We start from the raw sequence: 56,279 nt of genomic DNA on the forward strand, positions 1-56,279 counted from the left end.
CCCGGGGACGGATTCCCCGGGCGCCCTCCGCGCTTTCCCGGCCGTTGTCGGGAGATCGCACCGACACCGCCGCGCCGCATGCCGATGGTGACCTGTTCGAATACCTGCCCTCGAGAGCCGTTCTCCACAGAACGGGGAAGAATCTTCCTTCCACAGCCTGGGGATCGGCGAGTTGTCCAGATTGGGTCCACAGGAGTCCGAAGCGGGAGATGATCTCCCCAGGTCAACAGGTTGTGGAATTGTGGCCAATTACTTTCCACAGGCTGTGGACAAACCATGTACCCACAGGCCGCGATCAAGGTTGTCCCCATGCGACCCACAGGCAGAGGCCAGTTGCCCACAGCTTCTCCACAGCCCTGTCCACTGTTCGGCAACGAAACGCCCGACCTCACTGGACCGAGTGAAAGCCGTCACACCTGAGTCCACGGTTGGGCTGTGGGGAACGTGGGTAAAACTGGGGACAGCGCTGGGGAGAAGTCCCCGTTGCCTGTGTATCGGGTGTGCAGAACTTTCCGGTGTCCACAGGAGGCCCGGGTTTTCCACGACCGGCGCCCACAGGGCCGGTGGACAAAATATGGTGCCTGACCTGCATGGACGACGTTATCCACGGTTTCCACAGGCCCTACTACTACTCCCACCTAGAGTTACCGGGGAATGCGCTTCGAAGAGGGGCCTGTGCACAACTCGGCGCCGGAGCTTCGACCGCCCGCCGCCCCGACTTGACCCCGAGCCGCACCGAGTGTCGGTGCCGTGCGTCAGACTGGTCTCCGGCATCAGCCCTGCCGTCGGCGGGGAGACCGTGCCGACGAAGGCCAGCAGGGCGAGCGAGCAACAGCAGGAGGCGGTTCCGGTGAAGATCCGGGTGGAGCGCGATGTACTCGCGGAGGCGGTGGCGTGGGTGGCCCGGAGCCTCCCGGCACGTCCGCCGGCGCCCGTTCTCGCGGGCCTTCTTCTGAAGGCGGAGGACGGCGCGCTCAGCTTCTCCAGCTTCGACTACGAGGTCTCGGCGCGGGTCTCCGTCGAGGCCGAGGTCGAGGAGGACGGGACGGTCCTCGTCTCCGGCCGCCTCCTCGCCGACATCTGCCGCGCCCTGCCCAACCGCCCGGTGGAGATTTCCACAGACGGTGTGCGGGCGACCGTGGTCTGCGGCTCCTCCCGGTTCACCCTCCACACCCTGCCGGTGGAGGAGTACCCGGCGCTGCCGCAGATGCCGACCGCCACCGGCACGGTCCCGGGCGAGGTCTTCGCCTCCGCCGCCGCCCAGGTCGCCATCGCGGCGGGCCGCGACGACACGCTGCCCGTCCTCACCGGCGTCCGCATCGAGATCGAGGGCGACACGGTCACGCTGGCCTCCACCGACCGCTACCGCTTCGCGGTCCGCGAATTCCTGTGGAAGCCGGAGTCCCCGGACGCCTCCGCAGTCGCCCTGGTGCCCGCCAAGACCCTGCTCGACACCGCCAAGGCGCTGACCAGCGGTGACACGGTCACGCTGGCGCTCTCCGGCTCCGGTGCCGGCGAGGGCCTGATCGGTTTCGAGGGCGCCGGACGTCGCACCACCACCCGGCTGCTCGAGGGCGACCTCCCGAAGTACCGCACGCTGTTCCCCACCGAGTTCAACTCGGTCGCCGTGATCGAGACGGCCCCGTTCGTGGAGGCGGTCAAGCGCGTGGCGCTCGTCGCCGAGCGGAACACCCCAGTGCGGCTCAGCTTCGAGCAGGGCGTGCTGATCCTGGAGGCGGGTTCCAGCGACGACGCACAGGCTGTGGAGCGCGTGGACGCGCAGCTGGAAGGCGACGACATCTCCATCGCGTTCAACCCGACCTTCCTGTTGGACGGTCTGAGCGCGATCGATTCCCCCGTGGCCCAGCTGTCCTTCACCACCTCCACCAAGCCGGCGCTCCTCAGCGGCAAGCCGGCCGTGGACGCGGAGGCCGACGAGGCGTACAAGTACCTGATCATGCCGGTGCGCCTGAGCGGCTGACCTGCGGAAGAGCGGGTTCGGCGCCCCACGTCTGAGCGCCGGACCCCACAGGTGTGTACCCGCGCCCCGGCGTAGGCTCGGACGCGGGTACGAAACACCACACCTTAAGGAATCTGTCTGATGGAGCTCGGTCTCGTCGGCCTCGGCAAGATGGGCGGGAACATGCGCGAGCGCATCCGCCGCGCAGGCCACACCGTCATCGGTTACGACCGCAACCAGGACCTCGCTGACGTCCCCAGCCTCCAGGAGCTTGTGGACAAGCTCAAGGGTCCGCGCGTCGTGTGGGTGATGGTCCCGGCCGGTGCCGCGACGCAGTCCACCATCGACGATCTCGGCGAGCTGCTCTCCCCCGGCGACGTCGTCGTGGACGGCGGCAACTCCCGCTGGACCGATGACGAGAAGCACGCCGAGGAGCTGGCAGCCAAGGGCATCGGCTTCGTCGACTGCGGTGTGTCGGGCGGTGTCTGGGGTTTGGAGAACGGCTACGCCCTGATGTACGGCGGCGATGCCGAGCACGTCGCCAAGGTGCAGCCCGTCTTCGACGCGCTGAAGCCCGAGGGCGAGCACGGCGCGGTGCACGCGGGCAAGGTCGGTGCCGGCCACTTCGCGAAGATGGTCCACAACGGCATCGAGTACGCAATGATGCAGGCCTACGCCGAGGGCTGGGAGTTGCTGGAGAAGGTCGAGTCGGTCACCGATGTCCGCGAGGTCTTCCGTTCCTGGCAGGAGGGCACGGTCATCCGGTCCTGGCTGCTCGACCTGGCGGTCAACGCGCTCGAAGAGGACGAGCACCTCGAGAAACTGCGCGGCTACGCACAGGACTCCGGCGAGGGCCGGTGGACCGTGGAAGCCGCCATCGACCACGCGGTGCCGCTGCCGGCCATCACCGCTTCGCTGTTCGCGCGGTTCGCGTCCCGGCAGGACGATTCCCCGCAGATGAAGATGATCGCCGCCCTGCGCAACCAGTTCGGCGGGCACGCGGTCGAGAGCAAGTAGCCGTCCACAGGCCGTCGGACGCGTCGCGTCGGACGGCCCGCGAGGCAGCAGGAGAGAGCGGTAGGCCGGGGGAGGTCGGCGTCCACCATGCACGTTACGCACCTGTCGCTGGCCGACTTCCGCTCGTACGCCCGGGTCGAGGTTCCGCTCGACCCGGGCGTCACCGCCTTCGTCGGGGCGAACGGGCAGGGCAAGACCAACCTCGTGGAGGCCGTCGGCTATCTCGCCACGCTCTCCAGCCACCGGGTCGCGTCCGACGCCCCGCTGGTCCGCGTGGGAGCGGACCGGGCCGTCATCCGGGCGGCCGTCACCCAGGGCGAACGTTCCCAGCTGGTCGAGCTGGAGTTGAACCCCGGCCGGGCGAACCGCGCCAGGATCAACCGGTCCTCGCAGGTCAGACCGCGGGACGTGCTGGGGATCCTCCGGACGGTGCTCTTCGCCCCGGAAGACCTCGCGCTGGTGAAGGGCGATCCGGGAGAACGCCGCCGTTTCCTGGACGAGCTGATCACCGCACGATCCCCGCGGATGGCGGGGGTGCGCTCCGACTACGACCGCGTACTCAAGCAGCGCAACACCCTGCTGAAGTCGGCGGCGATGGCGCGACGGCACGGCGGGCGTGCCGACGGTCCGTCCGCGCCGCGGCCCGGGGGCGCGGATCTGTCCACGCTCGACGTCTGGGACCAGCACCTGGCCCGGGCAGGGGCGGAGCTGTTGGCCCGGAGGCTGGACCTGGTCGCCACCTTGCAGCCGCTCGCCGACAAGGCGTACGAGCAGCTTGCGCCGGGTGGCGGGCCGGTCGCGCTGGAGTACCGGGCCTCGGCACCAGGCGACGGGCACACCCGTGAGGAGCTGTACGAGCAGCTGCTCGCCGCGCTCGCGGAGGCGCGCAAGCAGGAGATCGAGCGCGGGGTGACGCTCGTCGGCCCGCACCGCGACGAGCTGTTGCTGAAGCTGGGCGAATTGCCGGCGAAGGGGTACGCGAGCCACGGCGAGTCCTGGAGCTATGCCCTGGCGCTGCGGCTCGCCTCGTACGACCTGCTGCGGGCGGAGGGGAACGAGCCGGTGCTGGTGCTCGACGACGTGTTCGCCGAGCTCGACGCCCGGAGGCGCGAGCGGCTCGCGGACCTGGTGGCACCCGGCGAGCAGGTCCTGGTCACGGCGGCGGTGGACGACGACGTCCCTGGGGTGCTCGCCGGGGCGCGTTACACGGTCGCCGACGGAGCGGTGGAGCGCGCATGAGCGACGAGTCCCTCAGGGCGCCCGAGCCGTCGGGCGTGGATCTGGCCCGGGTCGCACTCCGAGCGGCCAAGGAGCAGGCCCGCGCGCGGGGCGCAGCAGCACAGGAGAAACGGCAGGCCAGGAGGGGCGGTGGACTGCGGTCCGGGGCGCGCGCCGACGGACGGGACCCGCTGCCGCTCGGCGCGGCGATCAACCGCCTGATCACCGAACGCGGCTGGGAGACGCCCGCGGCGGTGGGCGGGGTGATGGGCCGCTGGCCACAGATCGTCGGCGAGGACCTGGCCAAGCACTGCGTTCCGCTGCGGTACGACGAGGACCCGGACCAGCGGGTGCTCACGGTGCAGTGCGACTCGACGGCGTGGGCGACGCAGCTGCGGCTGCTGGCGCCGCGGCTGGTGGCCCGCCTCAACGAGGACCTCGGGCAGGGCACGGTCCGTTTGATCAAGGTGCTGGGGCCGGGCGGCCCGCAGCGCCGCTACGGACCCCTTCGGGCCCCGGGCAGCACGGGCCCGGGAGACACCTACGGCTGACGTCCCGGGGCGGTCGTCCCCCGGGGGGTCACGTATGACTCGGGCACGGGGCGCCCGGCGTCGGCGGGTGCGGCGGAGCGGTGCTCGGGATGTCCCCGGCCAACCGCCCTCGAGCGGTAGGACGGCGCGGCAGGGTGCACGGCAGGACGACTCGTCGCTCCCGCGGGGGCGAGTGCCCGGGACGACGCCGGTGACGGGGCGGCCCTCGCCCGGCGGCGGTCGGTCGCCGCAAGCCCCGCGCCGGTCCCGAGTGACCTGCTGCGGAAGGCCGGCACGAGCTTCAGCGGCGGCTGCGCGCCCGCCCGTCACGAGCGCTCCCGCCGTCACCGGAACGCCTTCTGGGCCGTGTGGAACGGGCGGGGTTCGTGGGGTGTCCCTCACCGTAGCCGCGGGTTGACAGGCCGAAGCGCTCAACGCCCGTGTGAGCCTCCTGGAGCCCCTTCCCGGATATGGGGAGTCGATCGGCGCCCGTTCAGGGCGGCACATGCGTACTCAGGTACCGGCAAACCCCCATGAGTGTCGGCGGTACCGGTAGACTGGTGGACAATCCCGCCCTCCGGCGGGACACGTCGATTAGATGCCGAACGACGCAGCCGCTCCCGCTTGCCCGGAGAACGGTGTGTGCTGTGCCAGAAAGGGCGCTTCGTGGCCGATTCCGGCAACCCCAACGAGAACATTCCGTCCACTGCTGCCGACGGAAGCGGCGAGGCCTCCTCGTCGTACGACGCCAGCGCGATCACCGTCCTCGAGGGTTTGGACGCGGTCCGCAAGCGGCCCGGCATGTACATCGGCTCGACCGGTGAGCGTGGACTCCACCACCTTGTCTACGAGGTCGTCGACAACTCGGTCGACGAGGCCCTCGCCGGCCACGCGGACACGATCGACGTCACGATCCTCGCCGACGGCGGCGTACGCGTCGTCGACAACGGTCGGGGCATCCCCGTGGACATCCACCCGGTGGAGAAGAAGCCGGCCGTCGAGGTCGTGCTCACCGTGCTGCACGCGGGTGGCAAGTTCGGCGGTGGCGGCTACGCCGTGTCCGGCGGTCTGCACGGCGTCGGCGTCTCCGTGGTCAACGCCCTGTCGACGAAGGTGTCGGTCGACATCAAGCGCGACGGCTACCGCTGGACGCAGGACTACAAGCAGGGCGTGCCCACCGCGCCGCTCGCGAAGCACGAGGACGTCGAGGACTCCGGAACCACGGTCACGTTCTGGGCCGACCCGGACATCTTCGAGACGACCGAGTACTCCTTCGAGACGCTGTCGCGCCGCTTCCAGGAGATGGCCTTCCTCAACAAGGGCCTCACCCTGACGCTGACGGACGAGCGCGAGTCCGCGAAGGCGACCGTCGGCGCGGACGACCCGGACGCCGAGGCGGCCGCTGAGCCCCAGGCCCGCACGGTCAAGTACCACTACGAGGGCGGCATCGTCGACTTCGTGAAGTACCTGAACTCGCGCAAGGGCGACCTGATCCACCCCACGGTCATCGACATCAACGCCGAGGACAAGGAGAGGATGCTCTCCATCGAGGTCGCGATGCAGTGGAACTCGCAGTACAGCGAGGGCGTGTACTCCTTCGCGAACACGATCCACACCCATGAGGGCGGCACTCACGAGGAGGGCTTCCGCGCAGCGCTGACGGGTCTCGTCAACCGTTACGCGCGCGACAGGAAGCTGCTGCGCGAGAAGGACGACAACCTCACGGGCGAGGACATCCGCGAGGGCCTGACCGCGATCATCTCGGTCAAGCTGGGCGAGCCCCAGTTCGAGGGCCAGACCAAGACCAAGCTGGGCAACACCGAGGCGAAGACCTTCGTCCAGAAGGTCGTCAACGAGCACCTCACCGACTGGTTCGACCGCAACCCCAACGAGGCCGCGGACATCGTCCGCAAGGGCATCCAGGCCGCCACGGCCCGTGTCGCCGCCCGCAAGGCCCGTGACCTCACCCGTCGCAAGGGCCTGCTGGAGAGCGCTTCGCTGCCCGGCAAGTTGTCCGACTGCCAGTCGAACGACCCCACCAAGTGCGAGATCTTCATCGTCGAGGGTGACTCCGCAGGTGGCTCCGCCAAATCCGGCCGCAACCCGATGTACCAGGCGATCCTGCCGATCCGGGGCAAGATCCTGAACGTCGAGAAGGCACGCGTCGACAAGATCCTGCAGAACACCGAGGTCCAGGCGCTCATCTCGGCCTTCGGCACCGGTATCCACGAGGACTTCGACATCGAGAAGCTCCGGTACCACAAGATCATCTTGATGGCGGACGCCGACGTCGACGGCCAGCACATCAACACCCTGCTGCTGACCTTCCTCTTCCGCTTCATGCGGCCGCTGGTCGAGGCCGGGCACGTGTTCCTGTCCCGCCCACCGCTCTACAAGATCAAGTGGGGGCGCGACGACTTCGAGTACGCGTACTCGGACCGCGAGCGCGACGCCCTCGTCGAGCTCGGCAAGCAGCAGGGCAAGCGGATCAGGGAAGACTCGATCCAGCGCTTCAAGGGTCTCGGCGAGATGAACGCCGAGGAACTGCGCGTCACCACGATGGACGTCGAGCACCGCGTCCTCGGCCAGGTCACCCTGGACGACGCCGCGCAGGCGGACGACCTGTTCTCGGTGCTGATGGGCGAGGACGTCGAGGCACGGCGCTCCTTCATCCAGCGCAACGCCAAGGACGTCCGCTTCCTCGACATCTGAGTCGGTCTCAGCTGACCGCTCGAAAGGACTGAAGACCAGCAATGGCCGACGAGAACACTCCTGCCACCACCGACACCGAAGAGGGAGATCCGCAGCTGCGGATCGAGCCCGTCGGGCTCGAGACGGAGATGCAGCGCTCCTACCTCGACTACGCGATGTCCGTCATCGTCTCGCGTGCGCTGCCGGACGTGCGGGACGGACTGAAGCCCGTCCACCGCCGAGTGCTGTACGCGATGTACGACGGCGGCTACCGGCCCGAGAAGGGCTTCTACAAGTGCGCCCGCGTGGTCGGCGACGTGATGGGCACGTACCACCCGCACGGCGACTCGTCGATCTACGACGCGCTCGTGCGTCTCGCCCAGCCGTGGTCGATGCGCATGCCGCTCGTCGACTCCAACGGCAACTTCGGTTCGCCGGGCAATGACCCGGCTGCCGCCATGCGGTACACCGAGTGCAAGATGATGCCGCTGTCCATGGAGATGCTCCGGGACATCGACGAAGAGACCGTCGACTTCCAGGACAACTACGACGGCCGCAACCAGGAGCCGACGGTCCTGCCCGCGCGCTTCCCGAACCTGCTGGTCAACGGCAGCGCCGGTATCGCGGTCGGTATGGCCACCAACATCCCGCCGCACAATCTGCGCGAGGTCGCGGCGGGTGCCCAGTGGGCGCTGGAGCACCCGGACGCCAGCCATGAGGAGCTCCTCGACGCGCTGGTCGAGCGGATCAAGGGCCCGGACTTCCCGACCGGTGCGCTGGTCGTGGGCCGCAAGGGCATCGAAGAGGCGTACCGGACGGGCCGCGGCTCGATCACCATGCGTGCCGTCGTCGAGGTCGAGGAGATCCAGAACCGCCAGTGCCTGGTGGTCACGGAGCTCCCCTACCAGGTCAACCCGGACAACCTCGCGCAGAAGATCGCCGACCTGGTGAAGGACGGCAAGATCGGCGGCATCGCCGACGTCCGCGACGAGACCTCCTCCCGGACCGGTCAGCGCCTGGTGATCGTGTTGAAGCGGGACGCCGTCGCCAAGGTCGTCCTGAACAACCTCTACAAGCACACCGATCTGCAGACGAATTTCGGCGCCAACATGCTGGCGCTCGTCGACGGCGTGCCGCGCACGTTGTCGTTGGACGCCTTCATCCGCCACTGGGTGACGCACCAGATCGAGGTCATCGTCCGCAGGACGAAGTTCCGGCTGCGCAAGGCCGAGGAGCGGGCGCACATCCTGCGCGGCCTGCTCAAGGCGCTCGACGCGATCGACGAGGTCATCGCGCTGATCCGGCGCAGCCAGACCGTCGAGATCGCGCGTGAGGGCCTGATGGGCCTGCTGGAGATCGACGAGATCCAGGCGAACGCGATCCTCGAGATGCAGCTGCGTCGGCTGGCCGCACTGGAACGGCAGAAGATCGTGCAGGAGCACGACGAGCTGCAGGCGAAGATCAACGAGTACAACGCGATCCTCGCCTCTCCCGAGAAGCAGCGCGGAATCGTCAGCGAGGAGCTGGCCGTCATCGTCGAGAAGTTCGGCGACGACCGGCGTTCCAAGCTGGTCCCCTTCGACGGTGACATGTCCATCGAGGACCTGATCGCCGAGGAGGACATCGTCGTCACGATTACGCGCGGCGGCTACGTGAAGCGCACGAAGACGGACGACTACCGCTCGCAGAAGCGCGGCGGGAAGGGCGTACGGGGCACGAAGCTCAAGGAAGACGACATCGTCGACCACTTCTTCGTGTCCACCACGCACCACTGGCTGCTGTTCTTCACCAACAAGGGCCGGGTCTACCGGGCGAAGGCCTACGAGCTGCCCGACGCCGGCCGGGACGCCCGCGGCCAGCACGTCGCCAACCTGCTGGCGTTCCAGCCGGACGAGCAGATCGCCGAGATCCTGGCGATCCGCGACTACGAGGCCGTCCCGTACCTGGTCCTCGCGACCAAGGCCGGTCTGGTGAAGAAGACCCCCCTGAAGGACTACGACTCCCCGCGCTCCGGCGGCGTCATCGCGATCAACCTCCGGGAGACGGAGGACGGCAGGGACGACGAGCTGATCGGTGCCGAGCTGGTCTCGGCCGAGGACGACCTGCTGCTCATCAGCAAGAAGGCGCAGTCGATCCGGTTCACCGCCACGGACGAGGCCCTGCGCCCCATGGGTCGCGCGACCTCCGGGGTCAAGGGAATGAGTTTCCGCGAGGGCGACGAACTGCTCTCGATGAATGTGGTGCGGCCCGGTACTTTCGTGTTCACTGCCACCGACGGCGGGTACGCGAAGCGGACCGCGGTCGACGAGTACCGCGTCCAGGGGCGCGGCGGCCTGGGGATCAAGGCCGCCAAGATCGTGGAGGACCGCGGTTCGCTCGTCGGTGCGCTGGTGGTCGAGGAGACCGACGAGATCCTCGCCATCACGCTGTCTGGCGGTGTGATTCGAACGCGAGTCAACGAAGTCAGGGAGACCGGCCGTGACACCATGGGCGTCCAGCTGATCAACTTGGGCAAGCGTGATGCCGTGGTCGGTATCGCCCGCAACGCCGAGGCTGGTCGCGAGGCCGAGGAGGTCGACGGGACCGAGGGCGCCGGAGACGGTGCCGCGGACGCCGGCGCAGGGGCGACCGAGCCCGCCGGGGCAGCTGAGACCGCCGAGGGCACGGAGTCCTCGGCCGGGGAGCACGAGGAGTAAGTGTGAGTGGAGCCACGGGCGCCGGACCGGCTGCTGGGGCGAACGGCGACCGTGGCTCTGCCGCGGACTCGGGGAGTACGGTGACCGACACCCGGGGGGCCAAGCCCCCGTACGAGACCTACGGCGGGGAGCAGCCGGTGCAGCAGGGAACGCAGCCGTATCACCCGCCCCAGGCGTACTCCTCACCTCCTGAGGGGACGCAGGGCGGCGACCATGCTGCGGGGGGTGCTGGCGTACGCCATCCGCGCACGGGAGCGACCACGCAGCCGCGCACCCGCAAGGCGCGGTTGCGGGTGGCCAAGGCCGACCCGTGGTCGGTGATGAAGGTCAGCTTCCTGCTCTCCATCGCGCTGGGGATCTGCACCGTCGTGGCCGCCGCCGTGCTGTGGATGGTGATGGACGCCATGGGCGTCTTCTCCACCGTCGGCGGGACCATCAGCGAGGCGACCGGCTCGAACGAGAGCAACGGCTTCGATCTGCAGTCGTTCCTCTCGCTGCCGAGGGTCCTGATCTTCACCTCGGTGATCGCCGTCATCGATGTGGTGCTCGCCACGGCGCTCGCGACGCTGGGTGCCTTCATCTACAACCTCTCCGCCGGGTTCGTGGGCGGGGTCGAGCTGACGCTCGCCGAGGACGAGTAGGCGGTGGTGCCGGGGGGCGGGGAACCGATTTTGGGACTGCCCCCCACGTGCGCTAATCTTCAGGGGTCAGCGCGCAGCGCGGAGGGGCTATAGCTCAGTTGGTTAGAGCGCATCCCTGATAAGGATGAGGCCACAGGTTCAAATCCTGTTAGCCCCACCAGCACGAAGGCCCCCAACGGATCATGGTTGGGGGCCTTTGACATCTACGGCTGACATCAGCCGATCAGTGGGTCCTCCAGCAGTTCGGCGAGCATGGACACAGCTTCACGCTCACCGTTGCCGACGACGTGGGTGTAGACGTCCATGGTCATGCTGATCTGACTGTGCCGGAGGATCGCCTGCGCGACCTTGGGATGCACATTCAGAAACGCGAGCAGAGTGCCGCAGGTGTGCCGGGCGAGGCGAACCGTGATCCGTCGGACACCGGCCCGAGAGACCAACCGGTCGAATGTCCGGGAGAAGCCCACAGGATCGGTCAGGCCACCACGCTCGGACGAGAAGATCACGTCATGGTCCGCCTCCTGGGCCCAGTCTGCGCCCATGATCTTCCGCTCAAGCTCTTGCAGCTCCCGACGCTCCTCCAAGGCCCGAGCGCAGAACTCTGGCAGCGGCAGCACAGCCTGCGAGGACTCCGTCTTGAGGTCCTTGAGGGCCAGGCCCACGCCCTTCTCCCTCTGCACCTGCTTGACTGGCGTGAACTGGCGGTTCTCGAAGTCGATGTCCTGCCAGCGAAGGCCGAGAACCTCACTCCGTCGCAGTCCGAGGACGAGCACCAGGACGCCGGCCGCGTAGAAGCGGTGAGCCCGAGCCGACCGCAGGAAGGTGATGGCTTCCCGCGCGTTCCATGGCTTGACCTTGTCCTTGCTTACCTTGGGCATGTCCACGAGAAGGGCGACGTTGCGCGTCAGCAGCTCCTCGCGCATAGCCCGGTTGAGCGCGTTGCGGAGGATGCGAAGTACCTCGAAGCAGGCGAGGAGCCAGCCCGATTCGCGGCCAGCGTACGGGCCCCGATCTCTCGCCCCATGGCAGCTCCCGCCCAAAGCCGCTACGCCGACCCGCGGCTATCCTCGCCGCGTGACCAGTCAAGCGTTCGAGCTGATGTGGGGGACCTGCGCCCTGGTTGGCGGAGGCGTAGTAGTGGCCAACGTCTGCGGGCTGGCCGAGCGGTTCCAGGCGATGTCCTATGCCTATCGATCTTGGCCAGCCAGCGTGACTACCTGCCGAGTGATCGGTGGCATCTTCATGCTCGCTGGCGCCGGAGTGCTCGGAGCCGCCGCGTTCGGTGTGTAGTGCGTTCTGTCAAGACCGCTTCTTCCGATGACATCAACGGCTGACACCAACACGGCCGATCGTCCACGAATCCAGCCGGACTCACACGGCACGTAGGCGCGGCGCGGATGGGGATCAACCAGAGTGCAGGGTGCCCGCCGACCGACCTGATAAGGATGAGGCCACAGGTTCAAATCCTGTTAGCCCCACCAGTTTGCAGGCCCCCGGTGGATCACGACCGGGGGCCTGTGGCATGTGCGGTCCGCTTCGTCGTAGCCGTTGCAGCGGACGGGCATCATCTCCGACGAACGGCCGGGTCGGCATACCGTGCTCGGCGCGGAGATCGGTCCGTGCCTCCGCCGGCCCGTCGTGCGGGGGGAGGCGTGCCCCGGGGTGGCGACGGTGTGATCATGGTGCAGGTGGGGACCGGGCGCGTAGCCGAAGCACCTGTGTTCGGGCCTGTTTCTGCTGGTGGGAGCTGGAGTTGGCGCCTTCGGGGGTGCTGCCCGGGGCGGATCCAGGTCACCGATCGGTATCGATTGGTGTGTATAGTCGGGCGCCAGAAGTCCCCTACGTCAAGGAAAGACGAGGTCGCGCGGTGAAGAAGCTTCTCCTGGTCGCACTGGCCGCCATCGGCGGGCTCCTCGTGTACCGCCAGATCCAGGCGGATCGCGCCGAGCAGGATCTGTGGACGGAGGCGACCGACTCCGTGCCCGCAGGTTCGGGTGTGTGAGCCCCGACGAGTCCGAGCCATCGAGCCCTTGCCGCCGAGCGCGGCCGGGGCTCGATGCTGTTCGGGGGGCCGCGGGCGCGCGAATGACAGGAGCATGACATCAGTGCTTCACTTAAGTAAATGAAGTACTTGCACTGGTGAATTCGAGACGGCGGTCGGGACGGCGGGACGGCACCACCTTCTCGGCGCGGCACCACCTCCCCCGCGTGCCCCGCACGACGCCCGCCCTGGACGGCTTCTCCACGCCCACGGCCGCCGATGAAGACCGAGGCCGCCGCACGACGGACCCTGCTTGCGAACTCCCCGTCCAGAGGCCTGGATTCAGCCACGCGCGCAGACAACGACCGTCGGGGCGGGGCAGGATGGACCGGCACTGCGGCCGCCGCGACGGCAGGGGAGACGGCCGTCCCCGGCCGCGGGACCGAGGTCACTGCGTACGGGCGGGCGAGCGGCGCGGAGACAGGGGGAGGCGCGGACATGAGGCAGGGCGACAGGGGCCGGGTGACGCTGGCCGTAGCGGCGGCGGTGTGGGCACTGGCGCCGCCGGGCCAGGCACGGGCCGTCGACGCGTACCCGTACGCCTTCGACAGCGGTGCCCGCCCGATCGACGGAGCCGAGAGCACGGCGGACGCCCCGGCACTGGAGGAGGGGACGACCTACGTGTCGTCCATCCGGCTCGAGGGGAAGCTCAACTACCGCGTCGATCTGGACGCGGTGAGGAACGCCTACGTGTCCGTGGTGGCCGTTCCCCCGGCTCCGGCATCCGGGACGCGGCAGTCCCCCAGCGACGGCATCAAGGTCACGCTCCAGGACGGCAGGGGCAGCACCTGCAGCATCTCCAGTGACCGCGCGGGTGCGGCCGGGGCCGCCCGTCCCCTCGCCGCGTACGCGTACCGCACCGTCGGCAAGCGGGGCACGAACTGCCGGGCGGCCGGGGCCTACAACATCCTGGTGGAGCGGACGGGCGCGGCGACCTCCACGCCGGGGGACTGGGCGCTGGAGATCCGTCACACGACCGAGCCCGCGCTCGATGGCGGACCCACCGAGGCACCCGACGCGTGGCCGTCGCAGTCTCCCGGGCTCCCCGCCGGGAGCCCGAGGGAAGTCAGCGGGGGCACGGGCTTCAACGACGCCCCGAACATCTCGGAGGGTGAATGGACCAGCAAGATGGAGGCCGGCCGCACGTACTTCTACCGGGTTCCCGTGAGCTGGGGGCAGCAGGTCTTCGCCCGTGCCGCCATCGGCAGCGCGAACGGAAAGGGTTTCGTCGGTACCGCAGTGACGATGCGGCTGTACAACCCGGTGCGGGGATTCGTCACCGACGCATCGACGGCGTACAGCGGAGGCCAGAAGGAGGCCGCCCTGCGCCCCCTTCCCAAGGCGCTGTACGAGAACCGCTTCGCCAGCAACCCCATGGTCAACGGCATGCGCTTGGAAGGCACTTACTACCTCGCCGTCACACTGAACCCCGAGCTCGGTGAGAAGTTCGGCGGACCCTTCGGGGTGGCCCTGAGCGTCAACGTGGAGGGCGCGGCGCAGGCCGGGACGGGAAGCACCGGGCGGACGGGGGGCTCCTCCGGAGCCGTCGCGGAAGGCAAGACGGGGAGGAGCGGCACGATGAAGGTCGTCGGTACGGCCGCCTTCGGCGCCGGGACGGTGCTGGTACTCGGGCTGGCGGCCTGGACCCTGGCCGCACGGCGGCAGGCCGCGCGGACGGCCTCGTACGCGTCGCACGGCGCGTCCCTCCCTCCACCGTCGCGGACGCCCTACGGACCTCCGGGCGGCGGGTGAGCGCCGGGTCAGGCCTGGGTGAACGCCCAGATGCCCACCGCGAAGCAGATGAGCGCCACGAGCAGCACCGGGATCGCCACCTTCGCGGGCGGTCCCGGTCGTGTGGGGGCCGCGGACGTCGTGGGGAGGCCGGCCGTGGGCGCCTGGACGGACAGTGGGGCGCCCTGAGCGGTGTACTGGCGCGTCAGCGCCTGCCCGTACGGAACCGCCGTCGTGGGAGCCTGGAACGGGTCCTGAAGCAGCGCGCGCTGTACGAAGGTCGCCTGAGTGGGCGCCCGTGGCGCGGGGTGGGTGGCCGGCGGTGTGCCGGGGTGCGCGGGAGGAACGGCCGGACGGGGTGGTGCGGGGGGCTGCTGCACCGGCGCAGCGGGATCGAAGGAACCCGTCCCGGAAGGATCGGGAGCGGACCACGACTGCCCCTGCCAGGCCGGTGGCCCGGTCGGTCGGTCGGGCGTTCCGGGGCCCGGGACCTGAGCGTTCCGTCCGTCAGGCGGCGGTGGGCCGTCGGCGCCCCGGACGTCGGGACCGCTCGTGCGGTGGCCCGCGCCCGAGCCTGTGGTTGTGGCCGATCCTTCGCCCGCGTGCGGGCCCCCGTCCGGGTCGGGCGCACGGTCCACGGGGCGCGGGGCCCCGGGACCGTCGGGGCCGAACCCTTCGGGGAGCGGGCCGAGTTGATCGAAGACCTCGACCGGTTCGTCCTCGTCACCGGTCTCGGGCAGCAGCTCGACGGCAGCGGCGAGCGCCTTGCGCGCCCCCGTGGCCGTGCGGAAACGGGCCTGCGGATCGGGCTGCAGCAGACCCGCCAGCACCTGCCACAGCGGCTCGGAGATGCCCTGCGGCGCACCGGGGGTGCCGTGCTGCACGAAGTGGTCCACCAACGCCTTGGCGTCGGGCTTGCAGCCCTGCAAAAGATAGAGCGAGACCAGCCCGACGGCGAAGAGGTCGGCGGGGAAGTCCGGCTCCGCGCCCAGCATCTGCTCCGGGGCGAAGTAACCCGGCGTCCCCACGACGAAGTTGGTCTCCGTCAGCCGGGGCTCCCCCTTGCGCATCGCGATGCCGAAGTCGGACAGCCGCAGATGAGGCCGTCCCGTTCCGGTGGCCTCCAGGAGGATGTTGGCCGGCTTGATGTCGCGGTGCACCACCTCCTCCGCGTGCACCGCGGCGAGGCCGGCCAGTAACTGGTCGAGCAGGGTGCAGACGAAATGCGGCGGCAGCGGGCCGTAGTCCCCTATCAGGTGGGCCAGTGACCCCCCACCCACCAGGTCCATGGTGAACAGCACCTTGGCGTCGTCCGCGGCCCAGCTGGCCGGGGCGAGGACGTGCGGGTGGTCGATGCGGAGCGCCTGCTCGCGGACGAAGCGCAGCAGGGAGTGCGCATCGCTCTGCTGCAGGACCTTGGCGGCGACGTAACGCCGCCGCCGGTGGTCCCAGGCACGCCACACCGCGCCGATACCCCCGCGGCCGATCGGGTCGACGAGTTCGTACCGACCGGCGAAGACCTCACCCATTGCGCTGCGCCCGCTCCCAGTTCCCTGTTCGTGCGTGCTGCCCCGACCGGTGACCCGCCCCGCCCCGCTGCCGCCCGCCGCTCCGTCAGCTCTGGTGCGACTCGTAGTGGGCGACCGCCTCGGCGGTACGCCCCGCCCCGTACACCCGGAGGAACTCTGCCAGTTCCGGATGCGTCGGGGCGAGGGAGTTGGCCGCGTCGATGATGTCCCCGGCCGCCGCGACCGACCGCAGCAGCGACTGGATCTCCCGGACCACCCGGCGCACCGTGGGGGCACCCGAGCTCGTCGTGGTCTGGCCGGTACCGGTGAGCACCGATCCGCCCTGCGACTTCTTGATCTCGTCCATGCGGCCCGTGGCCTCGGCGGCGCTGACACTGCCGTCGGCGACCTGTCCGGCCAGCTCCTGGAGGGCCTGGACGCGCTGGACGACCGCCGGATTGCCGATCTTGGCCCGCTGCCCGCTCATCAGCTGCGAGAGCATCGGGGCGGAGAGCCCGAGCACTGCTGCGAGCCGTGCCTGATTGAGTCCCAGATCGTCGATGAGGCGACGGAAGAGCGCCCCCAACGGCTCCCCGTACCAGCTGCGCTGGAGCTCCCTGGCTCTGGCGGTGGCGTCCTGTACTGCATCCATAGTGCGTCTCCCCATCGCTTCCCCTGGCGTGGCTTCGCTGCCGCGAACCCGACGAGCATCTTACGGAGCGTGGTCGAATACCGGGAGTCCCAATCCTTTTGCGAGATCCGGGGGGTGACCGGGTACTCTGGTCTCCGTTCCGGGGCCTTAGCTCAGTTGGTAGAGCGCTGTCTTTGCATGGCAGATGTCAGGGGTTCGACTCCCCTAGGCTCCACTCGGTAAATGCCCCCTGAGCTGCGTAGAAGCGGTTTCAGGGGGCGTTTTCTTGCCCATCGGTGGGCACATCGGTGCCCACCGGACGTGGCGGACGCCTCGGGCCCATGCGGTTTGCTGGACCTCGCATCCCCCGCGGGGCCTCCTGGTGCCTGCGGCGCGGAGGGGCGTCGGAGGGAAGGTCGCGCCCCTCCCTCCAGTCCCATGGTCCGGTCCGCCAGTGCTCGTCATGGACCTCGGCGCCTTGAGCGACGTGCCCGTCGCGCACGGGTCGATTCCCGGTCGGCGCAATCCCCTCCGCCGGCTTGCAGGAACACGGCGGGCCGGCCGTCCCGGTGACGGCTTCGTCCGGTCCTCTCCCGTTGACGTCGCAGGTGGCGGGGGTTTCGGGGCCACTTCGGGTCGGCCGCGGACCGTATCCGCAGCAGTCGGGTCCGCAGGGGGCCTCTATATCGCGCACCCGTAGCTGCGCGCATGCGCAGCTACGCCGGACGGGTGGTGTTCATCCGAAGATCTGTCGACCCGTGCCGAAGGTCCCACGATTCCCAAGATGCGTACACATCATGAGGAAGGTATGTAAAACGCCCAACCCGAAAGTGAGGGGTTATGGCCGCCGTCAAGGTCACGTCTTTGTGGACCGCCTTCATCAGCCTGCTCGTGTCCCTGCTCGCTTCCCTGGGGTTCGTGGACTCCGCCAAGGCCGCGTCCCGGCCGGCTCCCCAGCAGCCGGAGTCCGCCTCACCGGTGCTCCCCGCCCTGCTGCCCGTGCAGGGGCGGGCGCGAACGGGACCCGCGGGGCATTCGGTGGGGTGCGCCGGGCACCGGCACCAGTCGGTCCGCGCCAGGGGACCGCGTGACCGGTCGCTGCCCCCGACGATCAAGCAACGCATCGGTGCCGAGGCGCACGGGGCATCGCCGTCGGTCCGTCATCTGCCCGTGCTGGCCGACTCCGAGGTCCAGGACTTCTCGCTCTTCGCGAGGGCCGCGGAAGCCGGGGCCGCCCGCACCGCGGGTGCCCGCACCGGCGCCGCACCCGCCGATGCCGCGCTCGCCGCGGCATGAGCAGCCGGGACGCGGTGTCTCCCGGTGCCCGACACCCCGGGCGCGGCGTACGGTCAGCGTCGGTCCTCGCGGTCCGTGTCGGCTTCCGCCTGCTTCGCCTCAACCTCCGGGTCCAGCGCAGACTGGCCACTTCCGTCGACCGACGACACTGAGTCGTCGGAGACTTCGGTGGGAGCGGGAGGCTCGACCAGCCAGTCCGGGTTGGCCTGCTTGTCCCACCACTTCCACACGGCGAACAGCCCGAGGGCCACTACTCCGAGGACGGCAACGCCCTTGGCGGCACGTCCGGCCCTGGCACGACGCTCGTGCCTCTTGACCGCTTTCCTGATGTCCTTCGCCGTCACCTGACCGCGCAGCGCGGCCAGGGCGGCAGCAGATCGGGCCACGGCCTCCTCCCGTACGGGCTGGGCCGCGGCGACCGCGTGCTCGATCTTCGGCACCGTGTAGTCCGTCGCCTGACGAGCGGCGTTCCGGGTCACGACGGCGGCCCGGTGAGCAGCGTCGTCGACCTTGGGCGGCACGTGCGGTGCGACGTAGGCGTCGTACTGGACACGAGCTTGGTGACGGGCCTGGTGCGCGGCCCGGGAAACCTTGGGGGCGAGGCGCACACGGGCTTCGTGTGCGTAGATCGCGGCGTGGTCCTTGGCCGCGCAGGCGTACGGCGCCACCACTTCCGCGGCGTGCTGCACGTTTTCCTTCGCCGAACCGGTCGCGGCGCGCACGCTGTCCATGCGGGTCACGGGGGATCCTCCTCATCGGTGGCGTTCGCGGGGTCTGGGAGTTGTCGGCCCAGGTAAGGCACAGTTCGACTTTCCGTCCTTTCCGAAATCATGCCCGCTGCGGGCGGGGTCGGCATGCGGGACGGGCATCCGGGTCATTTTCTCCGTCTGCACCTCTTCCGTGCGAGGATCGTGAGACGTCAGAGAAGACTTACGGAAGGCACACCGTGGCCGAGCAGCTTCACGCCACCCTGAAGACCAATCACGGCGACATCGACATCCGGCTCCTGCCGAACCACGCGCCGAAGACGGTCAAGAACTTCGTCGACCTCGCCACGGGGCAGCGCGAGTGGACGCACCCGGCGACCGGAAAGAAGTCGGCGGACAAGCTGTACGACGGCACGGTCTTCCACCGGGTGATCAGCGGCTTCATGATCCAGGGCGGTGACCCCCTGGGCAACGGCACGGGTGGCCCGGGCTACGAGTTCGCCGACGAATTCCACCCCGAGCTGGCCTTCGACAAGCCGTACCTGTTGGCCATGGCCAACGCCGGCCCGGGCACCAACGGCTCCCAGTTCTTCATCACGGTGGCCCCCACCGCCTGGCTGACCCGCAAGCACACCATCTTCGGCGAGGTCGCCGACGAGGCGAGCAAGAAGGTCGTGGACGCCATCGCCACGAGCCAGACCAACCCGCGCACCGACCGCCCGCTGAACGACGTCGTGATCGAGTCGGTCGTGGTGGAGACCCGCGAGGGCTGATGCCGCGCGGATTGCGGATGCGGGCGTCGGGCCCGTGTCCGACGGCCGTACGGGAACCTTTCCGCCCCGCTCGTCCGTAGGACGGGCGGGGCGGTGCAGTGCGTTGGAGACGAGGGGATCCCCATGGATCAGGCATCAGGAAGCCCGGACCAGTCCCGCGCGGCGGACGGTCTGCCGGGTTGCTACCGTCATCCGGACCGGGAGACGGGCATCAGGTGCACCCGGTGCGAGAAGCCGATCTGTCCTGACTGCATGGTCAGCGCGTCGGTCGGCTTCCAGTGTCCGGAGTGCGTGCGCACGGGGTCCGGTACGGGCCACTCGGCGACGGCGAGTCGGCCCCGTACGATCGCGGGCGGTTCTGTCGCGGCCGGCGATCCGCATCTGGTGACCAAGGTCCTCATCGGTGTGAACCTCGCGGTGTTCCTCGCCGTCCTCGTCGGGGGGCGGCGGGTGCTGATCGAGCTGATCCTGATCGGAGGCTGGCCCGCACCGCCGTACCTGGTGACCGTGGGGGTCGCCGACGGCCAGTGGTACCGCCTGGTCACGTCGATGTTCCTGCACCAGGAGGTCTGGCACATCGGCTTCAACATGCTGGGGTTGTGGTGGCTCGGCGGGCCGCTGGAGGCGGCCCTCGGCCGGGTCCGCTACCTGGCGCTCTACCTGCTGTCCGGGCTCGCGGGCAGTGCGTTCGTCTACCTCCTCGCCGAACCGCAGACGCAGACCCTCGGAGCCTCCGGGGCCATCTGGGGCCTCCTGGGAGCCATGGTCGTGCTGATGCGCAGGCTCAACTACGATCTGCGCCCGGTGATCGTGCTCCTGGTGCTGAACCTGCTCTTCACCTTCAACCCCTGGGCCAGCATCTCCTGGGAGGCGCACATCGGTGGGCTGATCGCGGGCACCGTGATCGCCTTCGGCATGGTCCACGCGCCGCGGGAGCGCCGGGCGCTGGTGCAGTTCGGGACCTGCGGGCTCGTCCTCGCCGCCGTGGTGATCACGGTCGTCCTGAGGACCCTGGCGCTCACCTGAGCGTGAGCTTTCCCCAAAGTTGTCCACAGTGGGTGGCGGATCTTGTGCATCTCGTGGAGAGCAACCGCGCCCCTTGCCCTGACCTGGTTCTTCCCAGGAAGGGCAAGGGGCGGGACGGGTTCGCGACCGCCGCCTGGATGGTCTCAGTAGTCACATCGGCGTCAACGTCCGATGAGTTATCCACAGATCGTCTGACCTTTTCCTCATCTGTGGACGACGCTGTGGATAACCTTTGGGTAGAGCTTGACAGTCGCTACTTCCACTGGGTGGAGACCGCGAAGCCTCCGGCGATGAAGCCGAATCCGACGACGATGTTCCAATTGCCGAAGGACTGGATGGGCAGCCGGCCGTCGGTGACGTAGAAGACGACGATCCACGCCAGTCCGATCAGGAACAGCGCCAGCATCACGGGAGCGACCCAGCTGCGGTTCGTCAGCTTTATGTTGGTCGCCTGCTTCGTGGACGGGGGCGTGAAGTCGGCCTTCTTGCGGATACGTGACTTCGGCACGAGGGACTCTCCTGTCGATGCGCTGCGTGACCGCGCAGGGAAACTGTGGCTGGCGCCGGGGCGGGTCGAGGGGGACCGAGGCCTCCCCCGGGCGTCCGTTAGCGTAGTGCTTCCAGGGCGCCTGAAGGGTAAGGGTACGTTGAGCAATTCCGCCGACTCCCCCGGTGGGCCGGTCCGTCGCACCACGTGGCGGCCGGTCCGGCTGCTGACGGCTGCCGTCTTCGCACTCGCCGGATTGATCTTCGTCACCAGCTTCAACACGGCCAAGGGCACCAACCTCCGGACCGACGACTCGCTGCTGAAGCTGTCCGACCTGATCCAGCAGCGCAGCAACAAGAACGCCGAGCTCGACGAGTCCACGGCCGCCGTCCGCAGGGACGTCGACACCCTCGCCCGCCGCGACGACGGCTCGACCAAGGCCGAGGACGACAAGCTCAGGGCGCTCCAGGACTCCGCGGGAACGGAGAAGCTCGGCGGACGAGCCGTCTCCGTCACTCTCAATGATGCGCCTCCCAACGCCCAGGCGGCCCCCGGCTACCCGCGCCCCCAGGCCAACGACCTGGTCATCCACCAGCAGGACCTGCAGGCCGTGGTCAACGCGCTCTGGAAGGGCGGGGCCAAGGGCGTCCAGGTCATGGACCAGCGGCTGATCTCCACCAGCGCCGTCCGCTGCGTCGGGAACACGCTGATCCTCCAGGGCCGCGTCTACTCCCCGCCGTACAAGGTCACGGCCGTCGGCGACCCGGGCAAGCTCAAGCGGGCGCTGTCCGCGTCCCCCGCGATCCAGAACTACCAGCTGTACGTGAAGGCCTACGGACTCGGCTGGAAGGTCGAGGAGCGCGATGCGGTGACTCTCCCCGGCTACTCGGGCACAGTGGACCTCCACTACGCGAAGCCCGTGCAGTAGCCCCGGGGAGGCCGGCCGGTGTCGGTGCGACTGATCGTCAGGACGTTCAGCGAGATCTGCATCACCGCCGGCAGTGTGATCGTGTTGTTCGTGGCCTACGTGCTGTTCTGGACCGGCCTCCAGGCCGAAGGTGAGACACAGGGGCAGATCGCGCGGCTCCACCGGGAGTGGGCCAGGATCCCGCTCCCCTCCCCGGCGCCCGCGAGGTCGCCCGGTCCCTCGGTGTCGCCGGTCGCCGTCCCGCCCCCGGTGGCCTACGAGGACGGGAAGCCCTTCGCTGTCATGTACGTCCCGCGCTTCGGCAGCGAGTGGGACTGGCCCGTGCTGGAGGGCACGGGTACCGGAACGCTGAGGAAGGGACTCGGGCACTACAGCGCCACGGCCCGCCTGGGGGCGACCGGCAACTTCTCCGTGGCCGGCCACCGCCGCACGTACGGGGACCCGTTCAAGGACTTCCCCGACCTCCGGCCGGGGGACGCGGTGATCCTCAACGACGGGACGACCTGGTTCACCTACCGCATCCGGAGCAAGCCCTACCGCACCGTGCCCCAGGACGTCGGCGTGATCGACCCCGTACCGGGGAAGTCCGGATTCGCCGGTCCGGGCCGCTATCTGACCCTCACCACCTGCGATCCGGAGTGGGGGAGCAGCCACCGGCTGGTGGTCTGGGCCCATCTGGACGCCACCCGGCCTGTGACCGACGGCAAACCGGAAGCTTTCCACAGCTGACCCACGGGCCCCGTGCGCCCTTTAGTCTGGTGCGGTACCGAAAGGAAAGGGACAGCATGTACGGCTGGATCTGGCGACATCTGCCGGGCAACGCATGGGCGCGGGCGTTCATCTCGCTCGTGCTGATCCTCGCGGTCGTCTATGCGCTGTTCCAGTACGTGTTCCCCTGGGCGGAGCCACTTCTTCCGTTCAACGACGTGACGGTGGACGGCCAGTGAGCGCGCGCATTCTCGTCGTCGACAACTACGACAGCTTCGTCTTCAACCTCGTCCAGTACCTGTACCAGTTGGGTGCCGAGTGCGAGGTCGTGCGCAACGACGAGGTGTCCACATCGCACGCGCAGGACGGCTTCGACGGGGTCCTGCTGTCGCCCGGCCCGGGTGCGCCCGAGCAGGCGGGGGTCTGCATCGAGATGGTCCGCCACTGCGCCGCGACCGGTGTTCCCGTCTTCGGCGTCTGCCTCGGCATGCAGTCCATGGCCGTGGCGTACGGCGGCGTCGTCGACCGTGCTCCGGAGCTGCTGCACGGGAAGACTTCGCTGGTGCTGCACGAGGGCAAGGGCGTCTTCACCGGGCTGCCCTCGCCCTTCACCGCCACGCGCTACCACTCGCTGGCCGCGGAGCCGGCGACGGTGCCCGACGTGCTCGAGGTCACCGCGCGCACCGAGGACGGCATCATCATGGGCCTGCGGCACCGGGAGCTGGCCGTTGAGGGCGTGCAGTTCCATCCCGAGTCCGTGCTGACGGAGTACGGCCACCTCATGCTCGCCAACTGGCTGGAACAATGTGGTGACACGGGCGCAGTGGGACGTTCCGCCGGGCTCGCGCCAGTGGTGGGCAAGGCCCTGGCGTGAACGCCCAGGGGGGATCGCCGTGGCTCCAGGGCTCGGGCGTGCCCGAGCAGCAGGAGCCTCAGGAGTGGTCCGGCCACCCCCAGTACCCTGCGGACGACCGTGAGCCGTACCACCAGGGCTGGTACGGACAGCAGCAGGTCCCGGCGGACTTCGGTCCGGGACCGGAGCGGGTGCCGGCTCCTGACCCCGCGGCGGCGTTCGTCCCCGCGCCCTCACCCGTGCCCGTCGACGAGACCGTCGCGCTCCGGACGGCGGCGGACACCAGCCGAGCGGCGGGCGTGCCCGAGCAGCCCACGGGAGGCCGCGCCGAGCGCCGACGCGCCGCCAAGTCCCGCGGCGGCCGCCGCCGCGCCTCCGGCAAACCGGCGGGCGTGTCCACCCCCGCCCCGTCCGCCGAGGGCACGCCGCTCTCCCGGGTCGAGGCACGCCGGGCCGCCAGAGCGGCGAAGGACAGCCCCGCCGTCATCGCCAGCAGGGTCTTCGGAGAGCTCTTCATCACCGTCGGCGTGCTCATGCTGCTGTTCGTCGCGTACCAGCTGTGGTGGACGAACGTCCTCGCAGGACAGCAGGCGAACGCCGCGGCCAGCAAGATCCAGGACCAGTGGGCGAAGGGCCGCGCGCCCGGTGCCTTCGAGCCCGGCCAGGGCTTCGCCATCATGTACATCCCCAAGCTCGACGTGGTCGTCCCGATCGCGGAGGGCATCGACAAGCACCGGGTGCTCGATCGCGGCATGGTGGGCCACTACGGCGAGGGCACGCTCAAGACCGCCATGCCCGAGGACAAGCAGGGCAACTTCGCGGTCGCCGGGCACCGGAACACCCACGGCGAACCGTTCCGCTACATCAACCGGCTCTCGCCCGGTGACCCGATCGTGGTCGAGACGCAGGACAGGTACTACACGTACAAGATGGTCAGCATCCTGCCGCAGACCCCACCGTCGAACGTCGACGTGATCGCGCCCATACCCGGCGGCTCGGGCTTCACGGCACCCGGCCGCTACATCACGCTGACGACGTGCACGCCCGAGTTCACGAGTACGTACCGAATGATCGTGTGGGGCAAGATGGTCGACGAACGCCCGCGCAGCAAGGGCAAGCCGGACGCGCTCGTCGGCTGACGGACGGGTCGTACTCAGAACAGGACAGGGACAGGCGCAGTGGCACGTGCACGCAGCCGGATCGCCGGCGTCATCGGTGTCTTCGGCGAGCTGTTGATCACCGTGGGGCTGCTGCTGGCCCTCTTCGTCGTCTACTCGCTGTGGTGGACGAACGTACTCGCCGACCGCGAGGCGAAGAAAGAGATCACCCGGGTGCGTGACCGCTGGGCCGGCGGACCGGGCGCGCTGGACACCAAGGACGGCATCGGCTTCCTCCACGTCCCCGCCATGCAGACCGGAGAGGTGCTCGTCAAGAAGGGTACCGACGCCGCCACCCTCAATGGTGGTGTCGCGGGCTACTACACCGAGCCGATCGCATCGGCCCTGCCGACCGACAAGCAGGGCAACTTCACGCTCGCCGCGCACCGCGACGGCCACGGGGCCAAGTTCCACAACATCCACAAGGTCAAGACCGGGGACTCGATCGTCTTCGAGACCAGGGACACCTGGTACGTCTACAAGGTCTTCAAGGACCTCAAGGAGACGTCCAAGTACAACGTGGACGTGCTCCAGCCCATCCCGACGGAGTCGGGCAGGGAGAAGCCCGGCCGCTACATCACGTTGACGACCTGCACGCCGATGTACACCTCGGACTACCGCTACGTCGTGTGGGGCGAGCTGGAGCGCACGGAGAAGGTCGACAGGGACCGTACGCCGCCGGCAGAGCTGCGCTGACTCCACGCGGCCGGGCGGCGACCGAAACCCCCACGGCCGGGTGGCGGCCGAAACCGTCGCAGGAAGCCGCCTGGAGCTGCTCGCGGGGCCGTACCGGGCTCCGGCCGGTCCCAGTGCACCCCGGGCCGGCCCGGACCGTCACCCGCGCCACGACGCGGGGAGCCGCACCGCTGGGAGGCCCGGGCCGCCGGAGCAACGGTGCGCCGGCGGCGGCGGAACGGAGACGGCAGACGCGACCTGCCTGACGGGCGGATGACGGCGGACGGATGACGGCGGACGGACGGATCAGCCGGCGGAACGATCGAGCCCCGGCTCCCACCGAGGGTGCCGGGGCTCTCTCCCTGCATCGGGCGCATCCGCAGGACCGCGTCGGAGCGGCTAGCCGTTGCCCCCGCCGAAGAAGCCTCCGCCGTTGTTGCCGCCGTTGTTGCCGCCCCCGCCGATCGTCTGGAGCGTGATCGTCGTGTTCTTCGGGTCGACCTGGGTGCCCGGCTGCGGATCCATCCCTGCGACGAGCGCGTTGTCATCGGGGGAGCTGCCCGGCGAGAACGCGACGTTCTTGAAGCCGAACGACGCCAGGATCTGCTTGGCCTCGCCGACCCGCTTGCCCCGGACCTCGGGAACCTGGGTCTGCTGCTGCTGCGGACCCTTGGACACGCGCAGCGTGACCGTGATGCCCTTGGCCTCCTTGGAGCCGGCCGTCGGGTTCTGGGCGATGACCTCGCCCGCGGGCTGCTCGGAGTCGACGTCCCGGCGCTCCACCTTGTAGCCGAGGGTCGTCAGCTGGCCGTTCGCCGCGTCGAACTGCTGGCCGACGACGTCCGGTACCGGCTCCGTGACCTTCTTCGCGATCTCCAGGGTGACCGTCGCGCCCTTCTCCGCCTGGGTCCCGCCCGACGGGGTCTGGGAGACGACGGTGCCGGGCTCCTGGTCGGACTCGACCGACTTGGTGTCGATCTGGAAGCCCTCCTTCTTGAGCACCGCCCGGGCGTTCTCCTCGGACTTCTCGGTGACGTCGGGCACCTTGACCTGCGGCGCGCCCTGGGAGACGACGACCGAGATGGTCTCGCCCTCCTTCATCTTGCCGGTCCCCGGGTTCTGGCTGCAGACGCTGCCCTTCGGCTGGTCACAGCGATCCTCGCCGGACTGGACGACGGTGACCCCGGCGTTCTTCCCCAGCTGCTGGGCTTCCTTGAAGGGCTTGCCGATGAGCTGGGGCACCTCGATCTCGCCGTCGCCACCGCCCCCGCCGAACACCGACTTGCCGATGAGGATGGCCCCGACCAGGACGAGGATGCCTGCGAGTACCAGCAGGATCGTCGACGTGTTCGACTTCTTCTGGCGCCGCCGGTCCGGACGGTCGTCGTACCCGCCGTAACCGCCGTCGTCCGGGTTCATGGGAGGCAGCATCGACGTCTGCCCGGCCGGATCGGTCGGGCGCATCGCCGTCGTGGGCCGGTCGTCGCCGTATCCACCGCCGTAGCCGACCGCACCCATCGCCGCGGTTGCCGCGACCGGCTGGCCGTCGAGGCACGCCTCGATGTCCGCCCGCATCTCGTCGGCGGACTGGTACCGGTAGTCGGGGTCCTTGACCAGAGCCTTCAGCACGATCGCGTCCATCTCGGGCGTGATCTCGGGGTCGAAGTTGCTGGGCGGCTGGGGTTCCTCGCGCACGTGCTGGTAGGCCACCGCGACCGGAGAATCCCCGATGAAGGGCGGCCGTACCGTCAGCAGCTCGTAGAGCAGGCAGCCGGTGGAGTAGAGGTCGGAGCGCGCGTCGACCTGCTCACCCTTGGCCTGCTCGGGGGAGAGGTACTGGGCGGTCCCGATGACGGCCGCGGTCTGCGTCATCGTCATGCCCGCGTCGCCCATGGCGCGCGCGATGCCGAAGTCCATGACCTTGACCTGACCGGTGCGGGTCAGCATCACGTTCGCCGGCTTGATGTCGCGGTGGACGATGCCGTTGCGGTGCGAGTACTCGAGGGCCTGGAGGATGCCGATGGTCATCTCGAGCGTGCGCTCGGGCAGCAGCTTGCGCCCGGAGTGCAGGAGCTCCCTGAGCGTGGAGCCGTCCACGTACTCCATCACGATGTACGGGATGGACACCCCGTCGACGTAGTCCTCGCCGGTGTCGTACACGGCGACGATCGCAGGATGATTCAGCGACGCGGCGGACTGGGCCTCACGGCGGAAACGGGCCTGGAACGACGGGTCGCGGGCCAGGTCGGCCCGCAGCGTCTTCACGGCGACAGTGCGACCGAGCCGGGTGTCGTGGGCGAGGTAGACCTCGGCCATGCCACCACGGCCGAGCACCGAGCCCAGCTCGTACCGGCCGCCGAGGCGACGCGGCTCTTCCATACTGTTCCAGCCCTCTCCGTCAGTCCCGACCGCACCCGTCTGTGCGCTCCGGCGGTGTGCTGTTCGCGCATACGCTACCGGGCAGGCAGCGCCGTAACCGCCCATGGCCGGGACCTGATATCCGTCCGGTATCGCATTGTGCGGGTATGAGGCGGGACAGGGCCAGGACAGTGATCGGCGTCACTTCTTGCTCAGCACGGCCTCCATCACGTCCTTGGCGATGGGCGCGGCCAGCCCGCCACCACTGATGTCGTCCCGCGAAGTGCCTGCGGAGTCCTCGACCACGACGGCGACCGCGACCGGGGAACCCTGGTCGGTCTTGGCGTAGGAGATGAACCACGCGTACGGGCGCTTGCTGTTCCCGACACCGTGCTGGGCGGTACCGGTCTTGCCGCCGATCGTCACGCCGTCGATCCGCGCGTTCTTGCCGGTGCCGTTCTGGACGACGTTCTCCATCATCTCCTGGAGCAGCTGCGCGTTCTTCTCCGAGATCGGGCGGCTCATCTCCTCGGGCTCGGTCTTCTGCAGCACGTCGAGGTTGGGTGCCGAGAGCTGGTCGACCATGTACGGCTTCATCAGCTTGCCGTCGTTGGCGATCGCCGCCGTCACCATGGCCATCTGCAGCGGCGTGGTGGCCGTGTCGAACTGGCCGATCGACGACAACGCGTTGCCGCCCCGGTCCATGGTCTTGTTGTAGACGGACGCGGAGGCGCGGACCGGTGTGTCGACCTCGGGGTTGTTGAAACCGAACTTCTGGGCCATCTCGACCATCTTGTCCCGGCCGACCTTGTCGCCCATGTTCGCGAAGACGGAGTTGCAGGACACCCTCAGAGCCTCGTTCAGGCTCGCCTTCTCACAACCGGGCGCGTGGTTGACCATCGGCGTGCGGGACAGCGGGATGAGGTAGGGCTCGGGGGTGTCAGTGGCGGCGTTGATGTCCGTGACCACGCCGTTCTCCAAAGCGGCGGCGGCCGTGACGACCTTGAACGTGGAGCCGGGCGGGTAGGTCTCGCGCAGCGCGCGGTTCAGCTTCGGCTTGTCCTTGTCCTTCTCCAGCGCGAGCCAGTTCTTCTCGTCCTTCGCCGAGTAACCGGCGAAGGACGAGGGGTCGTACGACGGCGTGGAGGCGAGCGCGAGGATCTTCCCGGTCTGCGGGTCGATGGCGGCGACGGCGCCCTTCTTGCTGCCGAGTCCCTTGAAGGCGGCCTTCTGGGCGTCGGCGTTCAGCGTCGTGACGACGTTGCCGCCCTTCTTCTGGTCGCCCGTGAACATGGACATGGTCCGGTCGAAGAACAGCCGGTCGTCGTTGCCGGTGAGGATGCCGTCCTCGAGCTTCTCCAACTGGTTGGCGTCGTAGGCCTGCGAGGCGTAGCCGGTGACGGGGGCCCACATGGGGCCGTCGACGTAGGTGCGCTTGTACTTGAAGTCGGTGTCGTCCGTCGCGACGGATCCGGTGATGGGCTTGCCGCCCACGATGATGTTGCCGCGCTCCGCGGCGTACCGCTCGATCTGGACCCGCCGGTTCTTGCTGTTGGTGTTCAAGTCCTCGGCCTGGACGTACTGGAGCCAGTTGGTGCGGACCAACAGGGCGAGGACGAGCAGTCCGCAGAAAACGGCGATCCGGCGCAGGGGCTTGTTCACGGGCGGACCACCTGGGTCATCTCGGCGTCGGGGGACGGGGCGGGTGCCGGCGCGGGGCGGCGGGCGGTGTCACTGATGCGGATCAGGATGCCGATGAGCGCCCAGTTGGCGATCACGGACGAGCCGCCGTACGCAACGAACGGCATCGTCATACCGGTCAGCGGAATGAGGCCCATGACGCCGCCGGCGACGACGAAGATCTGGATGGCGAAGGCGCCGGAGAGACCGACGGCGAGGAGCTTGCCGAAGGGGTCGCGTGCGGCGAGCGCGGTCCGTACGCCGCGTTCCACGATCAGCCCGTAGAGCAGCAGGAAGGCCATCATCCCGGCGAGGCCGAGCTCCTCGCCGAAGGTCGCGAGGATGAAGTCGGAGTTCGCGGCGAAGCCGATGAGGTCGGAGTTGCCCTGGCCCAGTCCGGTGCCGAGGGTGCCGCCGGCACCGAAGGACATCAGTGCTTGGGCGATCTGGTCGCTCTGCTCGAGGGTCTTCTGCGCGAAGGGGTCGAGCCAGGCCTGGATGCGCTGCTGGACGTGCGATTCGAAGGTGGCGACGCCGACCGCGCCGACCGCGGACATCAGCAGACCGAAGACGATCCAGCTGGTGCGTTCGGTGGCGACGTACAGCATGATCACGAACATGCCGAAGAACAGCAGCGAGGTACCGAGATCGGTCTCGAACACGAGGATGAGGATCGACATGGCCCAGACGACCAGGATCGGTCCGAGGTCACGTCCCCGTGGCAGGTAGAGCCCCATGAAACGGCGACTGGCCAGGGCAAGGGCGTCGCGTTTCACCATGAGGTAGCCGGAGAAGAAGACCGCAATGACGATCTTCGCGAACTCACCCGGCTGGATCGTGAAGGGACCGAGACTGATCCAGATCTTGGCTCCGTTCACGGCGGGGAAGAACATCGGGAGAATCAGCAGGACGAGCGACGCCGCCATCGAGATGTACGTGTAGCGCTGCAGGATCCGGTGGTCCTTGAGGATCAGCAGCACGCCGACGAAGAGCGCGATGCCGATCGCCGAATAGATCAGCTGCTTGGGAGCATCCGGACTGAAGCCGCCGAACAGCCGCTCGGCGCGCTGGATCAGCCGCTGGGACTGGTCCAGGCGCCAGATGATCACGAGCCCGAGCCCGTTGAGCAGCGTGGCCAGGGGCAGCAGCAGCGGGTCGGCGTACTTGGCGAACTTGCGCACCACGAGGTGGGCCACGCCCGCCAGCAGGCCGAGGCCGAGGCCGTATCCGATCATGCCGGTGGGCACGCTGCCGGTCAGCGCGAGGCCCACGTTGGCGTACGCGAACACCGGGATGACGACGGCGAACGCGAGGAGCGCCAGCTCGGTGTTCCGGCGGCTCGGCAGTTCGATCGCGCCGATCGTGGTCGTGTTGGTGACAACGCTCATGGTGGAGAAAGGCCCCCCTACGGGTGCTTACTGCTTGCCGCAGTTCGAGGCCAGCTTCTGCTCCTCCTCCGAGAGGGTGGGGCTCGGAGTGGGAGTAGCTGCGGTCGGCTTGGTCGGGGCTGACTGGGTCGAGGGCTTGGTTCCGGCCTGGCCCTCACCGGTCGGCGTTGTGGCCGCCGCACGGTCCGCGGCGCGGCGTTGCTCGTCCTTCTTGCAGGCCGAAGCCTGGGTGGCGAGCTCCTCGATCTTGTCTCGGGCATTACCGAGGCTGCCCTCGGCGATGGTCTCCTTGACCTGCTTCTGCTGGTAGGCCGGCAGGTACTTGAGTTCGATCTCGGGGTGGTCCTTCTCGACCCGTGAGAGCGAGACCCAAGCGAGGTCCTGGCTGATGCCCCGGTACAGGGCGACGTGCTCGTCCTTGGCGCCCACGTAGTACTGCGTCTGGGTCCAGGTGTAGCCGCCGTACAGGCCACCACCCACCACGGCCAGCGCCAGTGCGATGTAGAAGGATCTCTTCAGCCACTTCCGGCCGGAGCGCGGCTTGGCGAAGTCCTCGTCCGTGTACGAGCCGAAGCTGCCCTCCGGCGGCATCCCGTCGTAGCCGACGTCGCCACCGCTGCCGGGCGGGCCGAAGCCGCCGCCCGCCGGCGGCGGGACGGGGCGGCCGAGCCCCGCCGCGCGGCCCGCCGGCGTCTGCATGGCCGCGCCGTCGTTCAGCTGGTTCTGGTTCTCGGCGACCGCGCCGACCACGACCGGCGTCTCGTTGAGCTGCCCGGCGAGGGTGTCGCCCGACTCGGTGTCGAGGACGTCCGCCACGATGCAGGTGATGTTGTCCGGGCCGCCGCCGCGCAGGGCGAGCTGGATCAGCTCCTGGATGGTCTCCTGCGGGCCCTGGTAGCTGGCCAGGGTCTCTTCCAGCGTCTGGTGGGAGACGACTCCGGACAGGCCGTCGGAGCAGATCAGGTAGCGGTCTCCGGCCCTGACCTCGCGGATGGAGAGGTCGGGCTCGACGTGGTCGCCGCTGCCCAGCGCGCGCATCAGCAGGGCGCGCTGGGGATGGGTGATCGCTTCTTCCTCGGTGATCCGTCCCTCGTCGACGAGCCGCTGCACCCAGGTGTGGTCCTGGGTGATCTGGGTGAGGACACCGTCGCGGAGCAGGTAGGCCCGGGAGTCGCCGACGTGCACGAGGCCGAGCCGCTGACCGGTCCAGAGCAGCGCGGTGAGGGTGGTCCCCATGCCCTCGAGCTGCGGATCCTCCTCGACCATGACCCGCAGCTGCTCGTTGGCGCGCTGTACGGCCGTGCCGAGCGAGGTGAGGAGGTCAGAACCCGGGATGTCGTCGTCGAGCTGGACCAGGGTCGAGATGACCTCGGAGGAGGCCACTTCCCCGGCCGCCTGGCCGCCCATACCGTCGGCGATCGCGAGGAGGCGCGGGCCGGCGTAGCCGGAGTCCTCGTTGCCCTCCCGGATCATGCCTTTGTGCGATCCGGCGGCGAAGCGCAGTGACAGACTCATGCGCACCTGCCCTGTCGACGCTGCCTCGGGGTACAGCCGGTCTCGAGCCACACTGCCCACCCTCCGGTCGGGAGCCAGCCCCGGTCCGCTGCCGGGACCGCTGCGGCTCGCTCGCTCCGCTCGCTCATTGTCGTACTACTTCCGCAGCTCGATGACGGTCTTGCCGATGCGGATCGGCGCGCCCAGCGGAATCGGCGTCGGGGTGGTGAGCCGGGTCCGGTCGAGATAGGTGCCGTTCGTGGACCCGAGATCCTCGACGATCCACTGGCCGTCACGGTCCGGGTAGATCCTGGCGTGTCGACTGGATGCGTAGTCGTCGTCCAGCACGATCGTGGAATCGTGCGCGCGGCCCAGCGTAATGGTCTGGCCCTGGAGGGCGACCGTGGTGCCCGTGAGGGATCCCTCGGAGACGACCAGCTTGGTGGGCGCACCGCGGCGCTGCCGCGCCGACTGCTGGCGTTGCTGCGGAGGCGCCGCGGGCTGGCGGGCCTGCTGCGGCCTCGCCTCTGCGTTGCGCCGCGAGCCGCGTTGCGTGACGCGCGTACCGAACAGGTCGCTGCGGATGACCTGTACGGCCACGATGACGAACAGCCACAGAACGGCCAGGAAACCCAGCCGCATGACCGTCAGGGTCAGCTCTGACATTGCCCCCGCTTCACCCTTCGGCTTGCCGGTAAACGATGGTGGTGCTGCCCACGACGATCCGCGAGCCGTCGCGGAGCGTAGCGCGGGTGGTGTGCTGCCCGTCTACCACGATGCCGTTCGTGGACCCGAGATCCTGGATCGTCGAGGGCGTTCCGGTCCGGATCTCGCAGTGGCGGCGCGATACGCCGGGGTCGTCGATCCGCACGTCGGCGTCGGTGCTGCGGCCCAGCACCATGGTGGCGCGGGAGATCTGGTGGCGGGTGCCGTTGATCTCGATCCAGCGGCGCACCTGGGTGCCCGACATCCCGCCGGGGGCCGTGGGGCGGCCGGCGGGTGCGCTTGGACCGGTGCGCCCCGCGCCGGGCGGCGGGGCCGACGGCATGGGCGGCGCAGCGGTCGGCGGGTAGCCGTAGCCGCCGCGCGCACCTCCCTGCGGCGCGGACGGGCCGAGCGGGGCGCGGTCGGGCGACTGTGACGTACTCGATGCGAGCGTGCGGCTGCGCACCCGGTACAGACCGGTGTCGAGGTCGTCCGCCTTCTCCAGGTGGACCTTGATCGGTCCCATGAAGGTGTAGCGCTGCTGCTTGGCGTAGTCCCGGACCAGGCCGGAGAGCTCGTCACCGAGCTGACCGGAGTAGGGGCTGAGGCGCTCGTAGTCCGGCGTGCTCAGCTCCACGATGAAGTCGTTGGGGACGACGGTGCGGTCCCGGTTCCAGATGGTCGCGTTGTTGTCGCACTCGCGCTGGAGGGCGCCCGCGATCTCGACCGGCTGGACCTCGGACTTGAAGACCTTGGCGAAGGTGCCGTTGACCAGGCCTTCGAGTCGCTGTTCGAACCGCTTCATGACTCCCATGGGGCACCTCCTCCGTCGTTGTCGCCCTGGTACTGCTTACTGATCGTATCCACGCGTCGGGAAATCGGCTGGTTCCCCTTGTCTGGCCCGTCGATGAGTGTCACCTCTCACACGGATCGTAGAGGCGGCCTCCTCACAGTGTCCCGCACTCCGGGAGCACCCTGGAGGAGCGGGTGAGGCGTGCTCGGCGAGAGCGGCTGCGGTCCGCCCGCCCACCTGCTGTACGGTCCGTCCTTCCAATCGTCGGTTCCGGCTCTTCCAACCCTCTTCCTCTTCTGTCGCGGGGGGCCTGAAACAAACGGATGTGAATGCACCCTCCCCAGCGTGCTAATCTTCTGCATGTCGCAAGGCGCCCGCACCAAGCGGATGCGAGGCCAGAGCGGCAACACCCAATGCGCGGGTGGCGGAATAGGCAGACGCGCTGGATTCAGGTTCCAGTGCCCGCAAGGGCGTGGGGGTTCAACTCCCCCCTCGCGCACAGAGGGACACCGATGAAAGTGTCCTGGTAACACCGACGAAACGGTCGGCATCGTGATCACGATGCCGACCGTTTCGCTTTTCCTTGTTGGTCAGGTGGGTGTGGTGCGGCTTGTACGCGTGACTGCCCGGCGACTGGGGAGCCGCCGGGCAGTTCGGTTCCGCGCCTCCGGTCGTCGGCCTTCGGCTGGTCTCGGTCGGCTTGCTGGGGTGTGACTCGTCTTACGTCGTCGTCTGGTGAGGTAACCCTCGGGGGTCCGGGTGCCCAGGGGTTTTCTTCTTGCGGCGGCGGGAGGGCGGCGCTCAGCTATATCCGGTTCCGCCTCGGCGTTGTCTGGACTGAGCCCGGTGCGGGCCGTGGCGAGCGCAGCCGACCGCAGCCCCCACCCGTCGGGGCCGCGGGACGCTGACGGCAGGCTTGCGGCTAGGCTCGGCGCATGGTCACGGCCTGGACGCCATCCAGCAAGCCTCGGACCGGCCTGGCGGCCGGTCCGCTGCGCGTGCTGTGGCTGGCGGTCCTGCTGTTCGGCTTGCTGTACACGCACGGCGTGAGCGCCGAGACCGCCGCGAGTCACGCGACCACCAGTGCCGCCATGCCTGCGGCGCACTTCGTGCCGGGCTCCGACGCGGCGCGGGAGGACGATCAGCCCACGTCGCCCGGTCATGACGGTGGCGATCAGGATTCCCACCCGGCCGGCGAGTGCGTGTCGGGGCAGCCGCAGCAGGGATCCGGTCTGCCGGCTCCCGCTCCGGCGCCGCTCGACCTGCATTCGTTCTGCCTGCTGACCGTGGTCGGGAAGTCGAGCCTGCCCGGGGACCGGTCGGCGCTCCCCCCGCCCCGAAGTACGGCGCACTCAGTCATCCAGCTGATCTAGATTCCGGCTCCCCGCGACTGCGGCGGACGGTCGTCTTCGCCCTCCCTGCCCGGTCCGGCATTGCGCGTGACGCCTTCCCGCACACCTGCAGGACGTCCCGCTGTCTCCCGCTTCCCTTTGCCATGCCACGGCGCCGCCACGGCCGCCGGACCCGCCAAGGAGCCATGCTCTTGTCCTCGTCCCAGCTCATCGACAGGCCCGCCCCCGCTACGACCGCCGATCCTGTGGGTGGGCGGGCAGCACTGCGCAGGGCCCGCACCCGCCGGGCCCGGCGGATGTCCCTGCCCGCCCGCTACCTCGGATACGTCGGCTACTTCGTCGGTGCCGGCCTCATCAGCGGAGCAGTGGTGCACCACCCACTCGACCCCGACCGCTATGCGCGGATCGCCTTCTACGGTGCCCTGGTCTTCTTGGCCGCCACGATCCTCAACGAATTCGTGCTGACCCGTGACCGGCCCGGCCCGCCTCGCATGCTGGTTGTGGTCCTAGCCTCGCTCACGCTGTCGTTCGGCATCGGCATGCTCAGCGGCGGTCTCCAGCACTTCGACGACTTCCCGGCGCGCGGTGCCGTTCTGGTCCCACTGGGGCTGGCCGTGTCATTCGTCGCGTACGTCATCAAGGACGCGGACACACCCTGGCAGCGCATCTTCAGCATGGTGGGGCTGACCGTGCTCATCGCCGCTGTCGTCACGTTCTTCGGTCTGCGGTACGTCGCAGCTTCCATGGGCGAGCCCGGGGAGGGAGGCGGACACAGCCATGGCACCGCGGAGGAACCCGAGCACAAACAGCAGGAAGCACCCAGTACTCCTGCGCCGGATGCTCCAGCCGCAAGCGTCACCCCGAAGGGGGGCAGCGGAGGAGGTGAGTCAACCGGACACGGCGACGGCCACAGCCACTGACGGAACCGATAGGACGGCAGGGAACCTGTCCCTGCCGTCCTGGCCCGCACGTCGGGCAAAGCCCCCATCCCCGGCAGGACGAGGAAAATGACGAACACAGCCAAGCGGCCTCTCGCCGCCACCGCGATCCTCGCACTGGGGCTCGCGCTGACTGCCTGCTCCGGCAACTCCGACTCCGGAACCGGCACTGCCGACACGGAACCATCCGCCGTGGTGCACGGTCACGTGCACGGCCTCGGCATCGACCCCGCCGACCGTCGGCTCTACGTCGCCACCCACGAAGGCGTCCTCACGCTCGGCAAGGACGGTTCGGCCCGGCCGGTAGGCACCAGCAAGGACGACTTCATGGGCTTCACCGTGACCAAGGCGAAGACCTTCCTGGCCAGTGGCCACCCCGCCGCCGGCACTGGCGGTCCCGCCAACCGCGGGCTGATCGAGAGCACCGATTCCGGGCAGACCTGGAAGACCCGCTCGCTGGCCGGCGAAGTCGACTTCCATGCTCTCGAATACGCCCACGACACCATCTACGGCTACGACAGCACCAACGCCCTGCTGCGCGTCAGCAAGGACGGAGCCGCCTGGGACGACCGCGCCCGTCCCCAGGCGCTGGACATCGCCGTCAGCCCCGACGACCCGGCCATCGTGCTGGCCACCACCGCCGACGGGATCGCGAAGAGCACCGACGGCGGCAGGACCTTCGCGGCAGGCCAGCAGCCGGCGATGGCCTTCCTCTCGTGGGCGTCCGAGGTGCTGTACGGACTCGACGACTCGGGCGGGCTGCACCGGAGCACCGACGGCGGTGCCACCTGGCAGAAGGCGGGCACGGTGCCCGGCGGACAGGCCCAGGCGCTCACAGCGGTCGACGCCCGGCACATCCTGGCCGCCACCCAGACCGGCGTGCACGAGTCCCGGGACGGCGGCAGGACCTTCACCAAGCGGCTCGAGGTCGACGCCGGGGACGGTCACTGATCAACACGGCCTGGAGCGGCCCCACGGCACCACCCCCTTGCCCAGGACCGTCCCGGGAGTGGTGCCGTGCCAGCGCATGCCCTCACATCCGTCGATACCGCGCGCCCTGACGTGGGCTGCGCGTCGCGGAGTTGCACCACCGTGACGAAGCCAGGGCCTGCTCCGGGCCCGGCCCGGCGCCCGGGGCATTGGGAGTGTCGTTCCGGACGGGCGCACGGCGTCGTCTACGGTGCGTCGACGACGCGCAGGGCGAGCCCGGCGGCCGGCTTGGGGCCGAACGAGGTCGATTTCCGGGGCAGCAGCACTCCTGCGCCGACCAGGTCCCACACGGTGTCCTCGGTGACCGTGGGCAGCAGGACCGCGGCGCCGTTGCCCGGTGCGGCCACGCAGGCCACCGCCTGGTCTGCGTCGTGCACATGGCGTATGGCACCCGGCAGGTCGGGCACCGACCAGGCACGGTCCAGAAGGAGGTGATCGGTGACGGCCGCGGCCAGTTGATGCCATTGCGGTGGCCGGTGGTTCAGAGCCCCGTGCAGCGCCTCCGGTTCGGGGGCGGTGATCGCCCAGGCCCGGCCGGATCCGGCGAGCACCAGTTCCCCGGGCTCCGGCAGACGCGGTCCGGGCAACTGCCGCACCTGGGCCACATCCGCGGCGGCCGCCGCGGCCTTCTCCGGCTCCAGGCCCGGCATCACCCGGTGGATCGCGGACAACCGCAGCGGATGGGTGGTGGAGTCGACCAGCAGAGCAAGGCTGCTCCGCCACGGACTCAGCCCTTCCCCCTCGCTCAACCGCAGGCAGGCCGCGTGGCGGTGGTGGCCATCGGCGATGAGAGCGCGGCACCGTGCCAAGCCGGCGGTGATGAGGATTTGCTCGCCTGGGGCGGTGCAGGCCCACAGCGTGTGGGTGATCGCGCCGGTACGGGCGACAGCCGCCGGTGGACGACGGGTGACGTGATCGACGATCCGAGCCGTCGTCGACTCGGTGGAACGGTAGGTCAGCAGTAGCGGTTCCAGCTGGGCGCGCAGAGCGGCCATGGATCCGGCGCGCTGCCGGACCACATGGGGCTGTACGTCCTCGTGGGGGAGAACGGAGCCGGTCGTACCGGGGGCCAGGCGCAGTTCACCGATCAGTCCACGTTGCAGGATCCGCGCGCCGCGCTGCTGCTGGTAGACGTAGATGGCGGGCTGGGCGTCCCGGACCAGTACGCCACGCTGCCGCCAGCGGTCCAGCTGACCGGCGGCGGTCCGCGGATCGTCAGCGTGCAGCAACTGGGTGATGTGATGGGGCCTCACTCGCAGGGAGCGTGCACGGGCGGGTCCGATGTCGTCGTAGGGCGGGCTGATCACGTGGGACAGATCACCAGCCTGGGCCGGGTTGTAGCGCACGGCCCGAAAAGGACGCAAATGCAGGCCGGTTGGGGACGGGAGAGCAGGGGTCGGCATCAGGTGCTCCTGGAAGTGGGTGCGGTCGGCCGGAGGGGCAGGCGGACTCGCTCGCCCCTCCGGCGCGGAACCGTCGGTCAGGCCGTCACGGGCTCGGGCTGCGCCTCGCGCACGGGCGGCGCCAGGCGGCCGGTGCGGTGCAGTCCGTACAGGGCGGCGGCACAGGCCAAGCCGAGGGAGCACAGCGCGATCCACGGGAGCGCGGAGACGCCGGCTGCCCGGGCGGCGTCCAGCGCCGCACCGGTGAGCAGATTACCGAGCGCGATACCGACACCACAGATGGTGTTGTACAGCCCGTAGTGGGTGGCCACCAAGCGGTCGCCGGCGAGACGGACGATGGTGTCCATCTCGAACGGGTAGGCAATCATCGTGCCCAGAGCCAGCAGCAGGGCGGACAGCGCCGGCGGCGCTGCAGCAAGCAGCCACAGTGCCGTTCCGCCGCCGGGCACGGGCACCGCTGTGGCAACAAGGAGGGGCAGGAAGGCCACCCCCATCGCCAGCAGCCCCCAGGTGAGCGCGTAGCCCGGCTCCATACGGGCCTTGCACCAGGCGGTGACCTTCGTCTGGAAGAGGACCGTGCTCAGCCCCGAGACGGCGAACAGCACCGCTACCGCGGCCGTGCCGAATTGCCCTTCTCCGCCCAGGCGCCGGACCTCCAGCGGGAGCGCCAGGTAGACCTGGAAGGTCATGACGTACGAGCCGATCATGGCCACGGAGAAGAGAAGAAACGGGCGGTTGGCCAGGATGCCGAGCCACTGGGTGAGCACGCTCTCGCGCGGGCCGTCCTTCTCGTCCTTCGCGTCGTCGCCCCGGCGGGCGGGCAGCGCCCGGATCTGCACGATGCTCAGCAGAGCGAAGATTCCCGCTGCCACCAGGCAGGTGATGCGGAAGTCGACGCCGGTCAGCAGCATTCCCACCAGCGGACCGAGCAGGATTCCGGCCTGGTAGAAGACGTTGAACAGCGCGAAGGCTTCGATCCGGCGCTCGCCCGCGTCTGCGGCCAAGTAGGCCCGGCTGGCGGGGTTGAAAAGGGCCCCGGCCAGGCCTGTCGCGGCGGACGCGGCGATCAGGGCGGCTACGGAGTCGACCAGTCCGAGGGTGGCGAAGCCAACGACGCGCAGCACCATTCCTGCGATGATCATCGGCTTGTAGCCGAGGCGGTCGGCCAGTGTTCCGCCGATCAGGAACATGCCCTGCTGGCTGAAGTTGCGCACGCCGAGGATCAGCCCGACCAGCCAGCCCGCGAGGCCAAGGGGCCCCGCCAAGTGTGCAGCCAGGTAAGGCATCAGCATGTAGAAGCCGAGGTTGATGGTGAACTGGTTCACCATCAACAGCTGAACGCTGCGCTCGTAGGAGCGCACCTGAGCGATGGTCCCTTTCACCGGTTCCCCTCCTGCGGCGCGTCGGACTGAGCGAGCTTCTCGACAGCCCCGGTCTCCACCGGCACGTCGGATTCCGCGCTGGATTCAGCGGGCAGGTCGACCACCTCGTTCTTCTGCGTCGGGTCGGACAGGGTGAGCGGGTCGACCACGTTGGTGCACCGGGTCCAACGGGTGACCTCCTTCTCGTCCAGGCGGCCGATCACCTCCGGTTCGACGGACGGTGGGGAGTCGAGCAGGCCGTGGGCGGCGCAGTAGTCGTCGTCGTAGACCGTGCCGAGGTACCGCTGGGGGCCGTCGGGGAAGATTGCCGCAATGTTCGTGTCCGCGGGCAGGGTGCGGGCGAGCCATCCGGCCACCAGGGCGACCGCCCCCACGCTCCAGCCGCCGGTGGCGTAGTGCGACGAGGCGAGCTGGCGGCAGGTCCACACGGACTCGTGGGGGGCTACCCAGTGGACCTCGCTGAAGTTGCCGTAGGCGACGTTGCGGGGGTAGATGCTTGAGCCCAGGCCGCGCATCAGCCGGGTGCGGGCGGCCTGCCCGAAGATGGTCGAGCCGATGGTGTCGACGCCGACGAGCTTCATCTCCGGGTAGAGGTGGTGCAGAACGCGGGAGACGCCGGCGGAGTGCCCGCCGGTGCCCACGCTGCACACCAGCACATCGATAGGGCCCAAGCCGGACGCCAGCTCCAGCGCGAGCGGGGTGTAGGCGGTGGTGTTGTCGGGGTTGTTGTACTGGTCCGGGCACCACGAGCCGGGGTGCTGCTTCATCAGCTGGGCGACCCGGTCGCGCCGCGCCTGTTGCCAGCCGCCGGTGGGGTGAGGTTCGGAGACGACGTTGACCTGGGCGCCATATGCGGTGAGCAGCTGCGTCATGGACCGCTCGAGCCCCGGGTCCGTGACCAACGTGACCGGGTGGCCGTAGACCATGCCGGCCAGGGCCAGGCCGAGGCCGAGGGTGCCGCTGGTGGACTCGATGATCCTGCCGCCGGTGCGCAGGTCACCGCGGGCACGGGCCCGCTTGACCATGTGCAGGCCGGGGCGGTCCTTGATTCCGCCGGGGTTGAAGCCCTCCAGCTTTGCCCAGAACCCGCGATCGGCGGGGGCGAAGGGCTCGGAAATCCGGAGAACCGGGGTGTTGCCAACGAGCCCGGAAAGGGCTGAGCGGGTGGAGGGTGTGATGTCTTCGGTGGTGTGCGGGTGCATCTTCCGCTCTCGATTCAGTGATGGCGTGACGGGGGTGCTCATCTCGCGCGCCGCCCGGACCAGGACGAGGCATGCGCCGCGGCCCGGTGGCAGCACGCGGCGGCCTCTGTCGCCGGGCCGCGAAAGCACCGGTCTAGATCCGCCACCGACAGACGACGGTGAGTGTGAACCGGCCTGAACGCCGTATCCGGGATCTGCCGCCCTCGGGAGACGCGGCCTGCTGACGGACGGCCACGGCGGCAGTCACCCCAGCAGCCACTCCGGTGAAGACCGCCAAGACCGCCGTGTCCGTGAACAACTGCCTGGCGTGCGGCAGCAATTGGCCAACCACGTACGGCTCGCAAGCAGCGCCGGGGTGTGGATGCGGCCCATCGGGCATCTCCCGCTCGACGACTTCTGCCACAACCGGGCGGTGGCCGGACGACACCGGCATCTGACCGTGCGTATGACGGTCGCTGTCATGCGTTGCAGAGCAGGCGCACCCCCAGAGGAGCAGCCCGCCGAGGACCAAGGCCATCAGGCGAAGCAGCCATAAACCACTGGCAGCAGGGCGGCTGAGGTGAGAGTGCAGAGGAGGGTGGAACGGCATGGTTCCTCCGGATGACGGCCGCTTCTCACCTCGCAGGAGGTGAGCGGCAGACAGAGATCAGCAGGGTTCCGCGCAGGCACCGGAGATCCCGCTCAGCGCACGAGAGTGCGACCTACGGGCGTCTGGAGTGCCGGGAACCGGCCGCATTCGACCAACCCGCCCGGCAGGGGAGGGGGTTGTCGATGCTGGGAGGCGGCGACCGGTCGGGGACGCCGGAATCTAGACCTGCTGAACTACTGGGTTTCCCGCACCCGTCGATGGCGGAACGGCCGACTCAAGCCGGGACGAGCCGGACTTCCCCACTGTATGGACGTCCGTGGGAGACGCCCAATCCATTGGGGCCAGACAGGGAGCCGCCAGATCCGGGCCCTGCTGCGGCTGGCCGGATACGCATCCCTGAGCCGGATGGGAAGAGCCGTCACCATGGTGACGGCTGTCGACGGCTGCGACCTCTGTCAACGCGTACGCGACATCGTCACTGCTTCCGGTCCCGCTCGCGCGCCCCTCGTGAATCCCCGCGGACACCTGCACCGGCGCGGTGACGCCGGCCGTCACATGGCCCCCGGCGCTCTCCGCGCTCACGCCATGCGTGAACGCGACGCTGAGCAGCAGCACAGCCAACCACATCAGACCCAGCGGCCCTGCAGAAGCGCGGAACCGCGAGCCGGAGGGAGACCAGGCCGTAACCATGCCGTGATGCTAACCGCTACCCGGCGGCCCGGCGCAACTTCCCACGGAACACGTGTTAACACCCCTCACATAGCCCCCACATAAAGCGTCAGACATACCGCGGCGGATCCCAACGCCGAAGGATGAGATGGCAGGTCATCCGGCCCGCCATCTCTCTCGTACGGCGTCAAGACGAAGCCACGCTACGGCCGACCGTGATCTCCCTCACGGCTCCACTGCCTGCCGGTGCCCGTCGGTGAGGCGCACGCCGCATCCGACCGGCGCCGCGGGCTTCTGGCCCGCTTGACGGACCCGCCTGACCGGGCTGACGAGTACGGAACTCCCTTGTCTGTGCGTCAAATCGGCCCGCTGTAGGCTGCCCGGTCAGCCGGTGGGGCTCGCGCCGGCCAGCCGCGACCGATCTCCCGGTCCGGTCGCGGCCCTGGTCGACGTGAAGGTTTGTCATCCCGCGGATCAGCAGCAGCTCTCTGCGGTGGCCTTGTCGTGCGCATCGGCTTCGGCGGCCGCCGGGCTGGAACAGCACGTGCTGCCCGACTGCTTGCTGAGGGTGTCCGCGTCTGCCTTGACGACGTACACCTCCCAGGGCTCCCGCCCGGGCCCGTGGACCCAGACCTTGTCCTGGAGGGCGTAGCAACAGTTGGTGTCGGTCTCCTCCGCCGTCGCGAGGCCCGCCTCGCTCAGCCGGGCGGCAGCGGCGTGGACGGCCCCGGTGCTTTCGACCTCGACGCCGAGGTGATCCATGCGGGTGTCCTCACCTGTTGTGCCTTCGATGAGGACGAGCTTGAGCGGCGGCTCGGCGATGGCGAAATTGGCGTAGCCGTCCCGGATCTTGGCCGGCTCGGTACCGAAGAGCTTGCTGTAGAAGGCGATGGAAGCGGCGAGATCGGGGACACGGAGGGCGAGCTGTAGGCGGGACATGGTGGGCCTCCTCTGGGGTTCGGCGGATTGATGGGTCACCAACCGACGGACGTGGCCGGGGTTCCGGCGCCTGTTCGTACCGTCGTGGGGTTTGCACGGCACCCGGCGCCTGCGTCGGGTGGGGCTGCGTCAGGTTCGTCGAAGGGTCCGGCTCCGCCGCACAACCCGGTTGTGGGAAGGGTCGGTTCGATGCGCTCGGCGGCTTCCTTGTCGCCGGCGAGGGCGGCGGTGTTGGAGCGCACCTGTCCATGGGCGGTGAGGGCGAGGAACGTCGGCGCACGGCCGTGGGACTTCGTGCCGACCAGATGGACGTCCTTCAGGATCGGGGAGTTCGTTGCCGCCGTGTGGGTAAGCCGTGCCGCAGGAGTGGGCGTTCGGGTCGATCTGAGGGGCGAGTGCGGGCCAGGAGCCTCTCGGCCCGGGAGGAGAGCAGCCGCACGTGGCTCCACTTCCGCACGGCGCTGCCCGCGCTGTCGCCGACCTCCAGGAGCAGCGGTTCCAGTCCGCGCTCGGCGAGGTGGGCGACGGTCGGACCGATCGGGCCGGCTCCGATCACCACGACGGGCAGCGCGGGGGTGGGCGCTTTCACGATGGCCCCACCTTCCTATTTCGATGTTTGTCGATTGCTTTCGTTCAGCATGGCACTTGTTTTGATGAACGTCAACATAGACATTCATCAAATAAGATGGAGTGGTGGTGGGGCAGCTTGATGTGCGGTCATCGGTGGCGGGGCGCGGCGTCCGGCCGGCGGTTCGCCGCGCATCTCGCGCGGCCGCAAGCGGTGCGGCAGTGCCTGGGCTCCTGGTTCGACATGTGTGAACATAGATGCATGTCGAACACGAAGGTGCTGCCGCTGCTCGATCCGGAGAACGTGGCGCCGTGCTGCCCCCCGCTGACCGAGCGCCCCCTGTCGGCCGAGGAGGCCGAACGGACCGCCGCGATGTTCAAGGCACTCGGCGACCCGGTCCGGCTGCGACTGTTCTCACTGATCGCCTCGCACGAGGGTGGTGAAGCCTGTGTGTGCGACATCTCGGACGTCGGCGTCTCCCAGCCGACCGTCTCCCACCACCTGAAGAAGCTTCGCGAAGCGGGACTGCTGGTATCCGAGCGGCGCGGGACCTGGGTGTACTACCGGGTCGCCCCTGAGGTGCTGGCTGCCATGGCCGGCCTCCTGACCGCCGGCCGCTGATCGTCCTCGCCCATTGGTGCGTGGCGATTCTGCCCGCGTCGACGCGACGACGGTGCCCCGTCATTCAGGGGCGATCTCGTGGGCAGTGTCTCGAACGGGCCGCGCCACTCCGATCAAGGCGGCAGGAGCCGGCCCCGTGCGGTCTCCGCATCCCAACGGGTGCAGTCGTGGCTCGCCGAGGGCCCGCGCGCCGGAGGCGGGGACGTCTCGTTCGGCTTCGGCATGGGGCCGCTTCTCAAGCTGAGGCTGCGGGACGGCCCATCACGGCGTCGGCTGCGCTGGGGAAACAGGCGACGCAAGCGACGTTGATCGAATAGAGCATCGATGTGCCTTGGCGCTCTCGCAGGACGAAGCGGACGTCCGCCAGCAGCTTGAGGTGGTGGGACACCGTGGACTGGCCCACGCCGACCTGCTCCACGATCTCCCCGACGCTCATCGCACCAGGGGAAAGGGCCAGGAGATTGAGGATTTGTACGCGCGTGGGGTCGGAAAGGGCCTTGAACCAGGTCGCGTAGGACTCGGCCGTTTCCCGGTCGATCAGCTGGGCGTTCATCGTGCCACTCATGGTCCATCGATGATATTCGATTCCTCGACTGTCGAGCAAGCCGCGCTGTGGGGCTGCCGCGCCGGCTCGGACCGTCATTCACGGCGGCCCCGCCCTTTGGTGCGCCGTCGGCGTGGTCCGCCGCACCCTTGCTCGATCATGAGGATGCCTCGTTTCTCGGTGTTGGAACCGCCTGCGGTTGGACGGAAGGTGCGGTGAGCGATCTGCAGGGGGTTGGGTTGCCGCGTGAGCCGCGTGGGTCCGGCCGATCCCGGCGATGCGTCATTGTCGCGACCTCTTTAATCGTCTATCATCGATAATAGATGAAGCCAGGGGTGTTGAAGGAACCTCCCTCTGCTGCGCGCCAGGGCCTTGCCGTGCTTCCCGGCGCCGCTGTTTCACCGCCTGCGTGCCGCCCTCTCAGAGAGGTCCACCTGTGAACGAATTGCAGGCTCTCAGCCTGTTCGTCGTGCGTGAGGTGCTGCACTACCTCCCGTGGTTCCTGTTAGCCGTCATTCTCGGTATCGCCGTTCAGCGGCTGTCCATCGACGTCGTCGCCAAGCGTGCCTTCGCCGACGGACGACGAGGGGTGCTCGGCATCGCCGTCGTCACCGCCGTCGGAGCCTTCAGCCCGTTCTGTTCCTTCACGGTCATCCCGCTGATCCGGCGCTTCCTGATGGCGGGGGTGCCGCTGTCGGCCGTGATGTCGTTCTGGATCGCATCCCCCTCCATGGACCCTGAGATCTACGCCCTTTCCGCGGCGCAGTTGGGAATCCCGATCGCCACTGCTCGCCTCGTGGGTGCGCTGGTCCTGAGCTTCGGCGCAGGACTGATCGTCCTGGCCCTGGAGCGGCGCGGCCGCTTCGCCGACCCGCTCCGGCGAGCCAAGGAGACGACCCCGGCCAAGGCGTGTTCGTCGCAGAACCCGGCTGCGGCGCCAGCTCCGGCGCGTTCCGACGCAAAGGCTCCGACGCCGGTCGCTGTGGGAGCCGGGGCCGGCTCCAGCGGCGGCACGGGAGCAGAATCCCCTCCGGGTCCGAGTGCCTGCTCGTCGGTGAAGAACGACGACCCGGACGCGGACGACGGAACGCCGTGGCGCGTGCTTGCCCGCCGTGATGTCAGGAACCTGAGGGCAGGAGACATCCTCAAGGAGATCTGGGGTGACTCCCTCGCGCTGGGCAAGTGGTTGCTGTTGGCCATCGTCTTCGAGGCGCTGATCGTCAGGTACGTCCCCAGCGATGTCGTCTCTTCCCTCCTCGGCACGGACGGTGTCCTCTCCGTGCTCCTGGCGGGGGCCATCAGCGTTCCCCTCTACCTCAACGGCGTCGGGGCCATTCCGGTGGTCGAGGGCCTGCTCAACCAGGGCATGGACGCGGCGGCGGGTGTCACCTTTCTCCTCGGCGGCGCTGTCACGACGATTCCGGCAATGGTGGCCGTGAAGAGTGTCGTGAAGACCAAGGCCTTCGCGTTCTACCTCGCGGTTGGCCTGCTCGGCAGCATCGCCATCGGCCTGATCGCACTACCACTGCTCTGACCGGCCTCCTGTGAACCGCGCTCCGGGTTCCCGTCGCGGCTGCGTACTGTCGACGCCGCGGGAGCCGGTCCATGCCCGGGCGTCAGGGCAGTGGCGGTGTTCAGCCCGCATCGGTGAAGGTGGGGACGTGGACGAACACGTACAGCTGAGATCGGGCCTGGCTCTGGTCCCCATGACCGTCGACCACGCGCCGCAGGTTCTCGCGATCTATCAAGCGGGCATGGACGAGGGCGATGCCACGTTCGAGACCACCGCGCCGGAGTGGGAGGCGTTCGACGCCGCCAGGCTGCCGGATCACCGACTGGTCGCGCTGGAGCCGGGTGACCGGCGAGTCCTCGGCTGGATCACGGCGTCGCGTGTCTCCAGCCGCCCCGTCTACGCAGGCGTCGTCGAGCACTCCGTCTACGTGAGCTGCCACGCTCGCGGGCGGGGCGTGGGCAGGGTGCTTCTCGAAGCCCTCGTCGCCTCCACCGAGGCCGCCGGCATCTGGACGATCCAGGCGGGCATCTTCCCCGAGAACGCCGCCAGTCTGGCGTTGCACGCTGCGACAGGCTTCCGTGTCGTCGGCACGCGTGAACGGGTGGCCCGGCAGCACGGCGTCTGGCGGGACGTCGTGATGTTGGAACGGCGAAGTTCCCTGATCGGCTGAGGAGGCGTCCGGCTGCGCGAATCCGGAGCGCCCGGCGACCGGGGGAGCGCACGACCAGGATGCGCGTCGGGTCCGCCAGGACCCGGAACCCGCGGGCGTACTCCTCGATGGTCTTCCGCTCCAGCGAGGTCCCGGGCACCGGAATCCTCAGCGGACGACCAGGAACACGGTGGCTGACACCGCCGCCGCGAACGGAGGCGTGACCAGCCAGGCGATCAGGAAGTGCTTGAGTGTTCTTCCGCTGAGCCGGCTCAGGGTGGCTCCGGCGGATCCGGCGATGGCACCGGTCGAGGTGTGGGTGGTGGACATGGGGAGTCCGTAGCCGGCACCGAGGCCCACGAGCGTGGCGGTGGTGAGGTTGGCCAGGAAGCCTTCCGTGTGGTTCATCCGGATCACGCCTTCGCCCAGGCGCTCGGCGAGCCTTATGCCGCCCGCGAGCGAGCCCAGCGCCATCGCACCGGCCACCAGCAGCATGATCTGCCATGTCGTCATGCCGGCTGGGATGAGGGCGAAAGCGCCGACTGCGACGATCTTCGGGGTGTCGTTGAGGCCCCGTGCGAATCCTGTCGCCCCGCTGGTCAGCCAGTGCGCGGCCGTCAACATCCGGCTGCTGGCAGCGGTGCGAGGCGTGTCCGCGGGGTCGGTGGTGACGCGCTCCGCGGCGAGAACAGCGCCGGGCTCGGCGGCTTCGGGAGTGCCCGTCGGGGACGGGGTGCCTTCGCTGGTCGCAGTGGGGCCGGGGCCCCGGTTGCGTCGGCCGACGCGGTTGACGATCAGGGCGAGCACCAGCGAGACGGCGTACGCGACTCCCACGCTCATCAGGAGGGGGACCACCAGTTTCTGGGGGATCGCGCTCCAGGCGATGCTGTCGGATGCAAGGAACAGTCCTGCACCCAGCAGTGCGCCGATCAGGGCGTGCGTGGTGGACACGGGCAGTCGGAGCACCGTGGCGAGAGCGACCCAGCTGACCGCTCCGGCCAGCACGGCGACGGCGAAGGCTTCCGTGGGTGCTGCGGTGACGATCCCTTTGGAGAAGAGCTTGGTCATCTTGTCGGCGAGCGCCAGCGAGAACACGCACCCGGCAAGGGTGGTCACGGTGCCCCAGATGATGGCGGTCCGGTACTTCGTCACGCCCGCCCCGGCGAGGGTGGCGACGCCCTTGGGGACGTCATTGCTGCCGTTCGCCGCGGCCAGTGCCGCGACGAGTACGAAGACGAGCACGGCGGTGAAAGACATGGCGGTGTCCTCCGGGAAGAGGGCGGCGACCATCTGAGCCGCTGCCGAAGGTCCTACGTGGCTTGGTCAGCAGCAGGTGTCGTCGGGGTCGCACTGCTGTGTTGCAGCGGCCTCGGTGCCCGCCGGCTTGCGGGCACGGACGATCGCGGAGTGAAGTCCGTCCGCGGCCTCCTTGGTGAACACGACCTCGGCGTCCTTCAAGCCGACGGCAGCCAGCAACTCCCGGTATTCGGAGACCGACAGGGCCCCGGCGATGCACTGGCTGTGTCCGCCGCGCTCGGCGCGCTCTTCGACGCTCAGGCGGTCCTCGGCCACGACGTCGCTGATGCCTAGGCGGCCGCCGGGCGCCAGGACGCGCGCCATTTCGGCGAACACGGCAGGCTTGTCCAGCGACAGGTTGATCACACAGTTGGAGATGATCACGTCGACGGTGTCCGCCGGCAGGGGGATGGACTCGATGGTGCCCTTGAGGAGCACGACGTTGTCCACCTCGGCGTCCTCGACGTTCCGGGCAGCCAGCGCGAGCATCTCCTCCAGGAAGTCCAGGCCGAAGACCCGGCCGTCGGGACCTACGCGGCGGGCGCTGAGGATGACGTCGAGACCACCTCCGGAGCCCAGGTCCAGAACCGTTTCTCCTTCGCGGAGTTCGGCGACCGCTGTGGGGTTGCCGCAACCGAGACTGGCCAGCAGAGCGGCGTCGGGAGCCTTGTCGGGGCCCATCTCGTCGTAGGCGGCGGGCCCGAAGGTGTTCGGATCGGGCGAGCAGCAGGCGCCGTGGGTCTCGGCTTCAGCGGCCTTGGACCGGTAGTACGCGCGGACCTCCTCCTGGAGCTTCCCCATGGCACTGGTGGTGTCAGTCATGACGAGTGTCCTCAGCGTCAGGCGCCAGCCGGTGCGAGGCGGTGCACCGGGCGCGGGTAGGAGGGCTTGAACGACACCGGAGACGTGGCCGAGGACGTGACCGACTGGGCGCGGTCGGCCGCTGCCACCGCATTCGTCACGGCGCGGTCCAGGGCGTCGGGCTCGCAGGCGATCCGGGCGTTGATGACGGCCCGGCCCGCGGTGGCCGCAGTGCCGGCGGAGCGGTCCAGCGTGGGATCCGCACCCGCCTGGGTGAGGCTGAGCTTGGCGAAGTCACCGTCGGGCAGTTCGACCGTGAGCTTGGCGTGGCCTATCACGGCCCCCTGTCTCGCGGACCAGTCGGAGAGCTCCTGCAGGACGGTGTGCGCCCACGCGGCAGCGTCGAAACCGGTTCCCGTCGAGTCCAGGCCCAGTTCCTGGTTCATCCATGCCAGCTGGGCTTCGGCGGCTGCGTACCGGTCGTAGTCGATGTCGAGCCGGACTGCTTCGTTGGTGGCCGGCGCTGCCCACGCGCGGAGCAGGGAGTCCAGATGCGCACCCGTGCCGGCGGAGTACCCGACGACGGAGGCGTTGGGGTACTGCGTGCGCAGCTGATCCAGCAGTGCCGAGGCGCGTTCAGCGGTGACGGTGTCGAGCTTGTTGACCGCGATCACGTCGGCTTCGGTGAGCTGCTGCCGGAAGAGGTAGGAAAGGTCCGATTCCGGTTCCCCGCGCCGGGAGGCGCGTTCGAAGGCGAGGTGACGCAGCGGGTCGACCACGGTTGTCAGGGGCGCGACGACCATGCGCTCCCCGTAGTACCGGCGCAGGGGGCGCACCACCGTCGCCTGTAGATCGGTACAGCTGCCGACGGCCTCGGCGATGACGGTGTCGACTCCGTCGGAGGCGACGAGCGCGACGACCGCCTCGACGAGGTCCTCGAACTTGCAGCAGAAACACCCGCCGGTGACCTCGGCGACGCTGTGGAGCTTGCTGCGCATGAGCTTCGTGTCGACCAGTTCCACCCCCTGGTCGTTGGTGATGACGGCCACCTCGCGGCCCTGCTCCTGAAGGGCGAGTGCCGTCGCGGTCATGGTGGTGGTCTTGCCCGCCCCGAGGAAACCGGTCAGGGGTATGAAGGTGATCATTTCGTCCTTCTCGTCCGTGTCGTTGTCCCGGAGGGCTCAGGTCGTGGAGCAGCAGCCGCCGCCGCCTGCTTCGCCGAGCAGTGGCAGGGCGGCGGGTCGGGCGGGGGCCACCGCGTCGCCGAATGCGGTGTGCCGGCTGAGGCCGAATGCGTCGAGCCATGCGGCTGCCCTCGGCCGCAGCTCCGGGTCGGAAAGGACCATGGACGTGGTGACGGCCCGGGGGGTGCATCCACGCAGGGCTTTGGCTTGGTGGGCACCGGCACCGAACTCGACGGTGCGCAGGCCCTCGGCGTAGGCGTCTCGGACGGGGGCGTCGAGAACGAGCGCAAAGTAGATGCCGCTCCGCTCGCCGATCTTCGCGTAGTCGAATCCGGCCCACTTGGGGAAGAGACGGTGGTTCTTGCGAATGGTGACGCAGGTGGCGACCAGCGCGTCGTCCTTGTAGCCGAGGTATGCGCGGACGTCCGCGCCCTCGTCGATCAGGGCGGAGAGGATGCCGGAGATGTGGGCCGGTTCCTCGCCCGCCCCGTTCTTTTCCCTGTTCAGGCAGGTGAGCTCGGCGATCCGTGCCACATGCGGGCGGATGTCCTCCCGGTCGGTTCGCCGGATGGTGACGCCGGCCGCCTCGGCGCGGCGGACGTCCCCCTTGATGCGCTGGCGCTTCTTGAGTGGAAGGGCGGCCAGGTGGCCCTCCCAGTCGGGAGCATCGAGGCTCATGAAGTCCTCGTAGCCCCAGAAGGTGCTGTGGCCGCCGACGCCGTCGAGCGCTGCCACGAGCGCTTCGTTGCCGCGCCTGTCAGGAATCCAGGGCGCCACGATGCAGCGGATGCCGGCATCGAATGCGGCGGGTACGAGCTCCTCTACGACAGCGCCCACCAGCGTGGGCGTCCAGAAGTTGTAGGCGATCTCGGTCCGGTACCCGAGCGGCGAGCCCAGCAGCAGTGTCGGGAAGAACGGGTCGGTTCCCAGTGCGTCGACCTCGGCGCTGCGTCCGGCATCCGTCTGCGCACCGCAGCAGACTTCCTCGCCGGTGGGCGCCCGCCACCCGAGGTACGTGCGGGGCTCGTGGTCCACCACCGGAGGCGTGGACAGGACGTAGCCCGGCAGAAGGGCGAGCTCGCCTCGAGCGCGTGTGGCCGTGGTGTGCCACGGCTGCACGTCGGGCAGGACCTTCTCCGTGGCCCTCAGCCAGCTCGGGCCGAGGTACGGCCAGGAGTCGGTGAGGCCGGCGAGCTCGCCGGCCCAGTCCATGTCCGGCAGCGCCCGGCCGGTCGAAATGACGATGCGGGGTGATCCACCCATGTCGGATTCCTTGGAGTGAGATGAGGCGGTTCAGCACTTCACGCAACAGCGGATCTTGCCCGCGTCCTCGGCGTCCGTCCGGCGCTGCTGCCACAGTTCCTCGACCCGCCTGTCGGGGTGCGTCCACTCCACCCAGAAGCCGCGGTCGACGGTGGCGATGTCCTCCATCCACGGCGAGGACAGCAGTGGCGAGCCCTTGAACAGCAGCAGGCGCGTCTGGAGCGCCGTGGGATCGGTGACGCGGGCGAGTCCCGTCTTCACCAGCCAGTCCTCGAAGCCCAGCAGCTCGTCGTACTCGATCCACGGAGTGAACGGGATGAAGGTCGGGTACAGCTCGAAGCCCATGCGTTCGGCCTCGGTGATCGCTTCCTGCATGTGGTCGACATCGATGTGCTTGTCGAAGATCCGAAGGATCCGGTTGGAGGGGAACTCCAGAGCGCAGGTGACCCGCCGCAGGCCAAGGGAGACGAGCTTCTCCAGCTCTTTGGTGTAGTCCAGGACGTGGTCGACGCGGGTGGTGACCTCGAAGGTGATCGGTCCGATCGCCTCCACCAGCCGCTCCACCACGCCGATCCCGATGGTGCGGGAGTTGAAGAACTCGGCGTCGATGAAGCAGAAGTGACGTACGCCTTCCTCGGCGAGCTGCAGTGCGTCGGTGAGCACGCTGTCGGCGTCGTACGCCGCTACGCCGCCGTCGTAGGCCCCGTACACGGAGCAGTACGTGCACTTGTGGTGGCAGCCGCGGGAGGCCTCGATGTTGCCCATGAGTCCGAACGGCGAGTGGTGGGCCGGGTAGTGCACAAGGGAAGGGAAGAGGTCGCGTGCCGGCTTGGGCACCGAAATACGGCGACGCGGTGGCTTGGGTCGCATGCCGTGACGGGTCATCAACGCCGGTACCGCTTCGAGCGACAGCGATCGGCCCGCGAGCCGCACCAGCTCTTGACCGACGAGCTCGGGCTCCTCCATGACGACGCCGTCGACGACCTCGAGGAACTCGCTATGGTTCATCTGCGCGTACTGGCCGAAGGCCACCACCGCGGTCCCGTACGCCTCGGAGAGCTGTCGGGAGAGGGCCATGCCGCGCTCCAGGCCCTCGAACTGCTGGACCGAGACCAGGGTCAGGTCGAAGGGGCCGTCGGGAACGGCGTCGGGGAGCAGATGCGCATCCCAACCGATGACTTCGGCGCCCTGGCTCTGCAGGGCAGCCGCCGCACAGGCCGACGTCAAAGGTTGGAGCTCTGCTTCGAATGCGGACGCCACGAGCACACGTGGTTGAGTCACACGTCCCCCAGGGAGTGATCAAAGTAAGAGATGTGCCGAACCAGGGCGGAGCCGGGGCATTGGTCGATGACGGCTCGGTCGACCGACGGCCGGAACCCTGCCAGCGTCAAGCGATGTATGTCAATAGATCGATGAATGGCCGAGCGGTGGCGGGTGTAAACCGGACAGCTGGATGACCGGCGCACGGTCTGTTTGGGGCGTATGTTGTTGGGCTGTCCGGGCTCGTTCGCGTGGTCCCCACGGCTCCAAATTCCCCTGGTAGAAGGGGAATGGAGTGTGAAGGCGCTGCCCGCAGCGATCAGTCCGTTGCGCGTGGATCCCGCTTGGTGTCGACGGTCGAAGCATCGGTCATCTGGGTGAAATCAATCGGCAACCTTCGATGTGATCCTGACCGGCGGTCGAGTCGTGAAGGTGCCCGTGCATGGCCGAAACTCACCCGATGGGGATGGCGTTTCCCGCGGGCTTGGTGGGCGGTGGGGCGACGGGAAGCGGTGGTCCGAGGGCGCGGATCTCGCTGTCGGGGCTACGGTGCGGCGCGAGGTCGAGGTGCGGCGCGGGTGGGACTGGGCCTCGAGGACCCGCAGATCAGGGGCCGCTGCGGTGCGTGCGACCCACGACGAGATCAGGAAGCTGGTCGAGGGCCCGGTCGATGAGATCGCGCCGCCGACCTCCGCGTGACCGTGGGGGTCAGCCTGCGGGCGGGAACAGCGACTCCTGGAGTTCCCGCAGGGCATCGGGGACGACCGAGAACCACGCCCAGGTGCCGCGCCGCTGACGCTTCAAGAGACCCGCGGTGGTCAAGATCTTCAAGTGGTGACTGACCGTGGGCTGGCTCAATGCCAGGCGGTTGGTGAGGTCGCATACGCACAGCTCGCCGTTGGGTGCCTGGCGTATGAGGTGCAGCATCTGCAGCCGCATCGGGTCTGCGACGGCCTTCAGCTTGGAGGCCATGAGCTCGACCTCCTCGGGATCGATCAACTGGCCTGCTGCGCCGGGAGTGCACGTCTCTCTGCTCGCGTCCTCAACGGGCGTGTCAGTCGAAGTGATGGCCATCCGCTCACCTTACGAAGGGCCTAGATCGCTTCGGGGGCCGTGGAATCTCCCTCGACGTGCTGTTCACCACGTGTTCACCTCGGCCGACGACCTGCGGAGGCCCGCGGTGCTCATGCCCGAGCTCGGCTGAATATCAGCGAAACGAGTCCGAGGCCCACGGCCGCCCCGAGGAGCTGGGCGCCGATGAACCCGCCCACGGAAGCGGGGGCGATGCCCGAGAAGGTGTCGGTGAACGCGCGGCCGATCGTCACCGCCGGGTTGGCGAAGGACGTCGACGAGGTGAACCAGTAGGCGGCACCGATGTAGGAAGCGACGGCGACCGGCGCGAAGCGCAGGCGGTCGGTGCGGGCCAGGCCGAAGATCAGCAGAACCAGACCGGTGGTGGCGACGACCTCACCCAGCAGGAGGGGGCCGGCCGAGCGGTCATGGGTGGACCACTTCACGAGGGGCTCACCGAACATCGCGTCCGCCAGCGCGGCACCGGCGATGGCCCCGGAGACCTGGGCGGGGATGTACGCGGCAGCTTCGCGAGCAGTGACACCGGGGCCGCCGCGCCGGGCGGTGAACCACTCGGCCAGGGTGACGGCCGGGTTGAAGTGCGCTCCGGAGACGGGACCGAGCAGTGCGATGAGTACGCCGAGGCCGAAGACGGTCGCCAAGCAGTTGGCCAGGAGCTGCAGGCCGACGTCCTTCGTGAGCTCGGTGGCCTGGATGCCGGAGCCGACGACGACCGCGACCAGGGCGGTGCTGCCCACGAATTCTGCGGCGATTCTGGAAACCAGGGGTACGCGAGGCGGGGTGCCGACCGGCGCAGGTGCGCTGATCGGCACGGCGGGCTCCGCTGCGGTCTCGGCCTCGTGGCCAGCGGCCTGGGTGGCGGTCAACAGGACTCCTCGGTGCAGTCGCGTCGGGCGACGGGAATCAGGGGCAGGACCGCTTGGTGTTCGCCTCGGCGGTAGCGCGCGCAATCTCCGCGAGGTCGGCGAACTGGCCGGCGAGTGAAGCGATGACGTCCGGGCGGAGTCGGTAGTAGGTGAACCGGCCGCACGGCTCGGTCTCCACGACTCCTGCCTCGCGCAGCACCTTCAGGTGGTTGGAGAGGTTCGTCTGCCGCGCGCCGGTCTCCTCGACCAGGTGCGTGGTGCAGAGCGTCTCCTTGGCGAGGAGGGTCACGATCTGGAGCCTGAGCGGGTCGCCCAGAACCCGAATCAGATCAGTGTCGACTGACGTCATCATGGAGTGATAATTTCACATCAGTGGCTGCTGACGCCACCAGGTGCTGATGTCATCCGTGCCTGATGTCCACCCCGTGACGTGGCACGACACCGCTCGCGAGACAAGAGAGACCTCCGATGGCCGAGAAGCCCTCCGTCCTGTTCGTCTGCGTCCACAACGCCGGCCGTTCCCAGATGGCCGCCGGGTGGCTGACCCACCTCGCCGGTGACCGCATCGAGGTACGCTCCGCGGGCTCCGCCCCGGCGGACCACGTCAACCCGGCTGCGGTCGAGGCCATGCTCGAGGCCGGCATCGACATCTCCGCCGAGACCCCCAAGATCCTGACCGTGGACGCCGTCAAGGAGTCCGACGTCTGCATCACCATGGGCTGCGGCGACACCTGCCCGGTCTTCCCCGGCAAGCGGTACCTGGACTGGCAGCTCGAGGACCCGGCGGGCCAGGGTGTCGAGGCCGTGCGTCCGATCCGCGACGAGATCAAGAAGCTCGTCGAAGGACTGATCGAGGAGCTCGCCCCGGAGAAGACCGCGTGAACTCCGGAACGGAGATGCGGGACGTCGTCCTCATCGCCTCCGGACCTGTCGGACGCACCGCCGCCCTCCACGCCACCCGGGCACAGCCCAAGGCCCTCGCGGGAAGCCGGGCACCACGGCTCCGGCCCGTCGGCGCCGGAGGGGTGCCGCGCCACCCGTGAGCTGCCGATCGTCCGGCTCGCAGCGGACGTAAGGGAGCCCCCTCGCCAGGTGCCGAGCGAAGCGATCACCGCGTGGAACGGAGTGGTCGACAAGCTGAAGACGATGGAGACCGACGCCCGCTACGACCTGAAGGCGAAGGCGGAAAAGGCGAATTGGGCGGGCGTCAATGCCACCGTCTCCAGCACGTTCATCACGAAAACGGCGGGCGAGCTTTCCGACGCGCACACGTAGGCGACGACGATCCGCAACGTACTCAAGGACACCCACGATGAACTCGTGGGTTACAAGAAGGAGCTCGATCAGGCCCTCGAGCGCGTCCGGCAGAAGAACATCACGGTGACGTCCACGGCGGAGGCGGCTTCACCGTCACGATGCTGATCCACCCCGATCGGGCCGGACGGGGCACGTCTGTTCCCGACCAC

General features: G+C 69.0%; 54 protein-coding genes, 3 tRNA genes and 1 pseudogene (1 of these 58 only partly in view). 32 read left to right on the plus strand and 26 right to left on the minus strand.

Annotated elements, in window-relative coordinates; genetic code table 11:
* Positions 1 to 850: 850 nt before the first annotated feature.
* From dnaN to ACFXOM_RS15130, 8 genes are all read left to right on the plus strand, one after another.
* The gene (gene dnaN, locus ACFXOM_RS15095; RefSeq protein ID WP_384929709.1) at positions 851 to 1,981 is read left to right on the plus strand and encodes a DNA polymerase III subunit beta; all 1,131 of its coding nucleotides are present in this window, start codon (positions 851 to 853) and stop codon (positions 1,979 to 1,981) included.
* Between the two features lie 120 nt (positions 1,982 to 2,101).
* Positions 2,102 to 2,977 (plus strand): phosphogluconate dehydrogenase (NAD(+)-dependent, decarboxylating), encoded by an 876-nt coding sequence (gnd, locus tag ACFXOM_RS15100; protein WP_384929659.1) that lies wholly within the window; start codon positions 2,102 to 2,104, stop codon positions 2,975 to 2,977.
* Between the two features lie 87 nt (positions 2,978 to 3,064).
* A complete protein-coding gene (recF, locus tag ACFXOM_RS15105; protein WP_384929656.1) occupies positions 3,065 to 4,216 on the plus strand; it encodes a DNA replication/repair protein RecF in 1,152 nt (383 codons plus the stop codon).
* Positions 4,213 to 4,746: a DUF721 domain-containing protein gene (locus ACFXOM_RS15110; protein ID WP_384929653.1), complete on the plus strand. Its 534-nt coding sequence runs from the start codon at positions 4,213 to 4,215 to the stop codon at positions 4,744 to 4,746. Before recF ends, ACFXOM_RS15110 begins: the two co-directional genes overlap by 4 nt.
* A gap of 621 nt (positions 4,747 to 5,367) precedes the next feature.
* Positions 5,368 to 7,437, plus strand: a complete 2,070-nt coding sequence (gene gyrB / locus ACFXOM_RS15115; protein WP_384929650.1) for a DNA topoisomerase (ATP-hydrolyzing) subunit B — start codon at positions 5,368 to 5,370, stop codon at positions 7,435 to 7,437.
* A 41-nt stretch (positions 7,438 to 7,478) separates the two neighbouring features.
* On the plus strand, positions 7,479 to 10,112 hold the full coding sequence (gene gyrA / locus ACFXOM_RS15120; protein ID WP_384929648.1) for a DNA gyrase subunit A: 2,634 nt from the start codon (positions 7,479 to 7,481) through the stop codon (positions 10,110 to 10,112).
* A gap of 80 nt (positions 10,113 to 10,192) precedes the next feature.
* On the plus strand, positions 10,193 to 10,753 hold the full coding sequence (locus tag ACFXOM_RS15125) for a DUF3566 domain-containing protein (protein WP_384929646.1): 561 nt from the start codon (positions 10,193 to 10,195) through the stop codon (positions 10,751 to 10,753).
* Positions 10,754 to 10,836: 83 nt separating this feature from the next.
* Positions 10,837 to 10,913, plus strand: a tRNA-Ile gene (locus tag ACFXOM_RS15130).
* Between the two features lie 55 nt (positions 10,914 to 10,968).
* Here ACFXOM_RS15130 and ACFXOM_RS15135 read toward each other — a convergent pair.
* Positions 10,969 to 11,676 carry a site-specific integrase gene (locus ACFXOM_RS15135; RefSeq protein WP_385038096.1) on the minus strand — a complete coding sequence of 236 codons (708 nt, stop codon included), beginning with the start codon at positions 11,674 to 11,676 and terminating at the stop codon, positions 10,969 to 10,971.
* Between the two features lie 151 nt (positions 11,677 to 11,827).
* On the opposite strand from ACFXOM_RS15135, the gene ACFXOM_RS15140 reads away from it, so the two are divergent.
* From ACFXOM_RS15140 to ACFXOM_RS15150, 3 genes are all read left to right on the plus strand, one after another.
* The gene (locus tag ACFXOM_RS15140) at positions 11,828 to 12,043 is read left to right on the plus strand and encodes a hypothetical protein (RefSeq protein ID WP_384943989.1); all 216 of its coding nucleotides are present in this window, start codon (positions 11,828 to 11,830) and stop codon (positions 12,041 to 12,043) included.
* A 577-nt stretch (positions 12,044 to 12,620) separates the two neighbouring features.
* Positions 12,621 to 12,755 (plus strand): DLW-39 family protein, encoded by a 135-nt coding sequence (locus ACFXOM_RS15145; protein WP_003958712.1) that lies wholly within the window; start codon positions 12,621 to 12,623, stop codon positions 12,753 to 12,755.
* A gap of 477 nt (positions 12,756 to 13,232) precedes the next feature.
* Positions 13,233 to 14,546, plus strand: coding sequence for a hypothetical protein (locus ACFXOM_RS15150; RefSeq protein ID WP_384943991.1), 1,314 nt, complete (start codon positions 13,233 to 13,235; stop codon positions 14,544 to 14,546).
* Positions 14,547 to 14,554: 8 nt separating this feature from the next.
* On the opposite strand, the gene ACFXOM_RS15155 is transcribed toward ACFXOM_RS15150, so the two are convergent.
* Entirely contained in the window at positions 14,555 to 16,054 is a 1,500-nt protein-coding gene (locus tag ACFXOM_RS15155) for a serine/threonine protein kinase (RefSeq protein ID WP_385038098.1), read from the minus strand.
* A gap of 85 nt (positions 16,055 to 16,139) precedes the next feature.
* Complete coding sequence (locus ACFXOM_RS15160; RefSeq protein ID WP_384929637.1) at positions 16,140 to 16,685, minus strand: helix-turn-helix domain-containing protein; 546 nt, start codon at positions 16,683 to 16,685, stop codon at positions 16,140 to 16,142.
* A 141-nt stretch (positions 16,686 to 16,826) separates the two neighbouring features.
* On the opposite strand from ACFXOM_RS15160, the gene ACFXOM_RS15165 reads away from it, so the two are divergent.
* Both ACFXOM_RS15165 and ACFXOM_RS15170 read left to right on the plus strand, forming a co-directional pair.
* Positions 16,827 to 16,899 (plus strand) — tRNA-Ala (locus ACFXOM_RS15165).
* Positions 16,900 to 17,504: 605 nt separating this feature from the next.
* Positions 17,505 to 17,960: a DUF6344 domain-containing protein gene (locus ACFXOM_RS15170; protein ID WP_385038101.1), complete on the plus strand. Its 456-nt coding sequence runs from the start codon at positions 17,505 to 17,507 to the stop codon at positions 17,958 to 17,960.
* 53 nt (positions 17,961 to 18,013) lie between these two features.
* Here ACFXOM_RS15170 and ACFXOM_RS15175 read toward each other — a convergent pair whose 3' ends face one another.
* Complete coding sequence (locus tag ACFXOM_RS15175) at positions 18,014 to 18,700, minus strand: DUF5324 family protein (RefSeq protein ID WP_384943993.1); 687 nt, start codon at positions 18,698 to 18,700, stop codon at positions 18,014 to 18,016.
* A gap of 206 nt (positions 18,701 to 18,906) precedes the next feature.
* On the opposite strand from ACFXOM_RS15175, the gene ACFXOM_RS15180 reads away from it, so the two are divergent.
* Together ACFXOM_RS15180 and ACFXOM_RS15185 are read left to right on the plus strand one after the other, a co-directional pair.
* Entirely contained in the window at positions 18,907 to 19,440 is a 534-nt protein-coding gene (locus ACFXOM_RS15180; protein ID WP_384929630.1) for a peptidylprolyl isomerase, read from the plus strand.
* Positions 19,441 to 19,563: 123 nt separating this feature from the next.
* Positions 19,564 to 20,466: a rhomboid family intramembrane serine protease gene (locus tag ACFXOM_RS15185; RefSeq protein ID WP_384929628.1), complete on the plus strand. Its 903-nt coding sequence runs from the start codon at positions 19,564 to 19,566 to the stop codon at positions 20,464 to 20,466.
* Between the two features lie 253 nt (positions 20,467 to 20,719).
* Here the strand turns inward: ACFXOM_RS15185 and crgA are convergent, their stop codons facing one another.
* Positions 20,720 to 20,974 carry a cell division protein CrgA gene (crgA, locus tag ACFXOM_RS15190; protein WP_384929625.1) on the minus strand — a complete coding sequence of 85 codons (255 nt, stop codon included), beginning with the start codon at positions 20,972 to 20,974 and terminating at the stop codon, positions 20,720 to 20,722.
* A 139-nt stretch (positions 20,975 to 21,113) separates the two neighbouring features.
* Between crgA and ACFXOM_RS15195 the strand changes: the two genes are divergently transcribed.
* From ACFXOM_RS15195 to ACFXOM_RS15220, 6 genes are read left to right on the plus strand one after another with little or no spacing between them, the layout of a single operon-like run.
* On the plus strand, positions 21,114 to 21,881 hold the full coding sequence (locus ACFXOM_RS15195; RefSeq protein ID WP_384929622.1) for a DUF881 domain-containing protein: 768 nt from the start codon (positions 21,114 to 21,116) through the stop codon (positions 21,879 to 21,881).
* Positions 21,882 to 21,899: 18 nt separating this feature from the next.
* Positions 21,900 to 22,610: a class E sortase gene (locus ACFXOM_RS15200; protein WP_384929619.1), complete on the plus strand. Its 711-nt coding sequence runs from the start codon at positions 21,900 to 21,902 to the stop codon at positions 22,608 to 22,610.
* A gap of 56 nt (positions 22,611 to 22,666) precedes the next feature.
* Complete coding sequence (locus tag ACFXOM_RS15205; RefSeq protein WP_384929616.1) at positions 22,667 to 22,828, plus strand: hypothetical protein; 162 nt, start codon at positions 22,667 to 22,669, stop codon at positions 22,826 to 22,828.
* Positions 22,825 to 23,463, plus strand: coding sequence for an aminodeoxychorismate/anthranilate synthase component II (locus ACFXOM_RS15210; RefSeq protein ID WP_384929614.1), 639 nt, complete (start codon positions 22,825 to 22,827; stop codon positions 23,461 to 23,463). Before ACFXOM_RS15205 ends, ACFXOM_RS15210 begins: the two co-directional genes overlap by 4 nt.
* A complete protein-coding gene (locus tag ACFXOM_RS15215; RefSeq protein WP_384929611.1) occupies positions 23,460 to 24,581 on the plus strand; it encodes a class E sortase in 1,122 nt (373 codons plus the stop codon). Before ACFXOM_RS15210 ends, ACFXOM_RS15215 begins: the two co-directional genes overlap by 4 nt.
* A 39-nt stretch (positions 24,582 to 24,620) precedes the next feature.
* Entirely contained in the window at positions 24,621 to 25,295 is a 675-nt protein-coding gene (locus ACFXOM_RS15220; RefSeq protein ID WP_384929609.1) for a class E sortase, read from the plus strand.
* A gap of 378 nt (positions 25,296 to 25,673) precedes the next feature.
* On the opposite strand, the gene pknB is transcribed toward ACFXOM_RS15220, so the two are convergent.
* The 6 genes from pknB to ACFXOM_RS15250 form a co-directional block, all read right to left on the minus strand.
* A complete protein-coding gene (gene pknB / locus ACFXOM_RS15225; RefSeq protein ID WP_384943997.1) occupies positions 25,674 to 27,653 on the minus strand; it encodes a Stk1 family PASTA domain-containing Ser/Thr kinase in 1,980 nt (659 codons plus the stop codon).
* 180 nt (positions 27,654 to 27,833) lie between these two features.
* Entirely contained in the window at positions 27,834 to 29,294 is a 1,461-nt protein-coding gene (locus ACFXOM_RS15230; protein WP_385038104.1) for a peptidoglycan D,D-transpeptidase FtsI family protein, read from the minus strand.
* Positions 29,291 to 30,700, minus strand: coding sequence for an FtsW/RodA/SpoVE family cell cycle protein (locus ACFXOM_RS15235; RefSeq protein ID WP_384944000.1), 1,410 nt, complete (start codon positions 30,698 to 30,700; stop codon positions 29,291 to 29,293). Before ACFXOM_RS15235 ends, ACFXOM_RS15230 begins: the two co-directional genes overlap by 4 nt.
* A gap of 27 nt (positions 30,701 to 30,727) precedes the next feature.
* Positions 30,728 to 32,215, minus strand: a complete 1,488-nt coding sequence (locus tag ACFXOM_RS15240) for a PP2C family protein-serine/threonine phosphatase (protein ID WP_384929599.1) — start codon at positions 32,213 to 32,215, stop codon at positions 30,728 to 30,730.
* A gap of 135 nt (positions 32,216 to 32,350) precedes the next feature.
* Entirely contained in the window at positions 32,351 to 32,860 is a 510-nt protein-coding gene (locus ACFXOM_RS15245) for an FHA domain-containing protein (RefSeq protein WP_384929596.1), read from the minus strand.
* A 10-nt stretch (positions 32,861 to 32,870) separates the two neighbouring features.
* Positions 32,871 to 33,713 (minus strand): FhaA domain-containing protein, encoded by an 843-nt coding sequence (locus tag ACFXOM_RS15250; RefSeq protein WP_384929593.1) that lies wholly within the window; start codon positions 33,711 to 33,713, stop codon positions 32,871 to 32,873.
* A 394-nt stretch (positions 33,714 to 34,107) separates the two neighbouring features.
* Between ACFXOM_RS15250 and ACFXOM_RS15255 the strand changes: the two genes are divergently transcribed.
* From ACFXOM_RS15255 to ACFXOM_RS15270, 4 genes are all read left to right on the plus strand, one after another.
* Positions 34,108 to 34,191, plus strand: a tRNA-Leu gene (locus tag ACFXOM_RS15255).
* 436 nt (positions 34,192 to 34,627) lie between these two features.
* Positions 34,628 to 35,065, plus strand: coding sequence for a DUF6153 family protein (locus tag ACFXOM_RS15260; protein ID WP_384929591.1), 438 nt, complete (start codon positions 34,628 to 34,630; stop codon positions 35,063 to 35,065).
* A gap of 164 nt (positions 35,066 to 35,229) precedes the next feature.
* Positions 35,230 to 35,964: a hypothetical protein gene (locus tag ACFXOM_RS15265; RefSeq protein ID WP_384929587.1), complete on the plus strand. Its 735-nt coding sequence runs from the start codon at positions 35,230 to 35,232 to the stop codon at positions 35,962 to 35,964.
* Between the two features lie 87 nt (positions 35,965 to 36,051).
* Positions 36,052 to 36,933 carry a F510_1955 family glycosylhydrolase gene (locus tag ACFXOM_RS15270; RefSeq protein WP_385038107.1) on the plus strand — a complete coding sequence of 294 codons (882 nt, stop codon included), beginning with the start codon at positions 36,052 to 36,054 and terminating at the stop codon, positions 36,931 to 36,933.
* A 224-nt stretch (positions 36,934 to 37,157) separates the two neighbouring features.
* On the opposite strand, the gene ACFXOM_RS15275 is transcribed toward ACFXOM_RS15270, so the two are convergent.
* The 6 genes and pseudogenes from ACFXOM_RS15275 to ACFXOM_RS15300 form a co-directional block, all read right to left on the minus strand.
* On the minus strand, positions 37,158 to 38,375 hold the full coding sequence (locus tag ACFXOM_RS15275) for a DUF1015 family protein (RefSeq protein ID WP_385038109.1): 1,218 nt from the start codon (positions 38,373 to 38,375) through the stop codon (positions 37,158 to 37,160).
* 77 nt (positions 38,376 to 38,452) lie between these two features.
* Positions 38,453 to 39,757 carry an MDR family MFS transporter gene (locus ACFXOM_RS15280; protein ID WP_385038111.1) on the minus strand — a complete coding sequence of 435 codons (1,305 nt, stop codon included), beginning with the start codon at positions 39,755 to 39,757 and terminating at the stop codon, positions 38,453 to 38,455.
* Positions 39,754 to 40,959 (minus strand): PLP-dependent cysteine synthase family protein, encoded by a 1,206-nt coding sequence (locus ACFXOM_RS15285; RefSeq protein ID WP_384944117.1) that lies wholly within the window; start codon positions 40,957 to 40,959, stop codon positions 39,754 to 39,756. The genes ACFXOM_RS15280 and ACFXOM_RS15285 overlap by 4 nt, the downstream gene beginning before the upstream one ends.
* 1,732 nt (positions 40,960 to 42,691) lie before the next feature.
* On the minus strand, positions 42,692 to 43,156 hold the full coding sequence (locus ACFXOM_RS15290) for an ArsI/CadI family heavy metal resistance metalloenzyme (protein ID WP_384929576.1): 465 nt from the start codon (positions 43,154 to 43,156) through the stop codon (positions 42,692 to 42,694).
* 35 nt (positions 43,157 to 43,191) lie between these two features.
* Positions 43,192 to 43,555: pseudogene (locus ACFXOM_RS15295) on the minus strand (flavoprotein); the annotation flags it as partial.
* Positions 43,473 to 43,745, minus strand: a complete 273-nt coding sequence (locus ACFXOM_RS15300) for a hypothetical protein (RefSeq protein WP_384929573.1) — start codon at positions 43,743 to 43,745, stop codon at positions 43,473 to 43,475. The gene ACFXOM_RS15300 and the pseudogene ACFXOM_RS15295, both read right to left, overlap by 83 nt.
* 240 nt (positions 43,746 to 43,985) lie before the next feature.
* Between ACFXOM_RS15300 and ACFXOM_RS15305 the strand changes: the two genes are divergently transcribed.
* Entirely contained in the window at positions 43,986 to 44,345 is a 360-nt protein-coding gene (locus tag ACFXOM_RS15305) for an ArsR/SmtB family transcription factor (RefSeq protein ID WP_384929572.1), read from the plus strand.
* A 235-nt stretch (positions 44,346 to 44,580) separates the two neighbouring features.
* Here the strand turns inward: ACFXOM_RS15305 and ACFXOM_RS15310 are convergent, their stop codons facing one another.
* The gene (locus ACFXOM_RS15310) at positions 44,581 to 44,910 is read right to left on the minus strand and encodes an ArsR/SmtB family transcription factor (protein ID WP_384929570.1); all 330 of its coding nucleotides are present in this window, start codon (positions 44,908 to 44,910) and stop codon (positions 44,581 to 44,583) included.
* Positions 44,911 to 45,325: 415 nt separating this feature from the next.
* Here ACFXOM_RS15310 and ACFXOM_RS15315 point away from each other — a divergent pair, with 415 nt between their 5' ends.
* Together ACFXOM_RS15315 and ACFXOM_RS15320 are read left to right on the plus strand one after the other, a co-directional pair.
* Positions 45,326 to 46,423, plus strand: a complete 1,098-nt coding sequence (locus ACFXOM_RS15315; protein ID WP_384929568.1) for a permease — start codon at positions 45,326 to 45,328, stop codon at positions 46,421 to 46,423.
* Between the two features lie 172 nt (positions 46,424 to 46,595).
* Positions 46,596 to 47,072, plus strand: coding sequence for a GNAT family N-acetyltransferase (locus ACFXOM_RS15320; RefSeq protein WP_384929704.1), 477 nt, complete (start codon positions 46,596 to 46,598; stop codon positions 47,070 to 47,072).
* A 147-nt stretch (positions 47,073 to 47,219) separates the two neighbouring features.
* Here the strand turns inward: ACFXOM_RS15320 and ACFXOM_RS15325 are convergent, their stop codons facing one another.
* From ACFXOM_RS15325 to ACFXOM_RS15360, 8 genes are all read right to left on the minus strand, one after another.
* Positions 47,220 to 48,308 (minus strand): inorganic phosphate transporter, encoded by a 1,089-nt coding sequence (locus ACFXOM_RS15325; RefSeq protein ID WP_385038113.1) that lies wholly within the window; start codon positions 48,306 to 48,308, stop codon positions 47,220 to 47,222.
* Between the two features lie 66 nt (positions 48,309 to 48,374).
* A complete protein-coding gene (locus ACFXOM_RS15330; RefSeq protein WP_385038116.1) occupies positions 48,375 to 49,169 on the minus strand; it encodes a methyltransferase domain-containing protein in 795 nt (264 codons plus the stop codon).
* Positions 49,170 to 49,186: 17 nt separating this feature from the next.
* Positions 49,187 to 50,293, minus strand: a complete 1,107-nt coding sequence (locus tag ACFXOM_RS15335; RefSeq protein WP_385038119.1) for a GTP-binding protein — start codon at positions 50,291 to 50,293, stop codon at positions 49,187 to 49,189.
* A 36-nt stretch (positions 50,294 to 50,329) separates the two neighbouring features.
* Positions 50,330 to 51,595 (minus strand): GNAT family N-acetyltransferase, encoded by a 1,266-nt coding sequence (locus ACFXOM_RS15340; RefSeq protein WP_384944012.1) that lies wholly within the window; start codon positions 51,593 to 51,595, stop codon positions 50,330 to 50,332.
* A gap of 30 nt (positions 51,596 to 51,625) precedes the next feature.
* Entirely contained in the window at positions 51,626 to 52,876 is a 1,251-nt protein-coding gene (locus ACFXOM_RS15345) for an RCCLKC-tail radical SAM protein (protein ID WP_385038122.1), read from the minus strand.
* Between the two features lie 687 nt (positions 52,877 to 53,563).
* Entirely contained in the window at positions 53,564 to 53,929 is a 366-nt protein-coding gene (locus ACFXOM_RS15350; protein WP_384929551.1) for an ArsR/SmtB family transcription factor, read from the minus strand.
* A gap of 110 nt (positions 53,930 to 54,039) precedes the next feature.
* Positions 54,040 to 54,813 carry an aquaporin gene (locus ACFXOM_RS15355; protein ID WP_384929548.1) on the minus strand — a complete coding sequence of 258 codons (774 nt, stop codon included), beginning with the start codon at positions 54,811 to 54,813 and terminating at the stop codon, positions 54,040 to 54,042.
* Between the two features lie 37 nt (positions 54,814 to 54,850).
* Entirely contained in the window at positions 54,851 to 55,165 is a 315-nt protein-coding gene (locus tag ACFXOM_RS15360) for an ArsR/SmtB family transcription factor (protein ID WP_385038124.1), read from the minus strand.
* 116 nt (positions 55,166 to 55,281) lie between these two features.
* Here ACFXOM_RS15360 and ACFXOM_RS15365 point away from each other — a divergent pair, with 116 nt between their 5' ends.
* From ACFXOM_RS15365 to ACFXOM_RS15380, 4 genes are all read left to right on the plus strand, one after another.
* The gene (locus ACFXOM_RS15365; RefSeq protein ID WP_384944020.1) at positions 55,282 to 55,695 is read left to right on the plus strand and encodes an arsenate reductase ArsC; all 414 of its coding nucleotides are present in this window, start codon (positions 55,282 to 55,284) and stop codon (positions 55,693 to 55,695) included.
* Complete coding sequence (locus ACFXOM_RS15370; RefSeq protein WP_384929540.1) at positions 55,692 to 55,856, plus strand: hypothetical protein; 165 nt, start codon at positions 55,692 to 55,694, stop codon at positions 55,854 to 55,856. Before ACFXOM_RS15365 ends, ACFXOM_RS15370 begins: the two co-directional genes overlap by 4 nt.
* Before the next feature lie 49 nt (positions 55,857 to 55,905).
* On the plus strand, positions 55,906 to 56,088 hold the full coding sequence (locus ACFXOM_RS15375) for a hypothetical protein (protein WP_384929537.1): 183 nt from the start codon (positions 55,906 to 55,908) through the stop codon (positions 56,086 to 56,088).
* Positions 56,089 to 56,228: 140 nt separating this feature from the next.
* Positions 56,229 to 56,279, plus strand: the 5' end (the start) of a protein-coding gene (locus ACFXOM_RS15380; protein ID WP_384929534.1) for a hypothetical protein. It continues 351 nt past the right edge of the window; the window shows 51 of its 402 coding nt (coding positions 1–51); its start codon is at positions 56,229 to 56,231; its stop codon lies off the right edge, out of view.

The organism is Streptomyces sp. NPDC059169 (genome assembly GCF_042755225.1).
In the GTDB taxonomy this organism is placed as follows: domain Bacteria; phylum Actinomycetota; class Actinomycetes; order Streptomycetales; family Streptomycetaceae; genus Streptomyces.

Coding starts and splice junctions, on each gene's coding strand:
- gnd (WP_384929659.1), top strand. CDS start 2,102: ATGGAGCTCGGTCTCGTCGGCCTCGGCAAGATGGGCGGGAACATGCGC.
- recF (WP_384929656.1), top strand. CDS start 3,065: ATGCACGTTACGCACCTGTCGCTGGCCGACTTCCGCTCGTACGCCCGG.
- ACFXOM_RS15110 (WP_384929653.1), top strand. CDS start 4,213: ATGAGCGACGAGTCCCTCAGGGCGCCCGAGCCGTCGGGCGTGGATCTG.
- gyrA (WP_384929648.1), top strand. CDS start 7,479: ATGGCCGACGAGAACACTCCTGCCACCACCGACACCGAAGAGGGAGAT.
- ACFXOM_RS15135 (WP_385038096.1), bottom strand. CDS start 11,676: ATGCGCGAGGAGCTGCTGACGCGCAACGTCGCCCTTCTCGTGGACATG.
- ACFXOM_RS15150 (WP_384943991.1), top strand. CDS start 13,233: ATGAGGCAGGGCGACAGGGGCCGGGTGACGCTGGCCGTAGCGGCGGCG.
- ACFXOM_RS15155 (WP_385038098.1), bottom strand. CDS start 16,054: ATGGGTGAGGTCTTCGCCGGTCGGTACGAACTCGTCGACCCGATCGGC.
- ACFXOM_RS15160 (WP_384929637.1), bottom strand. CDS start 16,685: ATGGATGCAGTACAGGACGCCACCGCCAGAGCCAGGGAGCTCCAGCGC.
- ACFXOM_RS15170 (WP_385038101.1), top strand. CDS start 17,505: ATGGCCGCCGTCAAGGTCACGTCTTTGTGGACCGCCTTCATCAGCCTG.
- ACFXOM_RS15185 (WP_384929628.1), top strand. CDS start 19,564: ATGGATCAGGCATCAGGAAGCCCGGACCAGTCCCGCGCGGCGGACGGT.
- ACFXOM_RS15205 (WP_384929616.1), top strand. CDS start 22,667: ATGTACGGCTGGATCTGGCGACATCTGCCGGGCAACGCATGGGCGCGG.
- pknB (WP_384943997.1), bottom strand. CDS start 27,653: ATGGAAGAGCCGCGTCGCCTCGGCGGCCGGTACGAGCTGGGCTCGGTG.
- ACFXOM_RS15235 (WP_384944000.1), bottom strand. CDS start 30,700: ATGAGCGTTGTCACCAACACGACCACGATCGGCGCGATCGAACTGCCG.
- ACFXOM_RS15240 (WP_384929599.1), bottom strand. CDS start 32,215: ATGAGTCTGTCACTGCGCTTCGCCGCCGGATCGCACAAAGGCATGATC.
- ACFXOM_RS15245 (WP_384929596.1), bottom strand. CDS start 32,860: ATGTCAGAGCTGACCCTGACGGTCATGCGGCTGGGTTTCCTGGCCGTT.
- ACFXOM_RS15250 (WP_384929593.1), bottom strand. CDS start 33,713: ATGGGAGTCATGAAGCGGTTCGAACAGCGACTCGAAGGCCTGGTCAAC.
- ACFXOM_RS15260 (WP_384929591.1), top strand. CDS start 34,628: ATGGTCACGGCCTGGACGCCATCCAGCAAGCCTCGGACCGGCCTGGCG.
- ACFXOM_RS15265 (WP_384929587.1), top strand. CDS start 35,230: ATGCTCTTGTCCTCGTCCCAGCTCATCGACAGGCCCGCCCCCGCTACG.
- ACFXOM_RS15270 (WP_385038107.1), top strand. CDS start 36,052: ATGACGAACACAGCCAAGCGGCCTCTCGCCGCCACCGCGATCCTCGCA.
- ACFXOM_RS15275 (WP_385038109.1), bottom strand. CDS start 38,375: ATGCCGACCCCTGCTCTCCCGTCCCCAACCGGCCTGCATTTGCGTCCT.
- ACFXOM_RS15285 (WP_384944117.1), bottom strand. CDS start 40,959: ATGCACCCGCACACCACCGAAGACATCACACCCTCCACCCGCTCAGCC.
- ACFXOM_RS15290 (WP_384929576.1), bottom strand. CDS start 43,156: ATGTCCCGCCTACAGCTCGCCCTCCGTGTCCCCGATCTCGCCGCTTCC.
- ACFXOM_RS15305 (WP_384929572.1), top strand. CDS start 43,986: ATGTCGAACACGAAGGTGCTGCCGCTGCTCGATCCGGAGAACGTGGCG.
- ACFXOM_RS15310 (WP_384929570.1), bottom strand. CDS start 44,910: ATGAGTGGCACGATGAACGCCCAGCTGATCGACCGGGAAACGGCCGAG.
- ACFXOM_RS15320 (WP_384929704.1), top strand. CDS start 46,596: ATGACCGTCGACCACGCGCCGCAGGTTCTCGCGATCTATCAAGCGGGC.
- ACFXOM_RS15325 (WP_385038113.1), bottom strand. CDS start 48,308: ATGTCTTTCACCGCCGTGCTCGTCTTCGTACTCGTCGCGGCACTGGCC.
- ACFXOM_RS15330 (WP_385038116.1), bottom strand. CDS start 49,169: ATGACTGACACCACCAGTGCCATGGGGAAGCTCCAGGAGGAGGTCCGC.
- ACFXOM_RS15335 (WP_385038119.1), bottom strand. CDS start 50,293: ATGATCACCTTCATACCCCTGACCGGTTTCCTCGGGGCGGGCAAGACC.
- ACFXOM_RS15340 (WP_384944012.1), bottom strand. CDS start 51,595: ATGGGTGGATCACCCCGCATCGTCATTTCGACCGGCCGGGCGCTGCCG.
- ACFXOM_RS15350 (WP_384929551.1), bottom strand. CDS start 53,929: ATGGCCATCACTTCGACTGACACGCCCGTTGAGGACGCGAGCAGAGAG.
- ACFXOM_RS15360 (WP_385038124.1), bottom strand. CDS start 55,165: ATGATGACGTCAGTCGACACTGATCTGATTCGGGTTCTGGGCGACCCG.
- ACFXOM_RS15365 (WP_384944020.1), top strand. CDS start 55,282: ATGGCCGAGAAGCCCTCCGTCCTGTTCGTCTGCGTCCACAACGCCGGC.